Source organism: Novosphingobium pokkalii, assembly GCF_014652855.1.
In the GTDB taxonomy this organism is placed as follows: domain Bacteria; phylum Pseudomonadota; class Alphaproteobacteria; order Sphingomonadales; family Sphingomonadaceae; genus Novosphingobium; species Novosphingobium pokkalii.
Genome location: NZ_BMZP01000006.1, coordinates 57,672 through 99,583, shown reverse-complemented (window position 1 = coordinate 99,583; position 41,912 = coordinate 57,672). Strand labels below are relative to the sequence as shown.

Annotated in this window: 35 protein-coding genes and 1 tRNA gene (1 of these 36 only partly in view); 21 read left to right on the top strand and 15 right to left on the bottom strand. The window is 66.5% G+C overall.

The genetic code is table 11. The annotated features are described in order from the left end of the window. Positions 1-275, bottom strand: a 275-nt coding sequence (locus tag IE191_RS08100) for a hypothetical protein (protein WP_191323867.1), incomplete at its 3' end; no start/stop codon positions are given. Between the two features lie 211 nt (positions 276-486). Here IE191_RS08100 and IE191_RS08095 point away from each other — a divergent pair. The 4 genes from IE191_RS08095 to metH are packed head-to-tail and all read left to right on the top strand — an operon-like array spanning position 487 to position 6,147. Next, on the top strand, positions 487-1,518 hold the full coding sequence (locus IE191_RS08095; RefSeq protein ID WP_191323866.1) for an ArsR/SmtB family transcription factor: 1,032 nt from the start codon (positions 487-489) through the stop codon (positions 1,516-1,518). A gap of 5 nt (positions 1,519-1,523) precedes the next feature. Next, complete coding sequence (gene metF / locus IE191_RS08090; protein WP_191323865.1) at positions 1,524-2,465, top strand: methylenetetrahydrofolate reductase [NAD(P)H]; 942 nt, start codon at positions 1,524-1,526, stop codon at positions 2,463-2,465. Beyond that, positions 2,462-3,526, top strand: coding sequence for a homocysteine S-methyltransferase family protein (locus IE191_RS08085; protein ID WP_191323864.1), 1,065 nt, complete (start codon positions 2,462-2,464; stop codon positions 3,524-3,526). Before metF ends, IE191_RS08085 begins: the two co-directional genes overlap by 4 nt. After that, on the top strand, positions 3,526-6,147 hold the full coding sequence (gene metH / locus IE191_RS08080; protein ID WP_191323863.1) for a methionine synthase: 2,622 nt from the start codon (positions 3,526-3,528) through the stop codon (positions 6,145-6,147). The genes IE191_RS08085 and metH overlap by 1 nt, the downstream gene beginning before the upstream one ends. Positions 6,148-6,250: 103 nt before the next feature. On the opposite strand, the gene IE191_RS08075 is transcribed toward metH, so the two are convergent. Beyond that, entirely contained in the window at positions 6,251-6,547 is a 297-nt protein-coding gene (locus tag IE191_RS08075) for a GIY-YIG nuclease family protein (RefSeq protein WP_191323862.1), read from the bottom strand. Positions 6,548-6,733: 186 nt separating this feature from the next. Then, entirely contained in the window at positions 6,734-7,990 is a 1,257-nt protein-coding gene (locus IE191_RS08070) for an aspartate kinase (protein ID WP_444544236.1), read from the bottom strand. A gap of 88 nt (positions 7,991-8,078) precedes the next feature. On the opposite strand from IE191_RS08070, the gene ubiG reads away from it, so the two are divergent. Beyond that, positions 8,079-8,819 carry a bifunctional 2-polyprenyl-6-hydroxyphenol methylase/3-demethylubiquinol 3-O-methyltransferase UbiG gene (gene ubiG, locus IE191_RS08065; protein WP_191323861.1) on the top strand — a complete coding sequence of 247 codons (741 nt, stop codon included), beginning with the start codon at positions 8,079-8,081 and terminating at the stop codon, positions 8,817-8,819. On the opposite strand, the gene IE191_RS08060 is transcribed toward ubiG, so the two are convergent. Next, positions 8,806-9,159 (bottom strand): arsenate reductase, encoded by a 354-nt coding sequence (locus IE191_RS08060; protein WP_191323860.1) that lies wholly within the window; start codon positions 9,157-9,159, stop codon positions 8,806-8,808. The two genes, ubiG and IE191_RS08060, sit on opposite strands and share 14 nt — an antisense overlap. Then, positions 9,156-9,467 (bottom strand): antibiotic biosynthesis monooxygenase family protein, encoded by a 312-nt coding sequence (locus tag IE191_RS08055; RefSeq protein ID WP_191323859.1) that lies wholly within the window; start codon positions 9,465-9,467, stop codon positions 9,156-9,158. The genes IE191_RS08060 and IE191_RS08055 overlap by 4 nt, the downstream gene beginning before the upstream one ends. A gap of 207 nt (positions 9,468-9,674) precedes the next feature. Between IE191_RS08055 and IE191_RS08050 the strand changes: the two genes are divergently transcribed. The 3 genes from IE191_RS08050 (at position 9,675) to IE191_RS08040 (ending at position 13,129) form a co-directional block, all read left to right on the top strand. Further along, entirely contained in the window at positions 9,675-11,600 is a 1,926-nt protein-coding gene (locus IE191_RS08050; protein ID WP_191323858.1) for a methyl-accepting chemotaxis protein, read from the top strand. Positions 11,601-11,651: 51 nt separating this feature from the next. Then, positions 11,652-12,731, top strand: coding sequence for a chorismate synthase (gene aroC / locus IE191_RS08045; RefSeq protein ID WP_191323857.1), 1,080 nt, complete (start codon positions 11,652-11,654; stop codon positions 12,729-12,731). Between the two features lie 113 nt (positions 12,732-12,844). Further along, positions 12,845-13,129 carry a hypothetical protein gene (locus tag IE191_RS08040; protein WP_191323856.1) on the top strand — a complete coding sequence of 95 codons (285 nt, stop codon included), beginning with the start codon at positions 12,845-12,847 and terminating at the stop codon, positions 13,127-13,129. A 76-nt stretch (positions 13,130-13,205) separates the two neighbouring features. On the opposite strand, the gene IE191_RS08035 is transcribed toward IE191_RS08040, so the two are convergent. After that, positions 13,206-15,986: a TonB-dependent receptor plug domain-containing protein gene (locus IE191_RS08035; RefSeq protein ID WP_191323855.1), complete on the bottom strand. Its 2,781-nt coding sequence runs from the start codon at positions 15,984-15,986 to the stop codon at positions 13,206-13,208. A gap of 234 nt (positions 15,987-16,220) precedes the next feature. Between IE191_RS08035 and IE191_RS08030 the strand changes: the two genes are divergently transcribed. Further along, positions 16,221-18,155, top strand: coding sequence for an isoaspartyl peptidase/L-asparaginase (locus IE191_RS08030; protein ID WP_229815190.1), 1,935 nt, complete (start codon positions 16,221-16,223; stop codon positions 18,153-18,155). Positions 18,156-18,238: 83 nt separating this feature from the next. Here IE191_RS08030 and msrA read toward each other — a convergent pair whose 3' ends face one another. Then, positions 18,239-18,766, bottom strand: a complete 528-nt coding sequence (msrA, locus tag IE191_RS08025) for a peptide-methionine (S)-S-oxide reductase MsrA (RefSeq protein ID WP_191323853.1) — start codon at positions 18,764-18,766, stop codon at positions 18,239-18,241. 140 nt (positions 18,767-18,906) lie between these two features. On the opposite strand from msrA, the gene aguB reads away from it, so the two are divergent. The 4 genes from aguB (at position 18,907) to IE191_RS08005 (ending at position 20,990) form a co-directional block, all read left to right on the top strand. Further along, on the top strand, positions 18,907-19,761 hold the full coding sequence (gene aguB, locus IE191_RS08020; protein WP_191323852.1) for an N-carbamoylputrescine amidase: 855 nt from the start codon (positions 18,907-18,909) through the stop codon (positions 19,759-19,761). A gap of 7 nt (positions 19,762-19,768) precedes the next feature. Next, positions 19,769-20,287: a 2-amino-4-hydroxy-6-hydroxymethyldihydropteridine diphosphokinase gene (gene folK, locus IE191_RS08015; RefSeq protein WP_191323851.1), complete on the top strand. Its 519-nt coding sequence runs from the start codon at positions 19,769-19,771 to the stop codon at positions 20,285-20,287. A 32-nt stretch (positions 20,288-20,319) separates the two neighbouring features. Then, positions 20,320-20,395, top strand: a tRNA-Lys gene (locus IE191_RS08010). Between the two features lie 328 nt (positions 20,396-20,723). Further along, positions 20,724-20,990, top strand: coding sequence for a hypothetical protein (locus IE191_RS08005; RefSeq protein ID WP_191323850.1), 267 nt, complete (start codon positions 20,724-20,726; stop codon positions 20,988-20,990). Positions 20,991-21,043: 53 nt separating this feature from the next. Here IE191_RS08005 and IE191_RS21025 read toward each other — a convergent pair whose 3' ends face one another. Together IE191_RS21025 and IE191_RS08000 are read right to left on the bottom strand one after the other, a co-directional pair. Then, complete coding sequence (locus IE191_RS21025; RefSeq protein ID WP_229815189.1) at positions 21,044-21,190, bottom strand: hypothetical protein; 147 nt, start codon at positions 21,188-21,190, stop codon at positions 21,044-21,046. Between the two features lie 453 nt (positions 21,191-21,643). Continuing rightward, on the bottom strand, positions 21,644-22,630 hold the full coding sequence (locus IE191_RS08000; RefSeq protein WP_191323849.1) for an NAD(P)H-dependent flavin oxidoreductase: 987 nt from the start codon (positions 22,628-22,630) through the stop codon (positions 21,644-21,646). A gap of 169 nt (positions 22,631-22,799) precedes the next feature. Between IE191_RS08000 and IE191_RS07995 the strand changes: the two genes are divergently transcribed. Beyond that, positions 22,800-23,177, top strand: a complete 378-nt coding sequence (locus IE191_RS07995) for a c-type cytochrome (protein ID WP_229815188.1) — start codon at positions 22,800-22,802, stop codon at positions 23,175-23,177. Positions 23,178-23,363: 186 nt separating this feature from the next. Here the strand turns inward: IE191_RS07995 and IE191_RS07990 are convergent, their stop codons facing one another. Both IE191_RS07990 and IE191_RS07985 read right to left on the bottom strand, forming a co-directional pair. Further along, the gene (locus IE191_RS07990; RefSeq protein WP_373299266.1) at positions 23,364-24,800 is read right to left on the bottom strand and encodes a porin; all 1,437 of its coding nucleotides are present in this window, start codon (positions 24,798-24,800) and stop codon (positions 23,364-23,366) included. A gap of 619 nt (positions 24,801-25,419) precedes the next feature. Beyond that, positions 25,420-26,391: a PQQ-dependent catabolism-associated beta-propeller protein gene (locus tag IE191_RS07985; protein WP_191323848.1), complete on the bottom strand. Its 972-nt coding sequence runs from the start codon at positions 26,389-26,391 to the stop codon at positions 25,420-25,422. Between the two features lie 137 nt (positions 26,392-26,528). Here IE191_RS07985 and pedF point away from each other — a divergent pair, with 137 nt between their 5' ends. The 4 genes from pedF (at position 26,529) to IE191_RS07965 (ending at position 30,823) form a co-directional block, all read left to right on the top strand. Then, positions 26,529-26,966 (top strand): cytochrome c-550 PedF, encoded by a 438-nt coding sequence (pedF, locus tag IE191_RS07980; RefSeq protein ID WP_191323847.1) that lies wholly within the window; start codon positions 26,529-26,531, stop codon positions 26,964-26,966. 9 nt (positions 26,967-26,975) lie between these two features. Continuing rightward, entirely contained in the window at positions 26,976-27,821 is an 846-nt protein-coding gene (locus tag IE191_RS07975; protein WP_373299272.1) for a substrate-binding periplasmic protein, read from the top strand. Positions 27,822-28,229: 408 nt separating this feature from the next. Further along, positions 28,230-29,996 carry a methanol/ethanol family PQQ-dependent dehydrogenase gene (locus IE191_RS07970; RefSeq protein WP_373299265.1) on the top strand — a complete coding sequence of 589 codons (1,767 nt, stop codon included), beginning with the start codon at positions 28,230-28,232 and terminating at the stop codon, positions 29,994-29,996. A 179-nt stretch (positions 29,997-30,175) separates the two neighbouring features. After that, positions 30,176-30,823, top strand: a complete 648-nt coding sequence (locus IE191_RS07965) for a response regulator (protein ID WP_191323846.1) — start codon at positions 30,176-30,178, stop codon at positions 30,821-30,823. A 162-nt stretch (positions 30,824-30,985) separates the two neighbouring features. Here IE191_RS07965 and IE191_RS07960 read toward each other — a convergent pair whose 3' ends face one another. The 4 genes from IE191_RS07960 to adh form a co-directional block, all read right to left on the bottom strand. Then, positions 30,986-33,244 (bottom strand): hybrid sensor histidine kinase/response regulator, encoded by a 2,259-nt coding sequence (locus tag IE191_RS07960; RefSeq protein WP_191323845.1) that lies wholly within the window; start codon positions 33,242-33,244, stop codon positions 30,986-30,988. Continuing rightward, the gene (locus IE191_RS07955; protein WP_373299264.1) at positions 33,241-34,416 is read right to left on the bottom strand and encodes an FIST N-terminal domain-containing protein; all 1,176 of its coding nucleotides are present in this window, start codon (positions 34,414-34,416) and stop codon (positions 33,241-33,243) included. The genes IE191_RS07960 and IE191_RS07955 overlap by 4 nt, the downstream gene beginning before the upstream one ends. A 122-nt stretch (positions 34,417-34,538) precedes the next feature. Next, a complete protein-coding gene (locus tag IE191_RS07950) occupies positions 34,539-34,934 on the bottom strand; it encodes a DUF779 domain-containing protein (RefSeq protein WP_191323844.1) in 396 nt (131 codons plus the stop codon). A 117-nt stretch (positions 34,935-35,051) separates the two neighbouring features. Beyond that, on the bottom strand, positions 35,052-36,572 hold the full coding sequence (adh, locus tag IE191_RS07945; protein WP_191323843.1) for an aldehyde dehydrogenase: 1,521 nt from the start codon (positions 36,570-36,572) through the stop codon (positions 35,052-35,054). A 275-nt stretch (positions 36,573-36,847) separates the two neighbouring features. Between adh and IE191_RS07940 the strand changes: the two genes are divergently transcribed. The 3 genes from IE191_RS07940 to IE191_RS07930 form a co-directional block, all read left to right on the top strand. After that, positions 36,848-40,828 (top strand): non-ribosomal peptide synthetase, encoded by a 3,981-nt coding sequence (locus IE191_RS07940; RefSeq protein WP_191323842.1) that lies wholly within the window; start codon positions 36,848-36,850, stop codon positions 40,826-40,828. Positions 40,829-41,010: 182 nt separating this feature from the next. Continuing rightward, a complete protein-coding gene (locus IE191_RS07935; protein WP_191323841.1) occupies positions 41,011-41,427 on the top strand; it encodes a hypothetical protein in 417 nt (138 codons plus the stop codon). Then, a protein-coding gene (locus tag IE191_RS07930; protein WP_191323840.1) for a response regulator crosses the window boundary here: on the top strand, positions 41,424-41,912 show its 5' end (the start). The gene runs 2,505 nt beyond the window's last position; 489 of the gene's 2,994 nt are visible here — the first part of the coding sequence; the start codon lies at positions 41,424-41,426; the stop codon falls past the right edge of the window. Before IE191_RS07935 ends, IE191_RS07930 begins: the two co-directional genes overlap by 4 nt.

Sequence of the window (41,912 nt, the reverse complement as noted above, 5' to 3'; positions counted from 1 at the left end):
GCCGCAGCAGCCTTCGCGGCGTCGGCCGCGGCGGCGGCGTTGTCGGCGGCGCTGCGGGCGGCGTCTTCGGGGGTCTGCGCGGCGGCGCTGGTGTCGGCGGCCGGGGCATCGACCGGGGCCGGCGCAGCGGCCGAAACGTCGGTGGCGGGCAGTTCGTCGGCCGGCATTTCCACGTTGTCGGGCGTCGCTTCGCTCGAAGCATCGTCCGAATGGCCGCAAGCGGACAGCGAGAGCGCGGCGGCGGCCAGAACGGCAGTCGAGAGGAGCTTCTTCATCGTGGGGCTTCCTTGTTGATTCCTGTCGGCTTTGCAGCCGATCGTTCCCCATCGGTATTATCGGCGCGCCCGCGTCAAGCCAATGGCAAACTTGGCCCGGCATGGCTGGTTGCGATGGCCCGTGTCCGGTCGGGCCGCGCCGCTTTGTAAGGCTTGCTCACTGATATAAAGAACTCTTTATATGGATTGACCGATATAAAGGTTGCTTTATATGGCTTCCACGATGACCCTGCTCGAATCCCTGCGCGCCCTGGCAGACCCCACCCGTCTGCGCATCATGCGGCTTCTCGCCAGTATGGAGCTGGCCGTGGGCGAATTGGCGCAAGTGCTCGGGCAAAGCCAGCCGCGCGTGTCGCGCCATGTGAAGATCCTGTGCGATGCCGGCCTGGCGGAGCGGCGGCGCGAAGGGGGCTGGGTGTTTCTGCGCGCGGCCATTGCCGAGGAAAGCGCCCGGCGCGGCGCACCCTCGGCGCTGGGCACCGCGCTGGCCCGCGCCCTGGCCGCAGCCGAAGCGGAGGACGCGGACTTTTCGGTTCAGGTGCGCGAGGATCGCCAGCATCTCGACGCCATCCGCGCCACGCGCGAGGCCAGCGCTGCCGAATACTTCGCCCGCCATGCCGCCGACTGGGACCAGTTGCGCAGCCTGCACATTGCCGATGGCCCGGTGGAAGCGGCGCTGGTCGCCCTGCTCGACGAAGCCGGCGCGGCCCGGCCGCTGGGCCAGTTGCTCGACGTGGGCACTGGCACCGGCCGCATGGCCGAACTGCTCGCACCGCGCGCGGCGCATGTCACCGGGCTGGACAAGAGCCCGGAAATGCTGCGCCTGGCACGCACCCGCCTGCAAGGGCTGCCGGCCGGGCAGGTCGATCTGGTACAAGGTGATTTCCTGGCGCTGCCCTTTGCCGATGGCGCGTTCGACACCGTGCTGTTTCACCAGGTGCTGCATTATGCCCTCGCGCCCGAAGCCGTGCTGGCCGAGGCGGCGCGCGTCACCGCGCCGGGCGGGCGGATCGCGGTCGTCGATTTTGCCGCGCACGATCGCGAGGAACTGCGCCTGGCCCATGCCCATGCGCGCCTGGGCTTTTCCGATGCGCAGATGGCCAAGCTGCTGGGCGATGCCGGGTTCGTCCCGCTGGCCGAGCAGGCGCTGGCCGGGCGCGAACTGATCGTCAAGCTGTGGACCGCCCGCCGCCGCGAGCCCGGCGCGGCGCTGCCATCAGCCCCCGCCTTTTCCAAGAGCTGAGACCCATGACCCGCTACGACCAGTTGCGCGAGGCGCGCACCGCGCTCGATACCCCTCTCTTCGCCGGGCTGCCTGGCGATATCCGGGTGAGCTTTGAATTCTTCCCGCCCAAGACCGACGCGCTGATGGCGCAGTTGTGGGACGTGGTGGAGACGCTGGCGCCGCTCCAGCCCGAATTCGTCTCGGTGACGTATGGCGCGGGCGGCTCCACCCGCGATCGCACGCATGACACGGTGGCGCGCATCATCCGCGAGGCGCGCCTGCCGGCCGCCGCGCACCTGACCTGCGTCGACGCCAGCAAGGCCGAGATCCGCGCCGTGGCCGAAGCCTATTGGGAAGCGGGCGTGCGCCATATCGTGGCCCTGCGCGGCGACATGGGCGCGCCAGGCGTGCCGTTCACGCCGCATCCCGATGGCTATGCCAATGCCGCCGAGCTGGTGGCGGGGCTCAAGACCATCGCGCCGTTCGACATTTCGGTGGCTGCCTATCCGGAAAGCCACCCGGATTCGCCCAGCCAGGACGCCGATATCGACAACCTCAAGCGCAAGCTGGATGCAGGCGCTGCCCGCGCGATCAGCCAGTTCTTCTTCGAGCCGGAGACCTTCTTCCGCTATCAGGACAAGCTGGCCGCCGCCGGGATCGATGCGCCGGTGCTGCCGGGCATCCTGCCGGTGTCCAATTTTGCCCAGACGCGCAAGTTTGCCGCTGCCTGCGGCGCCGCCCTGCCGGCATGGATGGAGAGCCTGTTTGCCGGGCTCGATACCCATCCGGCTTCGCGCCAGTTGGTCGCCGCCACGGTTTCGGCGGAATTTTGCCGCCGCCTCTATGCCGGCGGGGTGCGCGATTTCCACTTCTACACGCTCAACCGCGCCGAGCTGAGCTATGCCATCTGCCACCTCCTCGGCCGCCGCCCCAAGGATGCGGCCGGGCTGGAGAACGCCGCATGACCGATCTGATCCCCAGCGCTGCGCGCGCCGCGCTGCTGCAACAGGCTGCCCAGCGCATCCTGATCACCGATGGTGCCTTTGGCACCGAGATCCAGAACCGCAAGCTGACCGAGGCCGACTATGCCGGGAACCTTGGCCTCACGCACGATCAGAAGGGCAACAACGATATCCTGGCACTGACCCGGCCGGACGTGCCCGAAGCGATCCACCGCGCCTATTTCCAGGCCGGAGCGGACATTGCCGAAACCAACACGTTCTCGGCCAACCGCATCAGCCAGGCCGATTACGGCGCCGAGCACCTGGTGCGCGACATCAATGTGGAATCGGCGCGCCTGGCCCGCCGCGTGGCCGATGAGTTCGCCGCTGCCGATGGCCGTCCGCGCTTTGTCGCCGGCGCGATCGGGCCGACCAACAAGACGCTGTCGCTATCGCCCGATGTCAACGATCCCGGCTATCGCGAAATCGACTGGGATTTCCTGGTCGAAGTCTATCGCGAGCAGGCCGAAGCGCTGGTCGAAGGCGGCGCCGATTTCATCCTGGTGGAAACGGTGTTCGACACGCTCAATTGCAAGGCCGCGATCATGGCGGTGAAAAAGCTGGAGCGGCAACTGGGCCGCGAAGTGCCGATCATGCTGTCGATGACGCTGACCGATCTTTCCGGGCGCAACCTGTCGGGCCACACGGTCGAGGCGTTCTGGTATGCGGTGCGCCATGCCCGGCCGGTGACGGTCGGCCTCAATTGCTCGTTCGGCGCCACGCAGTTGCGCCCGCATGTCAAGGCGCTGGCCGAAATCGCCGACACCCTGATCATGATCTATCCCAATGCCGGCCTGCCTAACGAACTGGGCCAGTATGACGAGGAGCCCGATACCACCGCAGGCCTCGTCGGCGAATGGGCCGTGGCGGGCCAGGTCAACGTGCTGGGCGGCTGCTGCGGCTCCACCCCCGCGCATATCGCCGCCATGGCGCGCAAGGTGGCAGGGCTTGCCCCGCGCCAGACCGCGCGCCCCGAACCGCTTACGCGCCTTGCCGGCCTCGAACCCTTTGTGATGATCAAGTGATGACCGACACCATCAATTCCGGCTCGCGTTTCGTGAACGTGGGCGAGCGCACCAATGTCACCGGCTCGGCCGCGTTCAAGAAGCTGATTCTGGCGGGCGACTATGCCAAGGCCGTGGACGTGGCGCGCCAGCAGGTGGAAAACGGCGCCCAGGTCATCGACGTCAACATGGACGAGGGCCTGCTCGACGCGGTCGAGGCGATGACCACCTACCTCAAGCTGATCGCGGCAGAGCCGGACATCGCCCGCGTGCCGGTGATGATCGACAGCTCCAAGTGGGAAGTCATCGAGGCGGGCCTCAAATGCGTGTCGGGCAAGCCCATCGTCAATTCGATCTCGATGAAGGAAGGCGAAGAGGCATTCCTGCATCACGCGCGCCTGTGCATGGACTATGGCGCGGCGGTCGTCGTCATGGCCTTCGACGAGAAGGGCCAGGCCGATACGCGCGAACGCAAGGTGGAAATCTGCTGCCGCGCCTATGACCTGCTGATGGGCATCGGCTTCCCGCCCGAAGACGTGATTTTCGATCCCAACGTGTTTGCCGTGGCCACCGGCATCGAGGAGCACGATCGCTACGCGCTCGATTTCATCGAGGCGACGCGCGAGATCAAGGAACGCTGCCCGCACGTCCATATCTCGGGCGGGCTGTCCAACCTCTCGTTCAGCTTCCGCGGCAACGAGACGGTGCGCCGCGCGATGCATTCGGTGTTCCTCTACCACGCCATTCCGGCGGGCATGGACATGGCCATCGTCAATGCCGGGCAACTCGACATCTACGACCAGATCGACCCGGTCCTGCGCGAGGCCTGCGAAGACGTGCTGCTGATGCGGCACCCTGACGCCACCGAGCGGCTGATCGCACTGGCCGAAAGCTTCAAGGGGCGGGACAAGGCCGCCGAAAAGGCCGCCGAGGAATGGCGCGGCTGGGACGTGGTGCGCCGTCTGGAACATGCCCTGGTCAAGGGCCTCGACCAGCATATCGTCGAGGATACCGAGGAAGCCCGCGCCGCCATTGCCGCGCGCGGCGGGCGCCCGATCGAAGTGATCGAAGGCCCGCTGATGGAGGGCATGAACACGGTGGGCGACCTGTTCGGCTCGGGCAAGATGTTCCTGCCGCAGGTGGTCAAATCCGCGCGCGTGATGAAGAAGGCAGTCGCGCACCTCATCCCCTACATCGAGGCGGAAAAGGAAGCCGGTGCCAAGGCCAAGGGCCGCATCGTGATGGCCACGGTGAAAGGCGACGTGCACGATATCGGCAAGAACATCGTCGGCGTGGTCTTGCAGTGCAACGGCTACGAAGTGATCGATCTGGGCGTGATGGTGCCCTGGGCCACGATCCTCGATGTGGCGCAGAAGGAGCAGGCCGATATCATCGGGCTGTCCGGCCTGATCACCCCCTCGCTGGACGAGATGGTGACCGTGGCCGAGGAAATGCAGCGTGCGGGCATGACCATTCCGCTGCTGATCGGCGGGGCCACCACCAGCAAGGTCCACACCGCGCTGCGCATCGATCCGGCCTATGATGGCCCGGTTGTCCACGTGCTCGACGCCAGCCGCGCGGTGGGCGTCGCCAGCCAGCTTCTGTCGGATACCCAGGCCGAAGGGTTCATTGCCGCGACGGCCGCCGATTACCAGCATGTCCGCGAGGCGCGCGCGGGCAAGGGCGGTTCTAAGCTGCTCAGCCTGGAAGACGCGCGCGCCAATGCCTTCGTGGCCGAGTTCGCGCACAAGCCCGCGCCGCCGGCCCAGCCGGGTCTGCATGTCTTCCCCGAATGGAACTTGGCCGATCTGGTCGAATGCTTTGACTGGACGCCGTTCTTCCGCGCCTGGGAACTGGCCGGCACGTATCCGGCGATCCTCGACGATGCCGTGGTGGGCGAAAGTGCGCGTAGCCTCCATGCCGATGCCCTGGCAATGCTCGAGCGTATCGTGAGCGAGAAATGGCTGACCGCCAAGGGCGTCTGCGGCTTCTGGCCCGCTGCCCGCCATGGCGACGACGTGGTGCTGCATCCCGATGACGACGAGCAGATGGTGCGCCTGCCGTTCCTGCGCCAGCAGTTTGCCAAGAGCCGGGGCCGCGCCAATTTCTGCCTGGCTGACTTCATCGATCCGGCGGGCGACTGGCTGGGCGGCTTTGCCGTGGGCATCCACGGCATCGAACCGCACCTGGCCCGCTTCCAGGCCGCGCACGACGACTATTCCGACATCCTGCTCAAGGCCCTGGCAGACCGCTTTGCCGAAGCCTTTGCCGAGCGGTTGCATCAACACGTGCGCACCACCCTGTGGGGCTATGCGCCGGGCGAGCAACTGACCAACGAGGCGCTGATCCGCGAGGAATATCGCGGCATCCGCCCGGCGCCCGGCTATCCGGCCTGCCCCGATCACAGCCTCAAGCCGATCCTGTTCGATCTGCTCGACGCGCCGGGCAACGCCGGGATCGTGCTCACCGAAAGCCAAGCCATGCTGCCCACGGCAGCCGTTTCGGGCTTCTACTTCGCCCACCCCGACAGCCAGTATTTCGGCGTCGCCACGATCGGCCGCGACCAGTTGGCCGACTATGCCACGCGGCGCGGAGTCGATCTTGCCGTGGCTGAACGCTGGCTGCGGCCCAATCTGGATTGATGTGCTGCGTGGCGGAGGGCCCCGGATCAAGTCCGGGGCGACGTTCTGGTGCAAGCTTTCGTCGCCCCGGACTTGATCCGGGGCCCCACGCCGCCCTCGAACCCTATAACTGGTCGAACAAATCCTCCCAGTCTGGGTTGGTGCGCTCCACCAAGGCGATTTTCCAAGCCCGCTGCCACCGTTTCAGGCGTTTCTCATGGGCGATGCAGTCTTCGATGGCTTCGCCACGCTCGGCCCATACCAGCCGGGCCAGCGCATGGGCGGCACAAAAGGCTGATCCGGAGCCGTCCCGGTGCTGGACCACGCGACGGGCGAGATCGGCGGTAACGCCCACGTAGAGTATGCCGCGCGGGCGGTTGGTCATGATATAGACCCAGCCGCCTTTGGCTTCGCTTTGCATGGGGCGAGGTTGCGCGAGGGGGTGCGCTACATCAAGCCAGCAATGGCTGTTTCTGCCGAAATGGCTGCATTTGCGAGCGCTGCGTGGGGCCCCGGATCAAGTCCGGGGCGACGAGGCATTGCGCTTTAATCCCGTCGCCCCGGGCTTGACCCGGGGCCCTCCGCAACGGGTCGGCCCATACACCCTTTACTGCGCGTCCAGCCCATAGGCGGTGTGCAGCACGCGCACGGCCAGTTCCACTTCGTCGGCGTCGATCAGCACCGAGACCTTGATTTCGCTGGTGGAGATCGCCTGGATATTGATGCCGCGATCGGCCAGCGACTTGAACATCGTGCTGGCAACGCCGGCGTGGCTGCGCATGCCCACGCCGACCACGGAAACCTTGGCCACCTTGCTGTCGGCGATCAGGCGATACCAGCCGATCTGGTCCTTGCGCTCTTCCAGCAGGGCCTGGGTGCGGGCGAGGTCGGCCTGCGGGCAGGTGAAGGTCACATCCGTCTCGCCCTTGTCCTTGGCGATGTTCTGAATGATCATGTCCACGTTGATGTTGGCTTCGGCCAGCGGCGCAAAGATCGAGGCAACCGCGCCGGGGCGATCCGCGATCCGCGTGAGAGTGACCTTGGCCTCGTTCTTGTCGGCAGCGATGCCGGTGATCAGCTGGCGTTCCATTTCGTACCCTTCCAGTTCCTCGTCCGCGACGATCATCGTGCCGGGGATCGTGTCCGCCGCCGGGGCATCGTCGTCGATGAAGGATGACAACACCTGCACCCGCACGTTCTCCTTCATCGCAAGCGAGACGGAACGGGTTTGCAGAACCTTGGAACCGACCGAGGCCAGTTCCAGCATTTCTTCGTAGGTCACGGCCTTGAGCTTGCGCGCCTTGGCCACGATGCGGGGGTCGGTGGTATAGACCCCGTCGACGTCGGTATAGATGTCGCAGCGGTCGGCGCCGATCGCGGCGGCCACGGCTACGGCCGAGGTGTCGGACCCGCCACGGCCCAGCGTGGTGATTCGGTTGCTGTCGGTCAGCCCCTGGAAACCGGGGATCACCGCCACTTCGCCGGCGGCCATGCTGGCCAGCAGCTCTGCCGAATCGATGCCTTCGATGCGCGCCTTGGAAAAGGCATCGTCGGTGCGCACAGGCAATTGCCAGCCCAGCCACGAGCGCGCCTTGCAGCCCAACGCCTGCAAGTGCATGGCCAGAAGGCCCGAGGTGACCTGCTCGCCGCTGGCCACCACCACATCGTATTCCGCCGGATCATAGAGCGCGCTGGCTTCACGGCAGAAGTTCACGAGGCGGTCGGTTTCGCCGGCCATGGCCGAAACCACCACCGCCACTTCATGGCCGGCGGCCTGCTGGCGCTGCACGATCCGCGCGACGCGGCGGATTCGCTCGGTTCCGGCCATCGAGGTGCCGCCGAATTTCATCACGATCCGGGCCAACGCTTGTGCTCCTGTTCACCTGCCAAAAGAAAGAATCTTGCCCGCATGGCCCATGGACCATGCGAATGCGGCGCTTTAGGGAGGTGGCATGAGCAATGCAACAACCTTGAGCGCACAGACCATCCGGCCCGAAGAAGCGGCCCATTTCGGCAAGTTGGCGGCCGACTGGTGGGATCCCAAGGGCCAATCGGCGATGCTGCACAAGCTGAACCCGGTGCGCCTGGGCTTCATCCGCGCGGCGATCGACACGCATTTCGCCGCCGATCCGCGCGGGTTGCGCCCCCTTGCGGGCAAGCGCGCCCTTGATGTGGGCTGTGGCGCCGGCCTGCTGGCAGAGCCGCTGCATCGCATGGGTGCGGCTGTCACGGCGGTGGACGCGGCGGCGGAAAACATCGCGGCGGCGCGCGCCCATGCCGAGGGTGCGGGGCTGACCATCGACTATCGCCATGGCGAACTGGCAGAACTGGGCCTTGCCGGTTTCGACCTGGTCACCTCGATGGAAGTGATCGAGCACGTCGCCGACAAGCCCGCCTTCGTGGCCGCGCTGGCGCAGACGCTCGGCCAGGGCGGGTTGATGGTGCTGTCCACCCCCAACCGCACGCCTGCCTCGCGCGTGCTGATGGTGGAAGCAGCGGAGCGGCTGGGCATGGTGCCGCGCGGGACGCACCATTGGGACGATTTCATCACCCCGATCGAACTGCACGATCTGCTGGAAGCGGCGGGCCTCAAGATGGGCAACCCCCAGGGCATTGCCTGGGGGCCGGCCAAGGGGCTGCACCTGTCGGACGACTTGGCGCTGAACTATATCGTGACCGTCACGCGGGCGTAAGCGCGGTTTCCCATTCGGCCTGCTTGAACCCCACGAGCAGGCCGCCGGGATGCTCCACGATCGGCCGCTTGATCAACGAGGGTTGCGCCACCATCAGCGTCACGGCCTTTTCGGTCGTCAGATCGGCCTTGTCCGCCTCGGGCAGCTTGCGGAACGTGGTTCCGGCCTTGTTGAGCACTCTCTCCAGCCCCGCTTGCGCCACCCATCCGGCCACTTGGTCAGCGTCGGCGCCCTGCTTCTTGTAGTCGTGGAAGGTGTAGGCCAGTCCCTGCCCATCGAGCCAGGTGCGCGCCTTCTTCACGGTGTCGCAGTTGGGAATGCCGTAGAGCGTCAGGGTCATGTGTCGCTTCTTTCGAAATGGTGGATGCGGCTGGGGGTGCCGGCGAACAGGGAATAGCTTTCGTAATAGGCCTCGCGGCCCCGGCGCTGGACTTGGGCATGGGCGGCCTGTGCGCGCCAGGCGCGGGCGGCGTCTTCGCTGTCCCATTCCGACAGGGCGACCACTTCGCCATCATCGGCGACATAGGACTTGAAGCTGCGGAAGCCGGGCTGAAGCCGGGCGAGGTCTTCCATCGCCTGGGCATCGGCGCCATAGGCGGCGGCATCGAGACCGGCGCGCTTGCGATTGCGGAACACGACGAGATACATCGCGCATCCGCATAAGCGGCCTTGCCTGCGTTGGCCAGCCCTCACACGCGATCGAACAGGGCACTGCAATAGCGTGAAATCCTGATCGGGCATTTGCCTGAAATTCGCCAAGCCTGCCTAAATCACGCTGCCAGCAAACCACAAAACAGATCCCCCGTGTCGCACCCGTGTCCTGCTTTCGCGCGTCCTGTCTCGGGAGAAATCCGCATGCTTTTTGCCAAGCCAGTCTCGATCCGGCAGAGCGTCATGCGCTGCGTCGGCGCCCTGGTGGCGATCTGCCTGGTGCAGATTGCCGTGTCCACCTCGTTGCAAGTGATGATGCAGCGCCATGCGCGCCACCTGGCCACGTCCGCCTGGGTGCTGCGCACGCAGATGTATGGCGACATGAAGCACGACGCGAGCGAAAGCGACGTGTTCCGCATCAAGGATGCCGTGCAACGCAACGATGCCACGGCCCGCAAGGCGGAGCTGGACAACTTTGCGGCCGATATCGGTGCGCTGGAAAAGTCCTATGCAGAGGTTTTCGCCGCGCCGCACGAGGCCGGCGAGCAGGCCCTGTTTGCCGAAACCGAGACGCGGCAAAAGGCCTATGCGGCGGCGGCGCGCGCGCTGGTGGAGCAGATCAACGCCGGCTCTACCGATCTCCACAGGGCGCAGCAGACCTTTACCGATGCGTTCGACGCTTTCCAGCAGGTGCAGGACAAGCTTGGCTTGCAGATGCAGGACGATATCGCCGCCGATGGCGATGCCTCACGCTGGCTGATGGACGCGGGGCTGGGGGTGACGCTGCTGATGGTCGTCCTGCTGGCCGCGACGGTGGCCTGGGTGGTGCGCCACGTGCGGCATGACGTGGTGCAGCCGCTGTCCGGCGTGACCACCATGCTGCGCGCCATGGCCGGCGGGGACTATTCGCAGGCTATCGTGGGCGATCCTCAGGGCAGCGAAGTGGCGCAGATCGAGGCAGCGGCCGCCGTGTTCCGCCAGACCGCGCTGGCCAAGCGGGACACCGATGCGGCCCAGGAACAGGTGGTCGGGGCACTGGCCAAGGGGCTTGAGCGGATGGCCGCCAAGGATCTGGAATATCGCATCAGCGAACCCTTTGCGCCCGATTTCGAGCCCTTGCGCGCCACGTTCAACCAGACCCAGGCGACGCTGGCCGGCGCGCTCGGCTCGGTGCGGGTGGGCGCCTCTTCGCTGGCGCGCACCGTGGGCGAAATCAGCGGCGCGGCCGAAGACCTGGCCCAGCGCAACGTGCGCCAGGCCGCCACGCTGGAGGAAACCGCCGCCGCCGTGCGCCAAGTGACCACGGGCGTGCGCGACACCGCCAGCCGTGCCGGCGATGTCAGCCGCCAGGTGGCCGAAGCGCACAAGCAGGCGAGCGAAGGCGGTGAAGTGGTCACCCGCGCTGTTACCGCGATGGCTGCGATCGAGGGATCGTCGCAGGAAATCAGCCAGATCATCGGGGTGATCGACGGCATTGCGTTCCAGACCAACCTGCTCGCGCTCAACGCCGGGGTGGAAGCGGCGCGCGCCGGGGATGCCGGCAAGGGCTTTGCCGTGGTCGCCACCGAAGTGCGCGCTCTGGCCCAGCGCAGTGCGGACGCGGCCAAGGACATCAAGGAACTCATCGCGAAGTCGGGCGCGCATGTGGCCGATGGCGTGGCGCTGGTGCGCGAAACCGGTGACATCCTCGGGCTGATCCTGGACCGGGTGGGCGCGATCAACGGCGTGGTCGCTGACATTTCCGGCACGGTGGAGGGCCAGGCCCATACCATCGGCCAGGTCAACGATGCGGTGGGAGAGATGGACCGCGCCACCCAGCAGAACGCCGCGATGGTCGAGGAGACCAGCGCCGCCACCCGCGCGCTTGCGGCCGAGGCGGCCAAGCTTTCGGAACTGGTCGGCAGCTTCCGCACGCGCAACGTGGAAACCCGCGCCCAGGGGCGGCCCGAGGATCGCCGCGATTCGCTGAGCGGCGTGGTCATCCAGGGCATCGCGCGCAATGTGCCCGGCCCACGAGTGGTGCGCGTGTCCACGCCGCCTGACACGGCCCCGGCCCTGCCACCGCCGCCGCCGCCGCCGCCGCCAGCTCCGGCCAAGGTGGTAGGTGGCGAAGACTGGGACGAGTTCTGACCGACTCCAAGCGGTGGACATTTGCCACGGCTTGGGACAGAGCCGGGCGCCATGAGCATCAATTCCTTCGGACACCTGTTCCGCTTCACCACCTGGGGGGAAAGCCATGGGCCGGCGCTGGGCGCCGTGGTGGATGGCTGCCCGCCGGGGCTGGCGATCGACGAAGGCATGATCCAGCCCTATCTCGACGCGCGCCGTCCCGGCCAGTCGCGCTTTACCACGCAGCGGCAGGAGCCCGACCAGGTCAGGATCCTGTCCGGCGTGTTCGAGGGGCGCACCACCGGCACGCCGATCAGCTTGCTGATCGAGAACACCGACCAGCGCTCCAAGGACTATTCCGAAGTGGCCAAGGCCTATCGCCCCGGCCATGCCGACTATGCCTATGATGCCAAGTATGGCTTTCGCGACTATCGCGGCGGCGGGCGTTCTTCCGCGCGCGAAACCGCCGCGCGGGTGGCGGCCGGCGGCGTGGCGCGGCTGGTGATCCCCGAAGTGACGATCCTCGCCTGGGTCAGCGCGATCGGCGGCGATGCCATCGACATGGCCAATTTCGATGCCGCGCAGATTGGCCAGAACCCCTTCTTCTGCCCCGATGCCCAGGCTGCCGCGCGCTGGGAAGGCCTGGTGGACCAGGCGCGCAAGGCCGGTTCCTCGCTCGGCGCCGTGGTGGAATGCGTGGCCACGGGCGTACCCGCTGGCTGGGGCGCGCCGCTCTACGCCAAGCTCGATGCCGAGCTTGCCCATGCGATGATGGGCATCAACGCGGTTAAGGGCGTGGAAATCGGCGATGGCTTTGCCGCCGCTGCCAACACCGGCGAAGGCAATGCCGATCCGATGCGCCCGGCCGATGACGGGCGCAACGCCGGGCCGCAGTTCCTGGCCAACCACGCCGGTGGCATTGCCGGCGGCATTTCCACCGGCCAGCCGGTGACCGTGCGGGTGGCGTTCAAGCCGACCTCCTCGATCCTCACTCCGATGCCCACGATCACCCGCGAGGGCGAAGCGACGGAGCTGTTTACCAAGGGCCGCCACGACCCTTGCGTGGGCATTCGCGGCGTGCCGGTGGTGGAAGCGATGATGGCGCTGGTCCTGGCCGACCAGAAGCTGCTGCATCGCGGGCAGTGCGGGTAACGATCCGGCAGCCGAGATCCTGAACGCTGGTCCACCGAGCCGTTCAGACGGGGAACATTCTGAAACGCGCAAACATTCCTTCTTCACGTTGAGGACCTGACGGAGGAAGAACCATGTTTGCCAAACTGACCAAGATCGCGGGCGCGGCACTTGCTGCCGCCCTGCTCGTGCCGACTGCCGCAGAGGCCCACCCTGACCGCTGGGACCACGGCCACCGCTGGGAACAGCGCGGGCCTGATCATCGCGGCTGGGATCGCCGTGGGTGGGGCCAGAGGGGGTGGGAGCACCGCCGCTGGGAAAGCCATCGCTGGGACCGCGCCCGCTGGGAGCGTCGCGGCTATTACCGCGATTGCCGCATCGTCTGGCGCCATCACGAGCGCGTGCGCATCTGCCGCTGAGTGGGTGAAACACAAAGGGCAGGGTGCCACGACACCCTGCCCTTTTTTTGGGCCTTTTTTCACTGGACGCGGTTCGTTACAGGCCCTTGCCGCCCAGCTTCCACGTCAGTTGCACGAAGAAGCTGCGCCCCACGCCATCGAACCACGAGATGTCATAATAGGGATAGCTGCCATAGGTGGGGTCCACGTTCGGGCTGGTGTCGAACAGGTTGGTCACCGTGCCTGACAGTTGCAGGTAGTCGGTCAGCTTGTACTGCGCTGACAGATTGAACGTGGTCGTCGCGTCGATATAGGCGTTCTCGTCGTAATTGGGCAGGCGGCCCAGGCGCTGGCCCTGCAAGGTCGTGGTGAAGCGGCCGTTGACGAGGGTCAGGCTGGCCGTGCCCTTGTCGCGCGGGATGTCATAGCCGCTGTCGTAGGCCAGCTTGTTGATCAGCGCGTCGCCCTGGTACTGGCGGAACGTGTGGTTGAACACATAGGTATAGCCCAGCGCAAAGCTGAGGAAACCCAGACCCCGGATTTCCGGCGCGCGCCAGTGGAACGCCACGTCGATCCCGTCGGTCTGCTCGCGTGCCACGTTGATCGGGTTGACATAGACCCCCTGCAACTGCCCGGCAAACGCGCCAGAGGCATAGCGCTGCACGCGGGCGATGGCATCGAGGCAGGTGGGTGAGCTGGCGTTGACCGCCGAGCCCGAAGCCGTTTCGCCCAGCACGCAATCGGATTCGCGGCGCAGCAGCTCGTCCTTGCTCAGGTCCAGCACCTGGTTTTCCAGCGTCACCTTGAAGTAATCGACCGAGAGGTCGACACTGCGATCGGGCTGCCAGAACACCCCGGCGTTGATCGACCGGCTGGTTTCAGGCTTGAGCTGGCGATTGCCGGTGCGGTGGCTGGTGATGCCCACTTCATAGTCGTCGCAATCGCTGTAGCTGGCGCCAGCGTTCTCGCGGCGGCAGGTCAGGTAGTCGATGCCATCGGGGTGGGTGTCGCCATTGCCGGAGAACACATAGTGCAGGTCCGGCGCGCGGAAGCCGGTGCCCATGGCGCCGCGCAGCAGCAGGCGGCTGGTCGGGCGCAGTTCGGCGCCCAGGTTCCAGGTCGCCTTGCCAAAGCTGTTGTCCACCACGTGGAAGTGGTCATAGCGCGCCGCGCCCGACAGTTGCAGGAACGAAAGCACCGGCACGCGCAATTCGCCGCCCAGTGCCCAGTGGCGGCGGCTGCCCTTGCCGTCGCTGTCGGTCAGGCCGACGTAATAGTGCTCCAGCGCCTTGGGATCGGGCCGCAGGTCATAGCCCTGGCCGCCATATTCCCCCACCAGCGCCACGCCCACCGGCCCGGCGGGCAGGCGCAGCACTTCGCCGTTGGTCAGGCTGAACGCCAGGTTGTCGGTATAGGAGCGAGGCTTGTAGATCGCGTTTTCGGTGATCGAATTGTATTCCGCTGTGGTCAGCGGGGTGTAGAGCCGCGTCGGGTCGGCCGAAAACACGGCATAGCCGCTGTCTTCGTCCACGCCCTGCTGCTGCCCCAGGAACAGGGCATTGGCCTTGGAAATCACCACTTGCGGGAAGGAAACCTTGCTGCGGTATTCCGAGTGGTTGAACGACAGCTCATAGGCCCAGGCCTGGTTCTTGCCGAACTTGCCGCGCAGGCCAGGCGTGATCGTGAAGCTGATCGAGCGATTGCGTGTCATCCCGTTCTGCAAACCGCCCATTTCCTCGGGCGTGAACTGGCGATACCAGTTGTCGAGCTTGGTGGAATTGAGGCTGGTGGGCATCAGCGTGTTGTAGAACGTGCCCTCCTGGTTGCCGTCGGCGGTCTCGTAATACCAGGTCAGCACGTCGGGCAGCAGCGCCACCTTGCTGTAGCTCGCCTGGAAGTCGGTGAACAGTTCCATGCCATTGGGCAGGTCCAGCCCGATCGCGCCGAAGGCATTGACCGATTTGCGTTCCGAAATCATCGTGCCATAGGCGATCGAGCTGTTCGATCCGCAGTAATAGCCCGGCCCGCCATCGGCGCCATAGCGCGGGCGGCTGGTGTAGATCGTGCTCCCGCCGTTGAGGCCCGACAGGCTGGCGCAGGTCGCCGCGCCGGGATCGAGGTAATCGGTATATTCGTCGGTGCGCAGGAACGTGCGCCGCGCCAGGCCGCCGGTGGGATCATCCAGCACCGAATCCTGCCGCGCGCGCTGGTATTGCCACAGCGGCTTCTGATAGAGGCCTTCCACGCCGATCACGCCGTGAAACGCTCCGGCATTCCACCCGGTGGTCAGCGTCAGGCGATGCGAAGCGCCGCCGCCGTGCTGCGTGTCGCCATAGCGATAGTCGATGCGCGTGCCGTCGACGCTTTTCTTGAGCTGGAAATTGACCACGCCCGAAATCGCGTCGGAGCCGTAGATGGCCGAAGCGCTGCCGCTCAGCACTTCCACCCGCTCGATCAGGCCCACGGGGATGTTGGAAATGTCGGTGAAGTTGCTCTGCCCGTTGAATGGCAGCGGGAAATCGGCAATGCGCCGCCCGTTGACCAGCACCAGCGTGTGGTTGGGGCCGAGCCCGCGCAAGTCCACCTGCTGCGCGCCGGGCGTGAAAGCGGCGCCGTTGCCCGATTGCTGGCTCTGCGTCTCGCCACCGTTCTGCGTCAGCGCGCGCAGCAGGTCCGGCACGGATTGATAGCCGTTGCGCAGGATGTCTTGCGCGGTCACGGCGGTAACCGGCGCCGGCCCTTCCAGTTCCACGCGCGGAATGCGGCTGCCCAGCACCACGATCGCGCTTTCGGGCGGCGTCTGGGTGCCGGTGTCAGGTGTGGCAGGAAGGGCGGTGATCGCGGGCGTCGCTTGCTGCGCCTGGCCCGCTCCGGCCATGGCCAAGGCGCTCCATGCTCCACCCACAACCAACCAAGCTCTTGACATGCGCATTGTTGACAGCCCCCTGTGATCGCGCTTCGATGGCTTGCTTATGATTGCAAATGACAGGCATCTGCAACGTCAAATCGCCAATTAATTCAGTATCAATCGCAACTGTTACACGCTAACCACAGCGGCAGACGGCAAAATGAGGGTTTGAAAATGCAGTTTTGGCGCAGGGGGTTGATCACAGTGTCGGGTGTGCTCGCGCTGATCGGCAGCGGCGCGGCCCATGCTTCGGAGGCTGGCTATACCCGCTATGTCATCGGCGATCTGGCCGCGCCCACCCCGGCCAAGGTGGCCCCCGGCCTGCTGCTCGCCGGCGGCGGTGAGTGGGATACGCAGGCCTTCCGCTGGTTCGTCGCCCAGGCCGGGCACGGCCATATCGTGGTGCTGCGTGCCTCGGGCGCGGGCGATGCCGGCGATGAATTCATGCACAGCATCGGCGGCGTGACCTCGGTGGAAACCTTCGTGTTCGATGATCGCAAGGCCGCCAGCGATCCGGTCGTGCTCAATGCCGTGGCCAAGGCCGATGGCGTCTACATCGCCGGCGGGGACCAGGCCCGCTATGTCCGTTATTGGCAGGGCACGCCGCTCACCGTCGCGCTCGACAAGCTGGCCGCCAGCGGCCGCCCGATCGGCGGTACCAGCGCCGGCCTCGCCATCCTGGGCGGTCACGTCTATGGCGCGATGGACGGTGGCAGCGCCACGTCCGGCCCGGCCCTGCGCGATCCGCTGGGGGCGGGCGTGACCATGGTGGAGGATTTCCTTCACCTGCCGCGCATGGCCCATGTCGTCACCGACACCCACTTCACCCGACGCGACCGGCTTGGCCGCCTCGTCGCCTTCGTCGCCAAGACCCGCGCCACCACGGCCGACAAGGCCGCGATCGGCCTCGGCGTGGACGAAGGCGCCTCGCTGATTGTCGATGGCGCCGGGCTGGCCCGGCTGAAAGGCCCGGCAGGCACCTATGCCTGGCTGGTCCAGCCCGCGGGTGCGCCCGTCGCCAAGCCCGGCCAGTCGCTCGACTGGGCGGCGATCCAGGTCACCGGCATCGGGCCCGGCAGCACGCTGGACCTCAACACGCTGCGCGTGACTGCCCCCGCCTTTGCCGGCACGGCCAGCGTCAAGGGCGGCCGGCTTTCCGGCGTGCCCTATCCGGCCGATGCGGGCTGGTCGCTCGCCATCCACGGCGGCGCCGGCGCTGCGCCGCGCGGGGAAACGACGCCGGCCGAAGACGCGGCCTATCGCGCCGGGCTCAACGCCGCGCTGGCGGCTGGCTCCGCCGTGCTCAAGGCCGGTGGGTCGAGCCTCGATGCCGTCGAAGCGGCGGTGCGCGTGCTGGAAGACGATCCGCAGTTCAACGCCGGGCGCGGCGCGGTGTTCGATGCCGAGGGCAAGAACTACCTCGATGCCGCGATCATGGATGGCAGCACCGGGGAAGCCGGCGCCGTGGCGCAGCTTACCACCACCAAGAACCCGGTCCGTGCCGCCCGCGCGGTGATGGAGCATTCGCGCCATGTGCTCTTGGCCGGGGCAGGGGCCGACCAGTTCGCCCGAGAACAGGGCATCGAGCAGGTCGATCCCAAGTATTTCTTCACCGCCAAGCGCTGGCAGGACTATCTCGACTGGAAGAAGGAGCACGTCAGCGCTCTCTCTCCGCGCGTGCTCGATGCCACGCCGCGAGCCGAGCATCGCTATGGTACGGTGGGCGCCGTGGCGCGTGACGTGCATGGCCATCTCGCCGCCGCCACCTCCACCGGTGGCCTGACCGGCAAACGGTGGGGGCGCATCGGCGATACCCCGCTGATCGGCTCGGGCACCTATGCCATCGACAACACCTGCGCCGTTTCCGCCACCGGCACCGGCGAATACTTCATCCGGCAATCCGCCGGTCGCCAGGTCTGCGACCGCATCGCCTGGCGCGGCGAAAGCGTGGCCGAAGCCGCGCAGGACACCATCGACGAAATCGCCGAGATCGGCGGCGATGGTGGCCTGATCGCGATGGACCGCGATGGCCATGTCGGCTTCGCGCTCAACACCGCCGGCATGTTCCGCGGCTCGGTCAGCAGCAAGCAGGCGCCGCAAGTGGCCATCTACGCCGACGAGAAACCCACCCACCCATAGTGGAAAATCTCCCCCTCCTCTTCAGAGGAGGGGGCCGGGGGGTGGTGCGAAACCGCACTCAACCGCGCATTACCGCGCCGTCCTCACCCCTTCACCTTGGCGGCAAAGCTCTTGCGCAATTTCATCAGCTTGGGCGGAATGACCGCCAGGCAATAAGGATTGCGCTGGCCTTCGCCTTCCCAATATTCCTGGTGATAGTCCTCGGCCGGATACCACGGCGCCACCGGCTCGATGCTGGTCACGATCGGCGCATCGCGCTCGGCCTGTGCCCGCGCGATCGCCGCGCTGGCTTCGCTTTCCTGCGCTTCGTCCAGCGGGAACAGCGCCGAGCGATATTGCGTGCCCACATCGTTGCCCTGGCGGTTGAGCTGCGTTGGATCGTGGGTGGCAAAGAAGATGTCGAGCAACTGGCCATAGTCGATCACCGCGGGGTCAAAGGTCACCCGGATCGCCTCGGCATGGCCGGTGGTGCCGCTGCACACCTGCTTGTAGGTGGGATTTTCGGTGGTGCCGCCGATATAGCCGCTCTCCACGTTGGACACGCCGATGACATCGCGGAACACCGCCTCGGTGCACCAGAAGCAGCCGCCGGCAAGAATGGCCTGCGCCATAAACAACCCTTTCTGCAAGATTTGCCGCCCAGATAGGAACGGCCTGCGCGCCTGTCATCCTCTTGCAAGCGAATTGGCTCTTGCGGGCGAATTGGCCGCTGTCGTTGAATTGACACGCCCAAGCGCATAGATGCTGGCCCATGACCCAGCTTTCCGTGGCCGCGCTCCAGCTCGCGCTCAACTCGCCCGATGCGGCAGACAACATCGCCGCCGTTTCCGCCCTGGTGGAGCAGGCTGCCGCGCAAGGCGCGCAGGTGGTGCTGCCGCCCGAACTCTTTGCCGGCCCCTATTTCTGCGTGACCGAGGACGAAGCGCGCTTTGCCCTGGCCCATCCGCTGGACAGCGATCCTTCGGTCAAGGCCATGCAGAAGCTGGCCAAGCGCCTGGGCATCGCCATTCCCACCAGTTTCTTCGAGCGGGAAGGGCCGCACTATTACAACACCCTGGCGATGATCGATGCCGATGGCGAGATCATGGGCACCTATCGCAAGAGCCACATTCCCGATGGCCCGGGCTACGAGGAAAAGTATTATTTCCGCCCCGGCAACACCGGGTTCAAGGTGTGGGACGTGTTCGGCACGCGCATCGGCGTGGGCGTGTGCTGGGACCAATGGTATCCCGAGTGCGCGCGCGCCATGGCCCTGATGGGCGCGCAAGTGCTGTTCTATCCCACGGCCATCGGCAGCGAACCCTACGACGCCGATCTCGACACCAGCCGCGTCTGGCGCCGCGCGATGCTCGGCCATGCCGCGTCCAACTGCATGCCGGTGGTCGCCGCCAACCGCATCGGCGTGGAGGAAAACGACCAGGCCTTCTACGGCCACAGCTTCATCGCCAACGAATGGGGCGATTTCCTGGCCGAATACGGCGCGGCGGAAAGCGGCGTGCTGGTCGCCACGCTCGATCTCGCTGCGGCCGCGCGCCATCGCGCCGGCATGGGCTTCTTCCGCGATCGCCGCCCGCAACTCTACACGCGCCTGGCGCAGGATATCTGACCGCGCGATGGCCCCTGCCGCCGCCCCGCCGCATCAGTACCTGATCGCCCTGGGTTCCAACGTGCGCCATGCGCGCCACGGTGCCCCGGCCCAGGTGCTGCGCGCGGCGGCGCGCGCGCTCGACGATGCGGGCCTCGCGGTCAGGGCACTCTCGCCGATCATCGCCAGCGCGCCGCTCGGCCCATCGCGCCGCCGCTATGCCAATGCCTGCGCGGTGATCACCACGCCGCTCGAGCCGGCGCAACTGCTCGCCCGCCTGCAAGGCCTGGAACACCGCTTCGGCCGCGTCCGCCGCGGCGCCCCGTGGCGGGCGCGCACGCTCGATCTCGATATCGTGCTGTGGTCGGGCGGGGCGCTGGCCGATATCCACGCCAACCTGGTGATTCCCCATCCAGCCTGCCGCCAGCGCCCCTTCGTGATGGGCCCGGCCATGCGCATCGCCCCGGACTGGCGCGACCCGCTCACAGGTTTGGCCACAAAACACCTGGCTTCCCGCTTGACCCGCCGCCGCCCCGCCCCTAGGTGAGCGCACCAACCACGCGCCACGCGGCGCCACGGGGGCCCTTAGCTCAGTCGGTAGAGCAACTGACTTTTAATCAGTAGGTCGCTGGTTCGAATCCAGCAGGGCTCACCACCTCCGCCCAGAACGCCTTGCGCAGCGGCCCGGCCTCTTTAGGCCGTTCTTGGCTCGTGCCCGCTCAGCGGTTGCTGGCTGTCTTGTATCACATTGTTATTCCTCTCTCGTGCCCTGGCTGCTGCGGAGAACCGACGCGCGTGCCGGTCTGGTGGGCCGTTCATACCCAAATTGGAGGATTGTTAACTTTCGTAAATTGCCTTAAGGAAGTGTCCGGAAAACAACAAGAAATGTTGCGTCCTCGCCAATCCTTCCCGGGTTGTGCGAGCCCTTCTTGTCGCCAGCCTTCGAGGAAACGATGGACAGAAACTGGACTGAATTGGCGTGGTTGGAATGGACGCCCCCGGACGAGGGGCTTGCTCCCCGTGTCAGTGGGTTTCAGCGCATCGGCAGTGTGCGGCCCGAAGCCCTCGCCAAGATCATGCTCATGCTGCTGCGCTGGGACACGCAGGATCGCAGCATTTTCCGCGTGGTGACGGAAAGCGGGGCCGTGATCGGCGGGGATGCGGTGGAAAGCGTGGCGCGCGAGCCGGGTTTTCCGTTTCGCTTGCCACAGCCCAAGCCGGACGTGGCTGCCGTGTCGATCCAGGCCTGAAGAGAAAGGTCGGGCGGCGGCTTGGCCGCCGCCGGAATCAGCCCACTATCAGGTCAACCCACCATCTGGGCGACGGCGTCGCGCAGTTCCTGGCGGCTGAGAATGCCCGGAGCGCGGGTGACACGGGCAACGCGCGGGGTTGCGGGCAGGCCGTGGGGGGTATGTAGCTTGGTGGGGGTATGGGAATAAGTCGTATTCATCTTGTCTCTGTTTCTTGAATCAGGGCGTCGCGAGGCATCTGCGCGGGCCGGTCGGGTGGGCAATCGGCCCGATCCGATCCAGCGCGGGGCGCACAGGCCTCACAATGAGGTCATGAGCAATTGGTTCAACGCCTGGCCGGTCTTTTGTGCAGGCAGAGCAGCAGGATGGAGCCATCCATCCGCGCGCCACACACACCTTGAGAAGGCGGCCAGGGAATCGCTGTTCCGTGGGGGATGCTAGAGCGCCGATGTTTCGATTTCGCGAAACGGCCCATCCGTCGGGAAACGCAGGATCACAGCGTTCGTTACAGCGGGATGGGGCAATCCGAAACAACAGCAAGACAAGCTTGCCAAGGCGTTCGAATGTCGGCCGGGCGCGGGTCTACGCCGCCAGCACCGCGTCATATGGGCCTCGCCGCCCGATTTGTCAACAGCTTGCCGGCCGGCGCCGGTTCAGGCCACCGCCGGCGCGGCCAGCATGGCGCCCATCCGGCGGGTCATGATCGCCTCTGCATCGGCAATGATGCGGCTGACCAGTTCGGCCACGGTGGGCACGTCGTGGATCAGACCCTGGACCATGCCGGCGGTCCAGATGCCATGCTCGGGATCGCCCGAGATCAGTCCCTCGCGGCCGCGCGCGCCTTTCACGAGGTGGGCGATCGCCTCGAACGGGTTGCCTTCGCGCTCGATCCGTACCGCTTCCTCGGCCACGCTGTTGCGCGCGACGCGGGCCGTGTTGCGATAGCTGCGGAACAGCAGGGCCGTGGCGCGTTCGTCGTTGGCGACGATCGCCTGCTTGATGCCATCGTGAATCGGCGCTTCTTGCGTGGCGCAAAAGCGGGTGCCCATGTTGATCCCCTCGGCGCCGAGCGCGAGCGCGGCGACAAGCCCGCGCCCGTCGCCAAAACCGCCCGAGGCGATGATCGGGATCGTCACCTTTTCGGCCGTGGCGGGGATCAGGATCAGGCCGGGAATATCGTCCTCGCCGGGGTGGCCCGCGCATTCGAAGCCGTCGATCGAAATGGCATCCACACCCATGCGCTGCGCGGAAAGCGCATGGCGCACCGCCGTGCACTTGTGGATCACCTTGACGCCGGCGGCCTTGAACGCGGCGACATGCTCGTCAGGGCGATGGCCGGCGGTCTCCACTGCCGTGATCCCGCTTTCGATGATCGCCTGGCGATATTCGGCATAGGGCGGCGGCGTGATGGCAGGCAGGATCGTGAGGTTCACGCCGAAGGGCTTGTCGGTCATGCTGCGGCAGCGGGCGATTTCCTTGACCAGCGCCTCGGGCGTCGGCTGGGTCAACGCGGTGAGGAAGCCCAGCGCCCCGGCCTCGGCCACGGCCGAAACCAGCTCCGCCGTGCCGACCCACTGCATCCCGCCCTGGGCAATCGGGTGCTCCACGCCGAACAGTTCGGTAAAGCGGGTCTTGATCATCGCGGCGGCCATCCTCTGTCCGTGTTTGCGCGGCAGTCTGCCAGCACGGCATGGCTCTTGTCAATTAACCAACCAACTAAATGAGCGCCCGGTTCGACCAATAGTCCAATATCGGCCGAGCGGGCATCGTGGCAGGGCTGGCGGAAAGAGACCGTGGAGTGGAGAAGTTATGTCGAAACGCCTGAATGTTCCTGCGCTTGCCCCGGCGCTCGCCGCCGCACTGCTGATCGCCGGCACTGCCCATGCCGGGCCGGCGCCGGCCACTTGGGCGCGCTGCGCGGTGTGCCATGATGCCACCAAGGGCGGCCCCAACAAGATCGGCCCCAATCTCTATGGCGTGGTCGGCAAGAAGGCGGGCACGCATGCCGCTGGGTTCAAGTATTCCGATGGGCTCAAGAAATCCGGCCTGACCTGGAATGCCGCCACGCTCGACAAGTGGATCGAGAATCCGCGCGCGCTGGTGCCCAATACCATGATGGCGTTCCCCGGCCTGAAAGATCCGGCCAAGCGGGCCGAACTGGTCGGCTATCTCACCAGCCTGAAATAGCTTTCTTTCCGGATCGCAAACCGGGCAGGGCTGGGTGTCATGCGCCACCTGGCCCTTTTTGCTGCATGGCCCAATTCGCAAAACAAAAGGCCGGCCAGCCCGGGGAATTGGGCTGGCCGGCCAAGGCCCGGCGCCTGGAGAGCAAGCGCCGGGACGTGGTTGATCGGGTTCCGGGTAAAGGGCCGATCAGAAGAACAGGATGCCACCCAGCGCCAGCGTGTCGGACTTGGCGCTGTTTCCGTTGTGGGCCTGCGCCTTGGCCGAGACATATTCGCCGATCAGCGTGACCCAGCTCGTCAGGCCATAGCGGACCTGGCCCACATAGCTGCTGTTCTTGGCCACCAGCGTGGGCGTAGTGGCGGCATCGATGGCATTGGCGAAGTTCAGCCGGCTTTCGCCATAGCTGCCGCCGACCGAGACTTTGCCGAACGTGGCCATGGCCTGGGCATAGAAGCCGTGGCTGTCGCGCGCATGGCCCAGGCCATCGCTGTCGAACAGGTTGAGCACGGTCGTGCCCAGGCCCGAGGCGGTGTAGTAATAGCCCACGGCCGTGACCGGGCCGGCGGTCAGCTTGGCGCCCAGGTCCAGGCCCTTGCCGGTATAGGCCAGCGTGCGGTTGAGGGTGTCATGCTTTTGCGTGATGCCCGAGACCCACAGGTGCGCGCCCACCGGCCCGACCTTGCCGTCGTAGGTCAGCTTGGCCTGGAAGCCGGGGCTGCCGTTCTGCTCGGCCGGGCCGGTCAGCGAGCTGAGCGGCTGGAACACGCCGAACGCTGCCTTGAAGCCGGAAAGCGAAGGCGTGGTATAGGTGATCTGCGGCTGGAAATCGGTGTAGATATAGCCCGAGCCGATGCGGCCCAGCGTGGTGTTGGCCGGGGCCACATTGCCGCCCGGCGCACCCGAAGACAGCAGCGTGATGTCATTCAGGATCGCGTCGGAGCCGAACAGGCCGATGTCGCGCCCGATCTTCACTTCGCCAAAGCCGGCGCGGCCGAAGGTCAGGTAGGTTTGGCGGAAATCGATGCCGGCGGTGGCCAGCGCGGTCGGCTGCCCGCCATTGTTCGCGCCCAGCGCGCCCCAGGCCGCGCTGTTGATGCCCGGATACATGCCGAAGTGTGCGCCCACGTCCCAGCCGCCCTGGTGCGTGGTGGCCTCCACTTTCAGGAAGCCGGGCAGCAGGCCGTTGCGCACCGAAGAGGTGCTGTTGCCTCCGACATTGGCAATGCCGCCGGTCACCGCCGTGCGGGCCGAGGCGGTCTGCGGATTGTCGTGCACATAGAACCCGTTGACCGAACCGGAGAAGCTGAGCGTCACGTCGCCCACTTCGAGGCCCACGCCGCTGGCCGTGCGGCGCACGAAGCGGTCGCTGTCGGGCGCGGCCGCAGGGGCCGGCGCGGCCGCAGGGGCCGGCGCGGCGGCTGGCGCAGGCGCAGGCGCAGCGTTCTCGGCCTCGTCCTCGCGCAGCAATTGCTGGTATTCCTCGTCGGACAGGATGCCCTTTTCGTGCAGTCGCTTGAGCAGCGCGGCCGAAGTGCCGGCCATGGCGGGCGTGGCGCCCAGCGTGATCCCGAGTGCAATCGTCGTGGCGAGCATCGTGCCCGCCAGCCCCTTGTGAGCCTTCATTTGTCCATCCCCTGCCATCGTTTTCTTGCCCCAAAGGGCAGGATCAAACGATGCGCCGGGCCGCGTCAGCGCGAAATTGGACTATGGTTCTCGTTCCAAGGAACTAAGAGGTCCTCCCCCACATCGTGGGGGAGGTGGCAGCCCGCAGGGCTGTCGGAGGGGGCATGTCGGCTTCTTGCGCCGAGCAATCACCAACGCCAAAGCGCAAGGATTGCTCGTCAACCCGTCTACGGACGAGGTTCAGCGACGCCATTTGCATGGCAATGGCAGCGGCTCAAAAATTTGAAAAATGGTATTTCGCGCAGAGGCGCCGAGATGACATTTTCTCGGCGCCTCTGCGCGAAATCAATTATGCTGCCCGAACGGCTGTAACCGAGGTTTGATGCGTAACCGTTGGAAGGTCAGGAAAGGGAGGGCAAGCTGCCTTGGCTCAAACCACTGAGCAGGACCCCGGATCAAGTCCGGGGTGACGAGAAAGTTTTTTGATCTTAATGTTTTAACGTCACCCCGGACTTGATCCGGGGTCCTGCTTTGACGTTGAATGGCAAAATTCGCAGTCTACAAGAGCACCGTATCCGGAACGACCGCATAAAAATCTATCAACCCCAATTCCGCCCCATCAATCCCCCACCACCGCCCCCCAGGGTGCCACCCCCGCCGGCACCGTGGCCACGGTCTTGCCTGCCACCAGGTCCACCACCGAAATATCGTTCGAAAGGCCGTTGGCGGTATAGGCCCGCGTACCATCGGCGTTGAGCGCCAGGTGCCACACGCGCTTGCCCACCGGGATCGTGGCTTTCACCGTGCGGCTGGCCACGTCGATCACGGCGATGCGGTCGGCGCGGCCCAGCGCGACCACGGCGGTCTTGCCATCGGGGGTGAAGCGGATGCCGCAGGGCATGATCTTGTAATCCTGCACGCCCGGGATCGCGAAGTGGATCGTGGCGGTGATCGCGCGGGTCTTGGGATCGGCGATCTGCACCACGCCGCCCACTTCGGCGGCGATCCACAGTTCCTTGCCATCGGCGGTGAATTCCACGTGGCGAGGGCGCTTTTCGGTCTCCATCGTCGACACCACCTGATGCGTGGCCAGGTCGATCCAGCTTACCGCGTTGTCTTCCTCTGAAGTCACCACCAGCCATTGGCCATCCGGGCTTTGCGCGATGCCTTCGGGTTCCTTGCCGACGGAAACCTGGAACGCCACGCGGCCGCTGGCGAGGTCGATCGCACTGACGGCGGCGTCGTTTTCATTGGCCACGAACACGGTCTTGCCATCCTGGCTCAGGAAGAACTGCTCCGGGTCCTGCCCGGCGCCGATCTCGCGCAGGATTGTGCCGGTCTGGCGGTCGATCACTTTCACCGCGTTGTCGTTGCTCACGCAGACCAGCACGAAGCGGCCGTCCTTGCTCAAGGTGATGCCGCGCGGCCGCTCGCCCACCGGCCAGGTGGCGATGGGCTTGGCCGTCGCGCCGTCGATCACGCTGATCGTGTTGCCGCGCTCGTTGCTGACATAGACGGTCTGTGCCTGCGCGGCGGCCAGGGGCACTATCGCGGCGAATGCGGCCAGGGCCGCGCATGCAATCGAGCGCATCGCTATCATCCTCTTCCAGGCCAACACGTTATCCGCCCCGTGCGCGCATGGGCATTCGACCAAAGGTCAATTTCTCCAAGCCTCTGCATGGTTCACACCATGGCCAGACGATAAACACTGGGAAAGGGATGGATGCGATGAAGTTCACCGGACGACTGGCGCTGAGCGCGGCAGCCGGGGTTTTTGCCCTTGCCGGCGCCACGCATCTTCTGGCCCATGGCGATGTCACGCCCCAGCCAGTGGACACGACCGCGCTGCCCGATATCCAGCCCAACAACGACACCTGGTTGCAGCACAATCCCTATCGCGGCAATGCCAAGGCGATCGAGATCGGCCAGCATGCCTATGCCCAGAACTGCGCGCGCTGCCATGGCATCGATGCCATTTCCGGCGGCATCGCCCCCGATCTGCGCTATCTGGAGCTGGGCGATTCCGGAGACGAATGGTTCGTGCAGCGCTATCACCACGGCTCGGTGCGAGACGGGAAGGTCTACATGCCGCCGATGGGCGAGATCCTGGGGCAGAAGGCCGGCTGGGCGATTCGCGCCTGGCTCGAAACCGTGCACGAGGAATAAGCCGTGGCGCTGACCCGCCGCGCCATGATCGCCGGCCTAGGCGCCGCCATGGTTCTGCCCCGCGCTGTCGAGGCAGCACCCCTGGCCAAGGTCAAGGCCAACGGCATGCTGCGCGTGGCGATCTATCAGGACAACGCGCCGTGGTCGTGGGAAGAAGGCGGCCAGATCAAGGGGATCGATGCCGATCTGGGCCGGGCCCTGGCCGCAGCCCTGGGCGTGAAAGCAGACCTGGCGATCTTTCCCGCCGGCGAAAGCGTGGAAGATGATCTGCGCAACGCCGTCTGGCGGGGCGGCTTGCTGGGCTTCCAGGCGGCCGATGTCATGCTGCACGTGCCGTTCGATCCGGCCTTTGCTGCGCAGCAGGACCAGGTCGCGATCGTTGCACCCTATGCGCGCGAGCGCTTCGGGCTGGCCTGCGCCACGGGCAGGGGCCTCGAATGCGAAGGTCTGCCGGTGGCGTTCAAGGGGCACAAGCTGGCCGTGGAAGTGGCCACGATCCCCGATTACTACCTGATGGGCCAGTTCGGCGGCGCTCTGGCCAGGGATGTGACGCACTATCCCAATGGCGCTTCGGCCGTTTCGGCGCTGGTCAAGGGCGAGGCGGACGCCGCCATGGCGACCAATGCCCAGTTGGAATATGGCCTGAAAGATGCAGGCAAGGGCTTTGCGCGCCGCAAGGGGCCGCTGCCGATGATGACCAGCCCCGGCTGGGACGTGGGCATGGCGGTGAAGGAAGCCAGCCGCACGCTGGGTGATGCGCTGGAAGAAATCGTCGGCCAGATGCAGAAGGATGGCCGCCTGGCCGCGCTGTGCCAGCCTTATGGCGTGGCTTGGCAGGCGCCGTTGGCGGGGTAGGTTAGCCGGCCTCGGGCGGGCCTTTCACTCCCCCTCCTCTTCAGAGGAGGGGGTTGGGGGGTGGTGGAAACCTGGCACAAGGCTTCGCACCACCCCCGACCCCTCCTCTGAAGAGGAGGGGAGAGCGCCGCCGAATCTGCTCGGTTTTCCGTTCGCCCTGAGCTTGTCGAAGGGCCTGTCCTGAGCCTGTCGAAGGAGCACCAGCGCCACGCCATGCTGCACCAGCCATCCGCAGCAAACCTAGTGCCAAGGTCCAATTGCCCGGCCCGCGCGATGGAATAGGGTCTGTATCACAAGGTGGGCGGGGCAGGGGGGGGCACCGGCCGCAGCAAACCCACCATCTGCCCCCAGAATCAACTCAACGTGACCGGCCCGTGCGAGAGGCCGCAACGATCAACCGGAGGTGTGATGATGAAGGGATTTCTCAAGGCGACGGCCGCCTGCGCGCTGGCCCTGATGGTGGCAGCGCCGGCCCTGGCGGACGGGCCAGCCGCTGGCCCTGGCGACGCGGACCTGATGGCCGACGCCACCACCACCGGCGATGTGCTGACCTATGGCATGGGGCCGCAGGCGCACCGGTTCAGCCCGCTTGCCCAGATCAACACCGCCAACGTGGCCAAGATGGTGCCGGCCTTTGCCGCCTCGCTCGGCGGGGAAAAGCAGCGCGGCCAGGAATCGCAGCCAATCGTCTATGACGGCATGATCTATGTCACGGGCTCCTATTCCCGCGTCTTCGCCTTCGACGCGCGCACCGGGGAAAAGCAGTGGGAATACGATGCCCGCCTGCCCGACGGCATCATGCCCTGCTGCGACGTGGTCAACCGTGGCGCTGCGATCTATGGCGACAAGATCATCTTCGGCACGCTCGACGCCCATGTCGTGGCGCTCAACCGCAAGACCGGCAAGGTCATCTGGAACAAGACCGTGGCCGATTACCAGGCCGGCTACAGCCAGACCGCCGCGCCGCTGATCGTCAAGGGCCTGGTCATCACCGGCGTATCGGGCGGTGAATTCGGCGCGGTCGGCGTGGTCGAGGCGCGCGATGTCAACACCGGCGAGCTGGTGTGGACGCGGCCGGTGATCGAAGGCCACATGGGCACCCTGCGCGGACAGCCCAACGGCATGACCGGCAAGCTCAACGCCACTTGGCCGGGCGACTTGTGGAAGACCGGCGGCGGCGCCACCTGGCTGGGCGGCACCTATGACCCGGAAACCAACCTGATCTTCTTCGGCACCGGCAACCCGGCGCCGTGGAACAGCCACTTGCGCCAGGGCGACAACCTATACACCGCCTCCACGCTGGCGATTAACCCCGACAATGGCCAGATCGTCTGGCACTACCAGACCACGCCGCACGATGGCTGGGACTTTGACGGGGTGAACGAATTCATTCCCTTCGATGCCACGATCAACGGCAAGGCGATGAAGCTCGGCGCCAAGGCCGATCGCAACGGCTATTTCTTCGTGCTCGATCGCACCAACGGCAAGTTCATCAGCGCCAGCAAGTTCGTGATGCAGACGACCTGGGCCAACGGCTTCAACGCCAAGACCGGCCGCCCCAACTATATCGACGACAACCGCCCCGGCGCGCCGGACATGGCCGGCGGCAGCGAGGCCAAGGGCAAGACGGTGTTTGCCAGCCCCTCGTTCCTGGGCGGCAAGAACTGGATGCCGATGGCCTATTCGGACCAGACCGGCCTGTTCTACATCCCGTCCAACGACTGGGGCATGGACATCTGGAACACGCCGATCGCCTACAAGAAGGGCGCGGCCTATCTCGGCGCCAGCTTCACGATCAAGCCGATTGCCGAGGATCACATCGGCGCATTGCGTGCCATGGACCCCAAGACCGGCAAGATCGTGTGGGAATACAAGAACAAGGCCCCGCTGTGGGGCGGCGTGATGACCACCGCCGGCGGCCTGGTGTTCACCGGCACGCCCGAAGGGTACCTCAAGGCCTTCGACGCCAAGACCGGCCAGGAACTGTGGAAGTTCAACACCGGCTCGGGCGTGGTCGGTTCGCCGATCACCTGGGAACAGGATGGCGAGCAATATGTCGCTGTCATGTCCGGCTGGGGTGGCGCGGTGCCGCTGTGGGGCGGTGAAGTGGCCAAGACCTTCAAGGAAATCAGCCAGGGCGGCGCGCTCTGGGTGTTCAAGCTGCCCAAGTCATGATGGGCCGGGGCGGAAGCTGGGGGGCTTCCCGCCCCCTGCCCTTCACCGGGGCGCTGGGAACAGTGCCCCGGGCCGTTGCGGGGCCTGCCGGGGAAGGCGGCGGGCTCCGCACACCGCTGCGGGTTCGGCTCGTGGCGGCCCCCTCTTGCATTTCGCCACGGCCGGCCGATAGTGCGGCCATGGCCAATGCCACGCCCGAACGCATCCTGGTTGTCGACGATCACCCGCTGGTGCGCGATGGGTTGCGCAGCCTTCTGGCGATCACGTTCGAGGCCTGCGACATTCTCGAGGCCGCCGGGGTGGAGGAAGCCTGCACCGTGCTTGCCGAACATGGCGAGTGCGACCTGGTCCTGCTCGATCTCAACATGCCCGATGCCACGCGCCTGTCCGGCCTGGTGCAACTGCGCGAGGCCTTTCCGATGGTCCCGGTGCTGATGGTTTCGGGCAGCTTCGATCGCGCCCTGGTGCAGGAAGCGCTTTCGGCCGGCGCGGCCGGTTTCCTGCCCAAGTCGATGAAGCGCGACGGCATCGTCAATGCGCTGCACATGGTCATGGCCGGCGAAATCTACATTCCCGACACCGGCCTGGAAGACACCCCCGCCAGCGCCGAGGAAGCGCAGATCCGCACGCGCATCGACAGCCTGACCCCGCAGCAGAAAGTCGTGCTGCACCACCTCGTGCATGGGCGCCTCAACAAGCAGATCGCCCACGATCTCGATGTGTCGCTGACCACGGTGAAGGCGCACGTTTCCGCCATCCTGCAAAAGCTCGGCGTGTTCAGCCGCACCCAGGCGGTGATCCTGGCCAACCGCGTGCACTTCGACTGAGTTTGGGCAAGCGCCGGGCCCGGGGCTTCGACAAGCTCAGCCCGAACGGATTTCAGAGGTATTTCAAATGCCTCCGTTCGCACTGAGCCTGTCGAAGGGCCTGTCCTGAGCTTGTCAAAGGGCCTGTCCTGAGCTTGTCGAAGGGCGCCAAGCACCGCCCGTTCAGTGCATCATTGTCTGCAACAGCGCGCGCAGTTGCGCCGGCTTGACCGGCTTGCCCAGCAGCGGCAGCTTTTGGCCAGACAGGCGCTCTTTCAATTCCTCGCTGCGGTCGGCCGAAATGATGATCGCGGGCACGCTGCGGCCCAGGCTGGCGCGCACGTCGTGCACTGCCTGGTCGCCGGTTTCCGCATGGTCGAGGTGGAAATCGGCGATGATCACGTCTGGCGCGTCGGCCCCGAGCCGGTCGATCGCGGCCGGGCCACTGCCGGCGACCAGAACCTGGCAGCCCCAGCCGGTGAGCAGCGTTTCCATACCAAGCTGGATCTGGGTTTCATTGTCGATCACCAGGATGCGTCGCCCCTGGATGGCGCGGTCCCGCGTCGGCTTGGCCGGGACCGGGGCGGTATCGGCCTGGCTTTCGCCCAGCGGTACGGTCACGGCAAAGCAGGCGCCCGCGCCGGTGTCGGACGTCAGTTCCAGCGAATGCTGCAACATGGCCGTGGCGCGGCGCACGATGGCCAGGCCCAGCCCCTTGCCGGGGATGCGGTGGCTGTGGTCCAGGCGGCGGAATTCCTCGAAGATGCGCTCCTGCTGGTCGTGGGGGATGCCCGGCCCGGTGTCTGCCACGCTGATCCGCACTTGTCCCGGCGCCGGGCAGTCTGTGCTGACGCGCACTTGCCCGCTCGCGGTATAGCGAATCGCGTTGGACACCAGGTTTTGCAGGATGCGGCGCAACAGGCGCGCGTCGCTGCGCACCCAGACGGGCTCGGCCGCCACGGTAAACGTCAGCCCGGCCGCCCGCGCAGAGGGGGCAAATTCGGTCTGCAAGGTGGCCAGCAGCGCCGCCAGGTTCACGTCGGTGAGGTTGGGCGTGATCGCCCCGGCATCGAGCCGCGAAATCTCGAACAGGGTTTCCAGCAGGTCTTCCACCGAATTGAGCGAGGTGGACGCCTGGTTGACCAGCGCGCGCGTGGGCAGGGCCAGGCGCCGTTCGGTGAGCGCGGCGATGAACAGCCGCGCGGCATTGAGCGGCTGAAGCAAGTCATGGCTGGCCGCCGCCAGAAAGCTGGTCTTGGATCGGTTGGCCATTTCCGCGGCGGTCTTGGCCTCCAGCAGTTGGGCCTCGATCGCGCGGCGTTCGGTCACTTCCGAGGCCAGCCGCCGGTTCAGCGCCGTCAGTTCGGTGGTGCGCTCGGCCACGCGGCGTTCCAGCGTCTCGGCGGTGTCTTGCAACATTTGCCGCGCGGTGGTCGGCTCGGTCACATCGAGGAAACCCACGACCATGCCGCCCAGCGCGGTGGCGGTGGTGCGCACTTCCCAGATGCGCTCGCCCACCTGGCACAGGCGGTTGCGCACGGTGCCTTCGGCCTCGGTGCGCCAGGCCAGCACATCAGCCCCGTCCATCGCCAGGTTCTGCGTACAGAAGCGCACCAGGTCCGCGTGCTGGCCCAGTGCGGTGCTGGCGTCTCCGGCCAGGCCGAGCAGGCGTTGCAGCGCCCCGTTCCAGGCGGTGAGGCGGCGGTCGGCATCGAACATGCAGACCCCTTCCACCAGATTGTCGAGCAAGGCCTGCAACGCGAGGTTCTGCTCGGCCAGGTCGCGGGCACGGGCGCGGGCGTCTTCGGCCTTGGCCTCGGTGATGTCGGTATAGATGCCGACGATGCCGCCTTCGCTGGTGCGCAACTCGTTGATCTGGATCCAGCGGCCATCAGACAGCGCCTGGACATGCCCGCCCGATGCCACGGCATGGCGCGCCAGCCGGTCCGATACCCAGCGGTCGGGCGCGGAAAGGGCACTGGCCGGCCGCCGCTGCTGCGCCACCAGGCTGATGATCTCGTGAAACGTGGGATTTTCGGGCAGCAGTTCGGCCACTTCCGGCCAGAAGCCGGTATAGGCCTCGTTATAGAGCACAAGGCGGTCTTCGGCGTCGAACAGGGCAAAGCCCTCGTTGATCGACTCGATCGCGTCGCGCAGGCGGATCTGCGCCGCTTCCGCCGTGGCATGGGCCTGGGCCAGCTTGGCATTGACCGTGGCGAGTTCGCCCATCGCCTGTTCCAGCGCGCGGGTGCGGTCGCGCACCAGTTGCTCCAGGGTGATCGCGCGCTCGAACATCGAGAAGGCGGAGTGCGACAGGTCGCTCGACCGTTCGACCCGGTCGATCAGCGTGGCGTTGATCTTGCGCAGCTTGCGCAGTTCTTCCTCAAGCTGCGCGATGCGCTGCTCTGGCGCCTGTGACAGGTCGGGCGGGGCGGTGCTCATCGCCCGATGGCCAGCCCGCTGAACGTCTGGTTCACGTGCAGCGCGTGAAACTGTTCGCCATAGGTGTTGAAACCGACCACGCCGTGGCGGCGATAGATTTCCGAAATCGGCCGCCCCAACTGGCGCCGTTCCGCATTGATGCGGTTGAGCACGCAGTCGAACGCGATGATGTGATCGATCTCGCCCACGGCCTCGCGGATTTCCGCCATCGTGGCGTTCAGGCTTTCGAGCTGGTCCACCGGTTCGCCCAGAGTCAGCACGATGCCTTCGTCGATCGCGCAATAGAACGTCAGGCTGCCATCGGCATGGGCGGTCTGCACGGCGCGCACGTGGTAGTCGCCACCGGCACGGACCATCGGCGGGCAGGCGGCAAACAGCGCCGTGTCGGGCTGGCTCGGGTCGATCCCCGCATGGATTTCGCCCACCAGGCGCAAGTATTCCTGCGCTGCCGGTTCGGCATTGATCTCGGTCACGCGGCGCGCGCCGGCATCCGCGCCGGTCACCACCATCTTCACCGCGCCGGGCTTGTAGTGCTGGCGGCGGAACACGTGCAGCGGCCGCGTGGTGGACAGGATCGCCACCACTGCCCCGGCGGCGTGAAACGCCCCGTCGGAATAGATGCCGGTTTCCTTGAACATCAGCCCGTCGCCCGACGATCCGCCGACCAGCGGAATCTCGCCCAAGGCGTCCTGCACGGTCATCGCCAGCAGTTCCTCGCTGTGCGACAGGCCATCGACCAGGAACAGCGCGGCATGGTTGACGCGGCGCCCCATGGCGCGCAGCGCCAGCGTCTCGCTGGCCACTTCCGCCCGCGCCACCAGATCGCGCACGGCCGCCCGCGCCGCACTCGCATCGAAATGGGCCAGATCGTCGAACCGGTGGCTGACCATGTGAAAGCTCTCGGCGGGAAAGCCGATCAGGCTGATCGAATCCTCGTCATAGCCTGCCTCGGTCAGCTCGCCCGAACTGGTGCAGCCGATCATCGGAAAGCGTTCCATTGCCCAGCCGCGCGCGGCGCGGGCCAAGGCCTCGCGGTCATAGCGGTGAGAGCAGAACATGACCGCGCCGGCGAGATGCTCCGGGTCGATGGTACGGCCCATCTGGGCAAAGGCCTCGAAGGGATCGGATGCATGGGATGATGCCACGCCAACCTCGCAGGTGCGAATATCCACGGCACTCTCCCATCGCCGATATTGTCTTGTTATGGCTGCTTTGTTTCTAGCAAGGCAGTGTCACAATACAATGCTTCGGCCGGCATGCGAAAGGGCTGTGGCACAAAAATCTGAGGGCGCGCTCAGGATTGCCCGCGCGGCGGTTCGCCGGCGGCGTCCAGGGCTTGCGCCTCGGCATCGGTGAACAGGCGCGATTGCGTCAGGAAGCGGATGCCCTCGGGCGTTTCCAGAGACATGCCCGCTCCGCGCCCCGGCGCAACGTCAAGAATGACCTGGGTGTGGCGCCAATATTCAAATTGCGGCGCGCCGATCCACACCGGCACGTCTCCGGCGACGTGGCCCAGCAGCACATCCTGCCCGCCCACCTTGAACTCCCCGCGCGGATAGCACATCGGCACCGAACCGTCGCAGCACCCGCCCGACTGGTGAAACATCAGCGGGCCGTGCGCCGCCGTCAGCCGCGCGATCCACGCATCGGCGGCGGGGGTGGAAAGAACGCGGGGCGGAAGCTCGGGCATTGCGCTTACCTTGGCGAACAAAAACGGGGCAAACGAAACAGGGCGGGCGCCTTGCGACACCCGCCCCGGAACAGGCACCCCAGATGTCCGCCGGGGGTGCCTTTCGTCGCGGCCCGATCAGAAGAAGCCGAGCGCCTTGGTGCTGTAGCTGACCAGCAGGTTCTTGGTCTGCTGATAGTGATCGAGCATCATCTTGTGGGTTTCGCGGCCAATGCCCGACTGCTTGTAGCCCCCGAACGCGGCGTGCGCGGGATAGAGGTGATAGCAGTTGGTCCACACGCGCCCGGCCTGGATTTCGCGGCCAAAGCGATAAGCGCGGTTGCCGTTGCGGGTCCACACGCCCGCGCCCAGGCCGAACTGGGTGTCGTTGGCGATGGCCAGGGCTTCGGCTTCGTCCTTGAACGTGGTGACGGCCAGCACGGGGCCAAAGATTTCCTCCTGGAACACGCGCATCTTGTTGTGGCCTTCCAGGATCGTGGGCGTCACGTAATAGCCATCGGCCAGGTCGCCGCCGAGCGTGGCGCGGCTGCCGCCCGTCAAGACCTTGGCGCCTTCATTGCGGCCGATGTCGATATAGGACAGGATCTTTTCGAGCTGCTCGTTGGAAGCCTGCGCGCCGATCATCGTGGCCGGATCGAGCGGGCTGCCCTGGCGGATCTTCTGCACGCGGGCCACGGCGCGTTCCATGAACTTTTCATAGATCGATTCCTGCACCAGCGCGCGCGATGGGCAGGTGCACACTTCGCCCTGGTTCAGGCCGAACATGGCAAAGCCTTCGAGCACCTTGTCGAAATAGTCGTCGTCGGCGTCCATCACGTCGGCAAAGAAGATGTTGGGGCTCTTGCCGCCCAGTTCCAGCGTCACCGGGATCAGGTTTTCGCTGGCATATTGCATGATCAGACGGCCGGTGGAGGTCTCGCCGGTGAAGGCGATCTTGGCGATGCGCTTGCTGGTGGCCAGCGGCTTGCCCGCCTCGATGCCAAAGCCGTTGACGATGTTGAGCGTGCCTTCGGGCAGGATGTCGGCAATCAGTTCGGCCAGCACCAGGATCGACATCGGCGTCTGTTCGGCGGGCTTGAGCACCACGCAGTTGCCGGCGGCCAGGGCAGGGGCCAGCTTCCACGCCGCCATGAGCAGCGGGAAGTTCCACGGAATGATCTGGCCGACCACGCCCAGCGGCTCGTGATAGTGATAGGCGACAGTGTCGTGGTCGATTTCGCCCAGCGTGCCTTCCTGGCTGCGTACGCATGCGGCGAAATAGCGGAAGTGGTCGATCGCCAGCGGCACGTCGGCTGCGGTCGTCTCGCGGATCGGCTTGCCGTTGTCGATGGTTTCGACCATCGCCAGCATGTCGAGGTTGTCTTCCATCCGCTGCGCCACCTTGAGCAGGATGTTGGCGCGATCGGCGGGTGAGGTGCGGCCCCAGGCCTCGCGCGCCTTGTGCGCGGCATCGAGGGCCAGCTCGATGTCCTCGGCCGTGCCGCGCGCCACCTGGCACACCGGCTTGCCGGTGACCGGCGAGACATTGTCGAAATACTGGCCCCGAACCGGAGCAACCCATTTGCCTCCGATGAAGTTGTCGAACTTGGCCTTGATCGGGCTTTGCGCCGAAAACTTGGTCATGGCTTCCTGCAACATGGGGCCTCTCCTTGCGTATGCTTTAAGGCAATGAACGGTGCGTGTTCGATGCTGCGACGGGCACTGCGCCCGGCGGACCGATCCGCGTTAGGGCCAAGGATGCGCAAACCCGCCCCCATCCGGCAATTGTACCTTGGGTCGAACCCGCGCGGCCGAGCGCGGAACCGGCACGCTCTGCGGCACGAATTCCGTCGATTTTGTGCAGGCTTCCCGATTGACCGCTGCAACATGAGCGCTAGGGGGCGATTATGGGCGGACAGCAATTGCAACACGACATGACACTGCACGGTTTCCTGGCCACGGCCGCCGCGCGCAGCCCGCAGGCCTGCGCGATTTTCGTGCCGGCCGGCAAGGGCCGCGATATCGACCAGGCGATCACTTACGCTGATCTGGCCGCGCAAAGCGATGCCCTGGCGCGGGCGATTCTGGCCGTGCTGCCGCAAGACTTGCCCGACCACGCGGAACCGGTGGTCGCGCTGCACCTGCCGCGCACCTCGCCGCTGCTCTATCTGGCGCAACTCGCCGTGCTCAAGGCCGGCTGCGCGTTTACTTGTCTCGATCCCGCGTTTCCCGATGGCCGCGTCGCCGATATCCTGGACGATGCCGATCCGGCGCTGGTGCTGGCCGAACCGGCAGCCCATGCCCGCCTGTCGCACCTGGCGAAAGAATACACGCGGGTGGCCGATCCGGCCGAAATGCTCGCGCAAGCGCCTGCTCAGGGCATGCCGCTGCCGGTGGTTGCGCCCGATCGGCTGGCCTATCTGATCTATACCTCGGGCACCACGGGCAAGCCCAAGGGCGTGATGATCGAGCATCGCCAGATCGCCAACCTCGTTGCGTCCGACCTTGCCGAATTCGCGCTGGGGCCGGGCGATCGCGTGGTCCAGGGTTCGTCGGTCGCCTATGACAGCTCGATCGAGGAAATCTGGCTGGCGCTGGCCAGCGGCGCCACGCTGCTGGTGATGGACGATGCCGCCGCGCGCGCCGGGCCGGATATCGTCGCCTGGCTGGCCGATCACCGCGCCACCGTATTCTGCCCGCCACCCACTCTGCTGCGCAGCAGCGGATGCAGCAATCCGCGCGCCGCGCTGCCCGATCTCAAGCTGCTCTATGTGGGCGGGGAAGCGCTGCCGGCCGATATCGCCGCGCTCTGGGCCGATGGGCGCCGCATGGTCAATGGCTATGGCCCGACCGAATGCGCGGTCACCTGCCTGCGCGGCGATATCGTGCCGGGCGGCCCGATCACCATCGGCCGTCCGGTGCCGGGCATGCAGGCCTTCGTGCTGAACGAGGCGCTGGAAGACGCGGCCGAGGGTGGCCAGGGCGAGCTGTGCATGGGCGGCGCCGGGGTGGCCCGTGGCTATCGCCATCGCCCCGATCTGACGGCGGAAAAGTTCATCGACCATCCGCGCCACGGCCGGCTCTATCGTACCGGTGACCTGGTCCACCGCGACGAGACCGGCAATCTGTTCTACCACGGCCGCATCGATGCCCAGGTCAAGCTGCGCGGTTATCGCATCGAGCTGGGCGAGATCGAGGCGCAGCTTGCCGCGCTCGATGGCGTGCGCGCGGCCGGTGCCACGGTGCAGGAACGCGGCACCGTGCCCGAACTGGTGGCCTATGTCGTGCCCACCGATCCCGCCGCGCCGCCGCTGGGCGAAGCGCTGCGCCAGGCACTGGCTGCCAGCCTGCCGTCGTACATGGTGCCGCGCCAGATCGGCCTGATCGCCGCGCTGCCGACCACGGTGGGCGGCAAGCTCGATCGCAAGGCGCTGCCGCCCATGCATTTTGCCACCGAGCGCGGCGCCGCTGGCCGCGCGGAGGAAGCGCTGGTTTCGCCCGATGGCGAACTGGAGGCGCTGATTGCCGGGGCCATGGCCGACGTGCTCAGGCGTCCCGACGGCGTTTCCGTCACGGCTGATTTTTTCGAAGGGCTGGGCGGGGATTCGCTCACCGCCGCCATGCTCGTCACCCTGCTGCGCGAGGATTGGCGCACCGACTGGGTGACGGTGAGCGACATCTATGATGCGCGCACCGTGCGTGGCCTTGCTGCCCGCGCGCCCGAACCGGTGGAATCCACTGCCGATGCAGCGCTGCCGCTGGTGCGCGAAGGGCGCGCGCGGCCGCTGCTGGCCAATCTGGTGCAAGGCGGCTGGCTCGCCCTGAGCGTGCTGGCAGCCTCGTGGGCCTCGTGGGTCGTCGCGTTCCGGGTGGCGCCACTGGCCTTTGCCCACCTCGGCCTTGCCACCCTGGTGCTGGTCGCGCCGCTGATCGGCCTGGCCGGCTTCCTGTTCTATCTGCCGCTGTCGGTGGCCTTTGCCGTGGCCGTCAAGTGGCTGGCGATCGGGCGCTACCGCCCCCTGCGCGCGCCGGTGTGGAGCCCCTATTACCTGCGCCACTGGATGGTGATGCAGGCGGTGCGGCTGATCCCCTGGCCGCTGCTCGCCGGAACCGAGCTCAACAATGCCGTGCTGCGCCTGCTCGGCGCGCGGATCGGGCGGCGGGTGCATATTCACCGCAACGTCGATCTGCGCCGGGGCGGGTGGGATCTGCTCGATCTGGCGGACGACGTCTCACTGGGCCAGGGCGCGCATCTTGGCCTGGTCGAACTCGATCGCGGCGATATCGTCGTGGCGCCAATCGCGCTGGAGGAAGGCGCCACCTTGATGGTGCGCGCCGGGGTCGAGGGCCACACGCGCCTGGGCGCGGGCAGCGTGCTGACCGCGCTGTCGGTGCTCAATGCCGGCGGCGCGGTCCCGGCGGGCGAAATCTGGGATGGCGTGCCGGCACAGCGGGTCGGCCCCGCCCCGGCGCTGCCGGAGATCACCCGCTCTGCGCCGCGCCTCGGGCCGTGGCGCCACGCGGCATTGATGCTGCTGGGGCAGGGGCTGTTCGCCGCGCTTGCCGCCCTGCCGGGCGAGCTGCTGCTGCTGGGCCTGTGTCTGGGCGGCGAAGTGGACGCGATGGCAATCTGGCGCTGGATGGCCGCGCCCTCGCTCGATGGGCGGGTGATCGCGGCGGTGCTGGCCACCACCGTGCTGGCCGTGCCGCTCAACGTGTTCTGGTCGGCGCTGCTGCTGCGCGCGATGGGACGGGTGCGCCCCGGCGTGATCGACCGCTGGAGCCTTGGCTATATCCGCCTGTGGATCAAGGCCGGCGCGGTCTTTGCCGCGGGGGAGTGGCTTTCGGGCACCTTGATGTTCAAGCACTGGCTGCGCCTGGCCGGCATGCGCGTGGGCGCCAAGTGCGAGATCAGCACGATTTTCGATGTCACGCCCGAACTGGTCACGATCGGCGCTGAAACCTTCTTTGCCGATGGCATCTATCTTGGCGGCGCGGAACTGCGCCAGGGCACGGTGCGGGTCGCGCCCATCCGCCTGGGGCGCAACACGTTCCTGGGCAACCATGCGGTGATCCCGGCGGGCGAGCGCCTGCCCGACGATATCCTGGTGGGCATTTCCACGGTGGCCGACGCCAGCCTGATCGCACGCGGGCAATCGCGCTTTGGCCATCCCAGCTTCGACCTGCCGCGCCGCCAGGTGGTGGAGGCCGATCGCAGCGTGACGCACGATCCCTCGCTGATCCGCCAGGTCAACCGCTGGGTCTGGGAACTGGCGCGCTTTGCCCTGCCGGTGGTGCCGCTGGTGCTGGGGGCGTTGTGGTTTGCCGCGATTGGTGCGGCTGCGGCGCACGGCGCGGGGCCGGGCATGATGGCGTGGGTGGTGGTGCCCGGCGCCACGCTGGCCACCATGGTCGCCTTGTGCCTGGTGGTCATGGCGTTGAAATGGGGCCTGATCGGGCGGGTCCGGCCGGGGCAGCACGCCTTGTGGTCATGCTGGTGCAGCCGCTGGGATTTCGTCTACGTCGCCTGGGCGCGCTATGCCAATTTCATCCTGCAACAGCTTGAAGGCACGTTCCTGCTGCTCGTCTACCTGCGGTTGATGGGCTTGCGCATCGGGCGGCGGGCGGTGCTGGGGCCGCTATTTGCGCAGGTGGTCGATCCCGACATGATCGAGATCGGCGACGGCGCCACGGTCCATGCCAATTTCCAGGCGCACACGTTCGAGGATCGCGTGCTCAAGGTGGACAAGGTGCGAATCGGCACCGGCGCCACCGTGCATGCCGGCACCGTGCCGCTCTATGGCGCGGTGATCGACGCCGGCACGCGGGTCTTGGGCGGCAGCGTGGTGATGAAGCACGAGCATCTGCGGCCGGGCCTCGCCTATCAGGGCGTGCCGGTGCGCGTGGTTGGCTGAAAACGGCCATTTCGCCATGGCCGCCGCCAGGCACGGCATGGCGAATGCTACCAAAATGGATCAAAATTGCCGGCGGCAATTGTCCGATCCGGGTCTGAATTGTCTGCCCAATCAGGCCGATAGCGCAAAAGTTTACCAATTGGAAATGGGCCACCCGTAGCTTGCCGCAGTGGAGGGCAACTATGGTCGGCCAGCGTGCCAGGAATGCCAGGGCGATCTGCACCCGCGTCGCGGCCGCGATCAGCAAGGGCGGGGATGCAGTCCCGTCAAGGTCTCCACTGCCCGCTCTCCTGCCGGCGCTCTCTCTGCTCCTCGTTGGAGTCGCCGGGCTCGCCTGGGCTTCGGTTCCGCCGGCCCGCCTTGGCGGCCAAGTGGTGGTCATCGCGCCGCCTGGCACTTCGCAGATCCGGACTCTGGCCATGGTTGCCGGCGCGCAGGGCGCGCTCGTGGCGCCGGGCCGCTTTGCCAACATCGCCATTGCCACGTCCCCCCGTGCGGATTTTGCCGCCGCACTGCGCCGAGAAGGGGTCTGGTTCGTCTTCGCTTCGCCACGTCTGGCGGGCTGCCTCGGCGCTGCCAAGGAAGATCCCGCCTTATGACGATCGCGATATCGCCCGATGCTGTGAACAGGCCCGAAACCGAACTGGATGACGTGCGCCGAAGGTTCGGCCGCTTCCTGGTCGTCCTGCTCTGGGCACACGTGCCGCTGCTGGTCACGGTGGCCTGGCTTGCCGGGCAGTCGCCGCTCGGCGCCGGCGCGGCCGGAGCGGTGCTGGCACTGGCCTATCACCTGATGTGGTGGCAGCAGGGCATTGCCCGCGCCACCCGCTACCTGTCTGCCGTCGCGCTGGTGGGGGAACCGGCGCTGCTGCTGTTCCTGATGCAGGGCCACGCCTGGCAGATGGACATGCACATGTACTTCTTTGCCATGCTGGCGCTGACCATCGCCTGGTGCGATCGCGGCGCGATCCTGATGGCGGCCACCGCCACGGCGCTGCACCACCTGGTGCTGCTCTATGCGCTGCCCTATGCGGTGTTTCCCGGCGAGGGCAACATTGCGCGTGTCCTGCTCCATGCGATCATC

What these genes read in the sequence shown, in the direction of transcription:
- msrA (WP_191323853.1), bottom strand. Translation starts at nt 18,766, where the DNA reads ATGGCGCAGGCCATTCTTGCCGGCGGCTGCTTCTGGTGCACCGAGGCG.
- IE191_RS07950 (WP_191323844.1), bottom strand. Translation starts at nt 34,934, where the DNA reads ATGCCCGAGCTTCCGCCCCGCGTTCTTTCCACCCCCGCCGCCGATGCG.
- IE191_RS07935 (WP_191323841.1), top strand. Translation starts at nt 41,011, where the DNA reads ATGGTCGGCCAGCGTGCCAGGAATGCCAGGGCGATCTGCACCCGCGTC.
- IE191_RS07995 (WP_229815188.1), top strand. Translation starts at nt 22,800, where the DNA reads ATGTCGAAACGCCTGAATGTTCCTGCGCTTGCCCCGGCGCTCGCCGCC.
- IE191_RS08055 (WP_191323859.1), bottom strand. Translation starts at nt 9,467, where the DNA reads ATGTATCTCGTCGTGTTCCGCAATCGCAAGCGCGCCGGTCTCGATGCC.
- IE191_RS08095 (WP_191323866.1), top strand. Translation starts at nt 487, where the DNA reads ATGGCTTCCACGATGACCCTGCTCGAATCCCTGCGCGCCCTGGCAGAC.
- IE191_RS08050 (WP_191323858.1), top strand. Translation starts at nt 9,675, where the DNA reads ATGCTTTTTGCCAAGCCAGTCTCGATCCGGCAGAGCGTCATGCGCTGC.
- IE191_RS21025 (WP_229815189.1), bottom strand. Translation starts at nt 21,190, where the DNA reads ATGAATACGACTTATTCCCATACCCCCACCAAGCTACATACCCCCCAC.
- IE191_RS07990 (WP_373299266.1), bottom strand. Translation starts at nt 24,800, where the DNA reads ATGAAGGCTCACAAGGGGCTGGCGGGCACGATGCTCGCCACGACGATT.
- aroC (WP_191323857.1), top strand. Translation starts at nt 11,652, where the DNA reads ATGAGCATCAATTCCTTCGGACACCTGTTCCGCTTCACCACCTGGGGG.
- IE191_RS08000 (WP_191323849.1), bottom strand. Translation starts at nt 22,630, where the DNA reads ATGATCAAGACCCGCTTTACCGAACTGTTCGGCGTGGAGCACCCGATT.
- adh (WP_191323843.1), bottom strand. Translation starts at nt 36,572, where the DNA reads ATGTTGCAGGAAGCCATGACCAAGTTTTCGGCGCAAAGCCCGATCAAG.
- aguB (WP_191323852.1), top strand. Translation starts at nt 18,907, where the DNA reads ATGACCCAGCTTTCCGTGGCCGCGCTCCAGCTCGCGCTCAACTCGCCC.
- IE191_RS08075 (WP_191323862.1), bottom strand. Translation starts at nt 6,547, where the DNA reads ATGCAAAGCGAAGCCAAAGGCGGCTGGGTCTATATCATGACCAACCGC.
- IE191_RS08085 (WP_191323864.1), top strand. Translation starts at nt 2,462, where the DNA reads ATGACCGATCTGATCCCCAGCGCTGCGCGCGCCGCGCTGCTGCAACAG.
- IE191_RS08060 (WP_191323860.1), bottom strand. Translation starts at nt 9,159, where the DNA reads ATGACCCTGACGCTCTACGGCATTCCCAACTGCGACACCGTGAAGAAG.
- IE191_RS08040 (WP_191323856.1), top strand. Translation starts at nt 12,845, where the DNA reads ATGTTTGCCAAACTGACCAAGATCGCGGGCGCGGCACTTGCTGCCGCC.
- IE191_RS07970 (WP_373299265.1), top strand. Translation starts at nt 28,230, where the DNA reads ATGATGAAGGGATTTCTCAAGGCGACGGCCGCCTGCGCGCTGGCCCTG.
- IE191_RS07960 (WP_191323845.1), bottom strand. Translation starts at nt 33,244, where the DNA reads ATGAGCACCGCCCCGCCCGACCTGTCACAGGCGCCAGAGCAGCGCATC.
- folK (WP_191323851.1), top strand. Translation starts at nt 19,769, where the DNA reads ATGGCCCCTGCCGCCGCCCCGCCGCATCAGTACCTGATCGCCCTGGGT.
- IE191_RS07965 (WP_191323846.1), top strand. Translation starts at nt 30,176, where the DNA reads ATGGCCAATGCCACGCCCGAACGCATCCTGGTTGTCGACGATCACCCG.
- metF (WP_191323865.1), top strand. Translation starts at nt 1,524, where the DNA reads ATGACCCGCTACGACCAGTTGCGCGAGGCGCGCACCGCGCTCGATACC.
- IE191_RS07985 (WP_191323848.1), bottom strand. Translation starts at nt 26,391, where the DNA reads ATGCGCTCGATTGCATGCGCGGCCCTGGCCGCATTCGCCGCGATAGTG.
- metH (WP_191323863.1), top strand. Translation starts at nt 3,526, where the DNA reads ATGACCGACACCATCAATTCCGGCTCGCGTTTCGTGAACGTGGGCGAG.
- IE191_RS08035 (WP_191323855.1), bottom strand. Translation starts at nt 15,986, where the DNA reads ATGGCCGGAGCGGGCCAGGCGCAGCAAGCGACGCCCGCGATCACCGCC.
- IE191_RS07940 (WP_191323842.1), top strand. Translation starts at nt 36,848, where the DNA reads ATGACACTGCACGGTTTCCTGGCCACGGCCGCCGCGCGCAGCCCGCAG.
- pedF (WP_191323847.1), top strand. Translation starts at nt 26,529, where the DNA reads ATGAAGTTCACCGGACGACTGGCGCTGAGCGCGGCAGCCGGGGTTTTT.
- ubiG (WP_191323861.1), top strand. Translation starts at nt 8,079, where the DNA reads ATGAGCAATGCAACAACCTTGAGCGCACAGACCATCCGGCCCGAAGAA.